This window comes from Agathobacter sp., assembly GCF_977054825.1.
Genome location: NZ_CDRTEH010000006.1, coordinates 1 through 57671, shown reverse-complemented (window position 1 = coordinate 57671; position 57671 = coordinate 1). Strand labels below are relative to the sequence as shown.

Sequence of the window (57671 nt, the reverse complement as noted above, 5' to 3'; positions counted from 1 at the left end):
GGAAGAGGAAATCATCGGACTTGACCCAACAGAGCATGGTCTTCCATCAGCATACGCAGGATTTGCTATCATGGATGTATCAGGTGATGTCATGGATGTCAATGAAAATACAGACCTTGGTTCTTCAGAGTATGCAACAGCTTCTCAGGCTAAGAAGGATGCAGCAGTGCCTGTTGTAAATGCAACAACACCGGCTTCAGCAAGCGGTATCCACAAGGTTGTTATTATTTCAAAGCTTACAAAGTACGACAAGCTTCGTAAGGCTATGAATGACTTAGGTGTAACAGGAATGACAGTGACACAGGTTATGGGCTGTGGTATCCAGAAGGGTGCCGGCGAGAAGTACCGTGGAGCTGAGCTTGATGCGACATTACTTCCAAAGGTTAAGGTTGAGGTAATCGTTGGCAAGATTCCGGTAGAAAAGGTTATTGAGACTGCTAAGAAGACTCTCTACACCGGACATATCGGAGATGGCAAGATCTTCGTTTACGACGTGGCACAGGTTGTCAAGGTTCGTACAGGCGAGGAAGGAATTGAGGCATTACAGGATGTAGAGTAATGCAAATTATTATCTAATCCCCTTAGCATATATACATCAACAAAAACCCCCGAGGATTTAATCCCCGGGGGTTTTGCTTTAGATAATTAAGTTATGAATTGTAATGGTTAACGATGAGTGTTAACGGTCACTGTTACCGGATGAAGCTCCGCCGGCACCGGAAGAACCGGTAGCGCCTGAACCACTAGCACCTGAGCCTGAGCCGGTAGTACCTGACCCGGTACCAGTACCGGAAGTACTTGAACCAACACCACCGGATCCGGTAGAACTTGGCCCGGTACCGGTTCCTGTACCACCTGTCTGCGTTCCTGCCGCAGTGCCATCGGTACTGCCCGGTGTCGTACCTGAATTGGTAGGATCCGTGGTGGTTGGTGTGCTGTTGATCAGCGATGTTGCATCATGTAATGTACATACGGTATTCATGAACGTATCATCTGCCATAAATTCATACTCAGGGCTGCCTGATACAGCGCCTGTTATAAATACCTTTGGTGTTTTGTTAGGACAATACGGACCGGCAATGGCTCCCGAATCTGCACAAATTTCAAGTGCAACATGATGATCGCAGTTGTCTGTCGGTACAGTGTCCGTATCAAAATATTCGGTTGTCAGCATTGATCCGCGAGGATCATTGTCACATGTTCCTTCTAAAGGCAGAAGCCCTGATTTGCTGCATACCGTGGTATTTGTTATACCATCCGGCTGTACAAAGTCTTTGGTTTCAAGTCCTTCATGGATTCTGCTCATGGCATTTTTCCATATATTCTTAGGGTAGGATGTGAGCTTGCCGGACTGTTTTGAGTTGTCATCATAGCCGCCCCATACAACACATGTGTAGTATGGCGTGTAGCCTGCCCACAGGCAGTCGCGGTTGCTTGTTGTGGTACCGGATTTACCCGCCTGGGCTATCTGGCTGTCAAAGCGAGCCAGCTTTCCGGTTCCCTGTGTCAGAACATCCTTCATGGCATCTGTAAGAAGCCATGCTGTGGTATCCTTGATTACAGTACGTGAGTCCTGTGTTTCAGTCTTGTCAAGTAATACTTTGCCATCGTGGTCAAGAACCTGAGTGTAGAACTTTGGCTCTAAGTATACTCCGCCGTTGGCTATTGTAGCATATGCACCTGTAAGCTCAAGGTTTGTGACACCCTTTGTCAGTCCGCCGAGTGCCAGTGACAGGTTTTTGTCGGAATCGGTGAGAGTTGAAATACCGAAATCCTCTGCATATTTGTAACCGAGCTCAACCCCGATATCCTGTAAGGTTTTGACTGTTACAATATTGATGGACTTTGTTATTGCCCATCGGATGGAGGTAAAGCCTCCGAATGATTTGTCATAGTTGTTGAAGGTTTTTGAACCTACTGTAAACGGTGCATCATCCTGCACGGATGCAAGAGTTTTGCCACCTGCATCGAGAGCAGCAGCATAGCAGCCGATTATCTTGAAAGTAGAGCCGGGCTGTCTGCATGTATCTGTGGCTCTGTTCCATGTCCTGTTGCCGGCTTTGTCACCGCGACCGCCGACCAGTGCCTTTACCTCACCGGTGCTGTGATCGATGACTGTCATGGCAACCTGCGGCTCCAGCGTGATATTGACGGATTCAGAGCCCTCCACGATGGAATCGCCCTCCTCAAGTACATCCTGCTCGTACTGTGCAATAGCTGCGTTACATTCGTCAGGGCTTGAGTAGTTGATGCTGAAATCTTCATTGTTGGTTTTCTTCTTATAAAAAGAGAGCATGGTCTGGTTCGTGTAAGTCTTGTATGAACCGTCAGCCTTTTTTACCTCGAAGGAAAGCTGGAACGAATACTTTGCATCGGACGGATAGTTGGATGGATTGTTTGCTTCCTCGTCGCATATGGTCTGCATAGTAAGGTCCTGTGTCGATTTGATGGTCAGTCCGCCCTGATAAATCAGCTTGTAGGCTTCTGTCTCAGAGTAACCGGCGGCTGTGAGATCGTCGAACACGTTGTCGATGAGTGCATCAATAAAGTATGAGTTCACGGAGCCTGAGCTGGCAGTGTTGTACTCAGCGATTCTTGAGTAGACATCATCGGCCATGGCCTCATCATATTGGGCCTTGGTGATATAGCCCTGATCCTTCATGTTATTCAGCACCTTTTCACGTCTCTTGGCATTTTTGTCAGGGTGAGTGATAGGGTTGTAGCCGGATGGATTCTGAGTGATACCTGCGATGACTGATGCTTCGGAAAGCGTGAGCTCTGAGACATCCTTGTTAAAGTACTTCTTGGATGCGGCCTGCACACCGAGGGTATTGGCCCCCAGATTGACCGAATTCATGTAGTTTTCAAGAATCCAGTCCTTGTCTTTTACCTGCTTTTCGAGCTCGAGAGCAAGGTACTGCTCCTGAATCTTTCTCTGAAGCTTTTCTACAAAGGAAGTCTCGCTTGTCCAGCTGGTCAGTACGTTGTTCTTGATGAGCTGCTGAGTTATCGTGCTGGCTCCCTCACTGAATCTGCCCTTTGACAGACCTGAGATAAAAGCTCTTCCGATACCATGCAGGTCGATGCCGTTGTGGTCGTAAAAGCGTTCGTCCTCGATTGCAACAAAAGCATGCTGCAAGTCTAGCGGAATCTCATCGATGGTGACATACTGCCTGTTTGCCCCCTGACCTACGAGTGTGGCGGTTTCTTCTCCGTTTGCCGCCAGAACGGTAGTTGAGTAGCCGGTAGGAGTGACATCGATCTTTGATATGTCAGGTGCGGAATCAATGATTCCCCTCATGACACCGATTCCTGAACTGATGCCGGCTGCGCCTGCTACAATTACTACAACCAGAAGAATCTTTAGGACAATGAGCTTGAACTTGTTCTTGACCTTTGAGCTCTTATTGTCATATTTCCGGAGCAGCTGCATCGTAGCTTTTTTGCCGTAATTCATATATAGGCCTCCTTGTCATTATAAAGATTTGTAATCTTGTTTGTATATACTGCAATTATAAAATAAACAGTATACATTATTATATCAAATATAGCATTTAAATGCAATTTACAGATTGGATTTCATATTATATAATACAGGTAATAATTACAGCGCGATAAAGGTGTCTTTAAGAGGCAGGACTGTAATCGGGCTATATCAGGATGGAAAGAATATCATATGTCAGAGAATACTATAGGCCTGTACGTGTACAAGGGCGGACAGGGCGAGATAACAGAGAAGAAATCAAGGTTTATAGCAACCGTAAGGCCGGTAGAGTCCGAGGAGGAGGCTGTAAGCTTTATCAATGAGACGAAAAAGAAATACTGGGATGCAAGGCACAATTGCAGTGCCTTTGTTATAGGAAAGAGGCAGGAGCTGACTCGCTGCTCGGATGACGGAGAGCCGGCAGGCACCGCAGGCCGACCTATGCTTGATGTGCTCCTTAAGGAAAATATCCACAATGCCGCTGTTGTTGTGACGAGATACTTCGGTGGGGTGCTGCTTGGAACAGGAGGCCTTGTGCGTGCGTATCAGCAGGCCACAAAGGCGGGGCTTTCGGCAAGTGAGATAATAGAGAAGAAGGATGGTACTGTTCTTTTTATCAGGACGGACTATACCGGAATCGGAAGACTCCAGTATCTGTTTGCACAGGAGAAGCTTACGGTGATGGACACAGCGTATGAGGCCGATGTGCTCGTAAAAGCCGTTATCCCGGAAAATGATAAAAAACGCATAGAAAAAACAATCATAGAGCAGACAAACGGCACAGCAAAGCTTGAGTGGGGTGATGAGGTGACATTTGCTGAATATGACGGCGGTGTGTTGCTGTTTACAAATTAGCTGGCCGAAAGTTAGCCGGGGCTCACATTTTAGCAGGACAAGCAGCATTTATATCAATTACATTCAATTAAAATAAAAAAATGCTTGACACTATATAATCACATGTGTATAATATCTTTTGTTGAGACAACACATTGGCCCATCGCCAAATGGTAAGGCAACGGACTCTGACTCCGTCATTTCAAGGTTCGAATCCTTGTGGGCCAGCTAAAGAGAACTTCAATAGAAGTTCTCTTTTTTTCTTGTGTAATAATGCGATTTGTTATAAAATAAAAACGTATATGACTTAAATGGTTATAGAAGGATGGTGTGATATGAACAAGAATTTTTTAAGAATTATTAATCTTATAGAAGAACTCGGCTCTGAAAAAAAGACACCAATTACTATACAGCAATACCAGGATATCATTAATAAAAGCTCAAATCTTTGGATGTCCAATGGTGTGGATGAAGCGTTTGAATTTATCAGAAGTTACTTCAATTTTATAGACTAGAGGAATTAGATATGGCTTTTTCATTTGACAGCAGAATACGTTACAGCGAGGTGGATTCCTCATGCAGACTGAGCCTTACGGGTCTTACCAATTATTTTCAGGACTGTAGTGTGTTCCACTCACAGTCACATGATGTGGGAATCAGATTTCTGGCGGACAATCATATAGCATGGGTGCTTTCATCCTGGCAGATATGCATAAACAGGCTTCCGCTGCTTAATGAACAGGTAAAGATATCCACCTGGGCATATGGTATGAAGGCGTTTTACGGCTACAGAAATTTCACACTGGAAGATAAAGACGGCAGCACACTGGCATATGCCAATTCGGTCTGGGTGCTTGTTGATACACGAACCGGCAGACCGGTGAAGGTGCCGCAGGAGTTTGCGGATACATATGGTCTTGAACCACAGCTTGAGATGGAGTGTGCAAAGCGCAAGCTTCATATTCCTGATGATATGGAAAAAAAGGGTGAGATTGTGGTTCCTCAGTTTTTTATAGACAGCAACCAGCATATGAACAATGAGAAGTATGTTATGCTGGCGCAGCAGCTTCTGCCGGATGGCTTTGAGATAGCTGAGCTTCGTGTGGAGTACAGAAAAGAAGCAAAGCTTGGTGATACAGTTATATCATATGTGAAATATACATCAAATAGTGTGACAGTGGTGCTTGCGGATAAAGATAAAAAACCGTATTCGGTGGTAGAGTTTTTGAGTAAGTCGTTACCGGGAAAGTAATTATAATTCCATTATTTAACAACGATACAGTTTTGATACAGAAAGGACGGAAAAACATGAGATTAGGAGAATATCAGGAGCTTGTATGTGTAAAGAAGGTTGATTTTGGCATATATCTGTCAACATCTTCGGATTCGGAGGAGAGAGTACTGCTTCCGGCAAAGCAGATTCCGGATGGAGTAAGGACGGGAGATAAGCTTGAGGTCTTTGTATACAAGGACTCAAATGACAGGCTTATTGCCACAACAAACAAGCCAAAGTTGACACTTGGAGGGCTATCAGTGCTTACTGTCAAGGAGGTGACCAAAATAGGTGCGTTTCTTGACTGGGGGCTTGAGAAGGATCTGTTTCTTCCTTACAAGGAGATGGTCAGAAAGGTCAGTGCCGGTGATGAGATACTTGTTACATTATATATAGATAAAAGCCAGAGACTCTGTGCTACCACAAAGGGCATTTATCATATGCTCAGCACTGATTCGCCATACAAAAAGGACGATATGGTTTCAGGCCGCGTGTATGATTTCAGCGACAATTTCGGTACATTTATCGCTGTGGATGACAAATATTCAGCCAAGATACCGGTTTTTGAGAACGCCGCTTATCTGAAGCTTGGAGATGTGATAGAGGCAAAGGTCACTGATGTCAAGGCAGACGGCAAGCTTGATCTGACAATGAGGGAAAAGGCATATATTCAGATGGATTCCGACTCTGAAAAGATTCTTGAGCTGCTTGATTCATACGCAGGTGTGCTTCCGTTTTCGGAAAAGGCAAGCCCGGAGGTAATCAAGAGAGAAACAGGACTCAGCAAAAACGCATTCAAGCGTGCGGTTGGTCATTTATATAAGGAAAGAAAGATTGATCTCACAGATGGCAAAATCCGTCTGAAGAAATAACAGTCTTTTTAATAAATTTTAACAGGAAAGAAGGACAATAACATGAAAAACGTTATCAGTACAGACAAGGCACCGGCAGCAATCGGACCATATTCACAGGCTATCGAGGTAAATGGCATGGTATATACATCGGGAGTGATTCCGGTAGTTCCTGAGACAGGTGAGATTCCTGAGGGCTCACAGGCACAGGCAAAGCAGGCATTTACAAATCTGTCACATCTGCTTGAGGCAGCCGGAACAAGCATGGACAATGTTGTAAAGACTACGGTTTTCATCAAGGAAATGAATGACTTTGGCGCAATCAATGAGGTATACGCCACATTTTTTGACGGAGCATACCCTGCAAGAAGCTGTGTTGAGGTTGCAAGACTTCCAAAGGATGTAATGCTCGAGGTTGAGGCTATTGCTATTAAATAAAATTATTACATAAGTATTTCATGCGACATAAGTCCTATTCGTTGGAAAATGTCAAGATTTTCTTAAGAATTCACTAAGAAAACATTGACATATATATGTTGCTTTGCTATAATGACAAAGTAATATTTGTAACAAATTCGTAATAACTGTTACAAATTCATACAACGGAGGGTAAAATGAAAGTAAATTATGTGAAACTCACAGCCGGAGTGCTTACAGGCTTTATGGCTCTGTCATCAGTGCCATATGCAGTATACGCGGCTGGACCTACTGCAGGAGTAGCTAGTTATACATCAGATATTGTTAGTACATCAAACACTCTTACAGCCGGTGTTACATCTATGTTGACAGATGTAATGTTAAAAGGTGATGAGACATCAGAGACTGCAACAGATGTTGCGGCAACAGATGCCGAGCCGGTTAAATCAGCATATGCTGATACAGCAGTTGCACAGGTTAGCGACAGTGTTAATATACGTGCGAGTGCGGACGAAAACAGCGAGTCTCTTGGAAAGCTCTATAACAATGGAATTGGAACAGTGCTTGAGACAACTGATAACGGATGGTACAAAATCCAGTCCGGTTCAGTAACAGGATATGTAAAGGGCGATTATGTTGTAGTCGGTGACGATACACTCGTACAGAGCGTAGGACGCCGCGTGGCAACAGTCAATACTGAGACACTCAAGGTCAGAACAACAGCATCTACAGATGCAGAAGTACTTGGTCTTGTGTCAGGAGAGGATGACCTCACAGTTGTAGATGAGTCCACAGACGGATGGGTAGGTGTATCTACCGCAGACGGTACCGGATATGTATCTACAGATTATGTGACACTCGATACAGAGTTCACTTATGCTGAGTCTAAGGAAGAGGAAGCAGCAAGACTTGCCAAGGAAGAGGCAGAGCGTAAGGCAGCCGAGGAGGCAGCTAGAAAGGCTGAGGAGGCAAAAGCAGCTAAGGCAGCAGCTAAAGCAGCAAAGAAGTCATCTAAGTCTTCAAGCAAATCATCTGACAGTTCTTCATCAGAGAAGAGCTATAGCACACCAAGCGGTTCAAACGGACAGGCAGTTGTTAATTATGCATCACAGTTCGTTGGCAATCCTTATGTTTACGGTGGTTCAAGTCTTACAAACGGAACAGATTGTTCAGGATTTGTAATGTCAGTTTATGCACAGTTTGGCATCAGCTTACCACATAGCTCATCAGCAATGAGAAGCGTTGGATATGGTGTGAGCACAAGCGATATGCAGCCTGGAGATATCATCTGCTATAGCGGACATGTTGCTATCTACTGTGGTGGAAACACTATTGTACATGCAAGCAACCCATCAGACGGTATCAAATATACATCACCGGCTAACTACAAATCAATCATTGCAGTTAGAAGAATTTTCTAATAAAATTCATGCCGGATAGGTAAATATGAATCTATAAAGACCTTCATCTCGATGAGATGGAGGTCTTTTTTCTGCATAGACTGTATATGATGAAAGTATTAAATGAGAGTATTATAAGAATAAACGTTATTTTTGTTTATGATATTTGAAATAAGAGGCTTCTACGATATACATATATACTTAAAAACGGGGCAAATCCAGGCAGAATGGAAAACAGGGTTGTCAAGAGTAATTTTTATCACATATATCAAAATAGCAACATGCACAAAAAAGTGGACATGCTAAACAGAATGAATTTGGATTGGGGATAAATGTGGATAACTATCAACAAAAACAAGTTTCAAAGTGCCCTAAAAATGAGTTATGCACGGAGTTATGCACATTATCCACATTTTTGAATGTGAACAAAAGAACAAGTGTTTTGTAAAGTTGTGATAAAGTTGCACTAAATTAGTAATATTTCGGAAATAATATTGACATTTTAATTGTAAATAATATGAATGAAAGACTTTATAATTGTCGGACAACTCGGAAAAGTGTTGATTATGTAAGTTAATTTTGTTATACTTCAAATTATGATTAAAAAGATAGATATTGCAGGGCTACAACTTGATAACTATACAGTACGCGAGATGATCATGAGAGTCGACAGGCGTATTTCAGAGAGGATACTCACTACAATTGAGGAAGTGAATATGGATACGCTGGCATTGGCTGAGTCTGACGAAGAGGTGAAGCAGGCACTGGAGGCATGCGATTATACTGTCATTGCGGATGAAGGCATACTAAGGGCGGCATCGGCCGATACCTTGCAGCGTCGGCACGAGATAGAGGACCATGACTTCTTTTATGAGCTGTTTAAGCGGCTTGAGAGAAATGATAAAAAAATCTTTGTGATTGCAGAGTCTCAGACTGCCGCTGATGAGGCGGAAGGATTTCTGCTTGGATTATTTGACAGAGCGCGTATATCCGGCAAGGGTGTTCTGGATGATTCACAGGGATGCAGCGAAAAGCTTGTCAATGAGATCAACATAGTCTCGCCTGATGTGATTGCATCATTCCTCCCATCGCCGGTACAGGAGAGGTTTCTTTTGCATAACAGGGAAAAGCTTTTGATGAATCTCTGGTACGGGATCGGAAATAATAAGTTTATGGGGGAAAAGCATGGTTTTATTGGAAAAATAAGAAAAATGCTTGATGTGAAGCGTCTTACACATCTTATCAACACCTATGAACACCGACAAAACAGTTCGATATAGTTAATTCTTATAACAATAAAAGAAAAAATAAGAGGAAATGTGTAAAAATTGTACATTTACCTCTTTATTTTTTTGTGCGAATGTATTAAAATAATAGCAAGTATTTATGCAATTAGTTATAAAGTGACTGTGAGGGCAATGAACAGTTACCAAAAAGGGGAGAAGGAGAACGATTTATGATTTCCAATCAGATACTTCAAAATACAATTGATGGCCTTAAAGGAATTACAAGAACCGATCTTTGTGTGATAGATGTAGAGGGCAAGATTCTTGCAGCTACATTTCCGAACGCTGAGGCGTTTATAGAGCCGGCACAGGCCTTTGTTGCATCACCTGCAGACAGTCAGGTGATTAATGGATGCCAGTTTTTCAAGGTCTTTGATGATCACCAGCTGGAGTATGTGCTTTTAGCTTATGGTGACAGCGAGGATGTCTATATGATAGGCAAGATTGCAAGCTTCCAGATTCAGAATCTCCTGGTTGCATACAAGGAGAGATTTGACAAGGATAACTTTATAAAGAATCTGCTTTTGGATAATCTCCTTCTGGTTGATATATACAATCGCGCGAAGAAGCTTCATATTGATATTGAAGTGAGGCGTGTAGTGTTTATTGTTGAGACAAACAGGGAGAAGGACGGCAACGAGCTTGAGAAGATCAGAAGTCTTTTCGGTGGCAAATCAAAGGATTTTGTTACAGCTGTTGACGAGAAGAATATAATAGTAGTGAAGGAACTGGCAGAAAACGAGACCTATGATGATCTCAGAAAGACAGCCGAGGTGATTTTGAATCTGTTCAGATCCGAAGCGGACGGGGTACATATTGCATATGGTACTGTTATCAACGAGTTGAAAGAGGTATCGCGCTCATACAAGGAGGCCAGGATGGCTCTCGATGTCGGAAAGATTTTCTTTGAGGAGAGGAATATTATAGCATATTCCCAGCTTGGAATAGGTCGTCTGATATATCAGCTCCCGATTCCTCTATGCAAGATGTTTATCAAAGAGATATTCGATGGCAAATCCCCTGACGATTTTGATGAAGAAATATTATCTACTATAAATAAGTTCTTTGAGAATAGCCTGAATGTATCTGAGACTTCAAGACAGCTCTACATTCACAGAAATACTCTTGTATATAGACTGGACAAGCTTCAGAAAAGTACAGGGCTCGACCTTAGAGTGTTCGAGGATGCCATCACATTTAAGATTGCCCTTATGGTAGTCAAATATATGAAATATATGGAATCAATGGACTATTAAGGAGAAAGTAATGATTAAACTTGAACATGTCAGTAAGGCATATTCTGCAGGTATACCTGCTCTCAATGATGTCAATCTGGAGATTGATGATGGAGAGTTTGTTTTCGTATGTGGAGATAGCGGATCCGGTAAATCCACTTTGATTAAGCTTCTTTTAAAGGAACTTGATCCTACAGACGGAACGATTACTGTTGACGGAAGGAATCTGGCGCGTATTCGCCACAAGCAGATTCCTAAATACAGAAGAAATGTTGGAGTCGTTTTCCAGGACTTCAGATTATTAAAGGATAGAAATGTTTATGAGAATGTGGCTTTTGCACTCAAGGTTATCGGTGCATCCACAGCCACTATTAAGAAAAAGGTGCCACAGATGCTTTCTATGGTAGGGCTTGCTGCAAAGTACAAGTCAAAGCCGAGGGAGCTTTCGGGAGGAGAGCAGCAGAGAGTAGCTATTGCAAGAGCTCTTGTCAATGAGCCGAGCATGCTGCTTGCTGACGAGCCGACAGGTAATCTGGACAATAACAATGCGTGGGAGATTATGAAGCTACTTGAGGAAATCAACGAGAAAGGCACAACTGTTATCGTTGTAACTCATAATCTTGAGATTGTTAAGGTTATGAAGAAGCGTGTTATCACTATAAAGAAAGGTCTTGTTGTAGCAGACAGCAAGGATGGTGATAGTGATGAGGCTTAATACGTTATTTTATTCAATCAAGCAGGGATTTAAGAATATTTTCAGAAACAAGATGTTTTCACTGGCATCCATAGCGACAATGGCGGCCTGCATTTTTATGTTTGGTCTGTTTTATATAGTTGTGACTAACTTCTCAAGCATGGTTAAGACTGCTGAGGAGGGCGTTGCGGTCACAGTGTTCTTTAATGAGGGCACTACAGAGGACACAATAAAGGCGGACAAGGCTCAGATAGAAAAGAGGGCTGAGGTTGGCAAGGTGGACTATCAGTCGGCGGCCGATGCATGGAGTGATTACCAGAAGGAGTATTTTGAGGGCTATGACGATGCTGCGGCTTCCTTTGGTGATGACAACCCTCTCAGCAATTCTGCAAATCTGCAGGTTTATTTGAATGATGTCTCTATGCAGCAGACTCTTGTTAACTACATCAAGGGTCTCGAGGGAGTCAGAAAGGTAAACCAGTCGCAGGATGTGGCCAATACACTGACCGATTTAAATAAGCTTATCAGCTATGTATCGGGAGGTATCATTCTGATTCTTTTATGTGTTGCGATTTTCCTTATAAGCAATACAGTTACTACAGGTATTGCGGTCAGACGAGAGGAAATAGCTATCATGAAGCTTATCGGAGCGACGGATTTTCTGGTCAGGTCTCCGTTTGTGGTAGAAGGTATTCTCATTGGACTGATAGGCTCAGCGATTCCTCTGGGATTGCTGAGTGTCATGTATGGAAAGATATGTGCATATATTGCTAATAAGTTCAGTTTTATAGGAAATATGATGACATTTATCCCGACAAAGGAGATTTTCTCTACACTTGTACCGGTAGCACTTATACTGGGCGTAGGAATTGGCTTTTTGGGAAGTCGATTCACAATTCGGAAACATTTAAGAGTATAATAATGATTATGACGGCCTGGCTCCGATCGGAGACAGGCTGTTTTAAGTTCAAATATAGTATAGAGAGGACAGGACTGAAATGGACAATTCAAACAACAGGGATGTCAATCCGTATGTGCAGAGAGTGGATGCACCTGATGGCGGAGCTGATGCTTTAAGAGAAAATTACACACAAAATTATGAAGGCGGTGGCAGCAACGGCCTAAAAAAAGGCTTCGGTGCAGGAATTGCAACCGGTATTGCAGCAACTATTGTGCTTGGATTGATAGTACTCTTTGCATACACAATGATTACAGGCAGGAGCGTGCATACTGTTGCAAAAAGCGCAGATGTGCTTGATGACAAGACAGTGCAGAAAATCGATGAGCTCGCAAACTACATAGATGAGTACTATTATGAGGATTACGATAAGGATGATTTGGAAAACGGTCTGCTGCATGGTGTGATGGAGGGACTAAATGATCCTTATTCGGTTTATTATACCGCGGATGAGTATAAGGAACTGCAAATCAGCACGACAGGCACATATTATGGCATTGGTGCTGCGTTAAAGCAGGATCCTGACACAAAGCAGGTGACTGTTTCAAAGGTATACAGTGGTACACCTTCTGAGGAAGCGGGACTTAAAAAGGATGACGAAATAGTCTCTGTTGACGGTGTTGAGGCAACATCCGAGGATCTCACAAAGCTTGTTGCCAAAATCAGAGGCGAGGAGGGCACAAAGGTTACGCTTGAAATCAGGCGTGGCGAGGATACCGACCCATTTACCGTTGAGGTGGAGCGTAAAAATGTTGAGCTGCCATCAGTGGACAGCAAGCTGCTTGATAATGGAGTGGGATATATCCAGGTCAGCGAGTTTCAGACAAACACGGCAAGCCAGTTTGAGACTGCGCTTGACGGACTTACAAATCAGGGCATGAAGGGCCTTATAGTGGATTTGCGTGCTAATCCGGGAGGACTCCTTACCGCAGTGACGCAGATGGTTGACAGACTGCTTCCGGCAGAAACAGTTGGAAAGCTCCCTGCAGGAACTGTCGTGTATACAAAGGATAAAAACGGAAATGTCCAGACCTTTGGTGATGACGATGGCAAACAGATTGACTGTCCTATCGTAGTGCTTGTCGATGAAAACAGCGCAAGTGCGTCTGAAATTTTTGCAGGAGCCATGAAGGATTATAATGAGGATGGCTATATTGATGCCACACTTGTAGGCAAAAAGACCTTTGGAAAAGGAATTGTACAGACTATCTACAATCTTTCCGATGGTGATGCTGTAAAGATTACCACATCGAAGTACTACACACCAAACGGTCACAATATCCACAAAAAGGGTATCGAGCCGGATGTAGAGGTGGACTACGAATACACAGGTGACACAAATGCGGACTATGACATGCAGTATGATGTGCAGCTTCAGAAAGCGATTGAGGTGATGAATGAAAAGCTTAAATAAGATTGCAGGCTTTCTCATGTTATGCTGGATGGTAGTCATTTTTATGTTTTCGGCGGAGCCTGACACAGAGTCGTCTGAGCTCAGCGGCAGCGTCAGCTATCGTATAGTTTCCGTGGTCAATACCATTACCGCAAGCCACTGGGATGAGAATGAGCTGCTCGATCGGGCAGAGCTTATAGACTATCCGGTGAGAAAGTGTGCTCATATGAGTGAGTATGCCATTCTCACATTGCTTGGATTTGTGACATTTTCGTTTTTGAATGGCAGAAGAAAGTTTTTAATACCGATAGGCATAACCTTCCTATATGCATGCACAGATGAATTTCACCAGCTGTTCGTGCCCGGCCGAGCCGGCAGATTCACGGACGTACTGATTGATACCACAGGCGGCATCATTATGCTGCTATTTATTGCGCTTGTTACACATGTAGCGCATGCAAAACATACAGCAGGCACGACTAAACAGAAAACATGAAGACAAGAAGACACGAAGATAAGTGGGCTGTAATCATTGCCGGTCACAACACTGTTAGGTGTGACCCACAACAGACATGATAATAAGCGTGATGGCAAGCATGATTATAAGTATCAAATTTAGTTGCAGTTTCTTAGTTTAATCTGTATAATAAAAGTATTGACGCTGGCTGAAAAAACATGGCAGATAACATATTCTTTTAAATATGTGCCACAACCAGCTTCCCGCCCCGTAAACCCAGGTTTACGGCCGGCACATAGCATGTTCCGAAGAAAAATATGAACTGCCACGGGGTTCCATTAATTATATGAATGAAACAAAGTGAAAATAAAAAATCACTATCCGAAAAAAATCCCGTGGCTGACTTCATATTTTTCAGAGGAATATACTATGTGCCAGCCGCACCCCAAAACCTGAATGCGGGAAGCGTCATCCAAAAACTAAAAGCGGCCAACAAAAAATGCAAAGAAAGAGGTGATTCTGTGGTAGAGTTGGATAACTTCAAGTCCACGCTCCAAGGCTACAAAGCCCCACTACAGGAAGTGAGGGATTCACTTTGACCTGGCTAATAAAGAAGAAAAAATCCAGGAATTAGAGCGAGAAATGGAAGCTCCTGACTTCTGGGATGACCCGGAGAAGTCACAGAGCAAGATGAAAGAGCTTAAGAGTATGAAGGATGATGTCGCTACATACGCAAAGCTCAAGGAACAGTATGAAGATATAGAGACGATGATTGAGATGGGCTATGAGGAGAACGATGAGTCGCTCATACCTGAGATACAGCAGATGCTTGATGATTTTGAGAGCACATATGACGGTATCAGAATGAAGACTCTTTTGTCGGGAGAATATGATAAATGCAATGCGATTTTGAGACTCAATGCAGGTGCCGGCGGTACCGAGTCATGTGACTGGGCAGCCATGCTGTTTCGTATGTACTCGAAGTGGGCTGATAAAAAGGGCTTTACCCTTGAGGTACTCGATTCGCTCGATGGCGATGAAGCTGGTATCAAGTCCATTACCTTCCAGGTAAACGGAGAGAATGCATATGGATATCTGAAGTCGGAAAAGGGCGTGCACAGGCTGGTGCGTATTTCGCCGTTTAATGCGGCGGGAAAAAGGCAGACTTCATTCGTATCCTGTGATGTTATGCCGGATATTGAGGAGGACCTCGATATAGAGGTGAAGGATGAGGATATCAGAATTGATACCTACCGCTCAAGCGGAGCCGGTGGACAGCATATCAATAAGACCTCATCAGCTATCCGTATCACACATTTCCCATCAGGAATTGTGGTACAGTGTCAGAATGAGCGTTCACAGCATATGAACAAGGACAAAGCCATGCAGATGCTAAAGGCAAAGCTGTATCTTTTGAAGCAGGAAGAGAATGCTGCAAAGGAGGCGGGCATCAGAGGCGAGGTCAAGGAAATTGGCTGGGGAAGTCAGATACGTTCGTATGTGCTTCAGCCGTACACTATGGTCAAGGATCACAGAACAGATGTGGAGACCGGTAACGCGGATGCGGTGCTTGATGGCAATATAGATATATTTATCAATGGTTATCTGAAGTGGCTTGCAACACGTTCGGATTAAGGAGGCAAATGTGGGTTTAGTTATAGCTGTGGTGATATTAGCGGCTCTGACGGCTGCCGGAGTGACTGTTTACATTAAAGTCAGACGGTTGTCTGAAAGTCTCCTTGGTACACCTGATGTCACAGAGGGCATCAATCGTATCAGGGAGAATGTCTCTACGACTCCCAAGTCGGTTTCAGGCATGACGCGCCTTATGGAGCCACAGATAAAAAGGGATTTCCCGGAGTTTGTCTGGGAACAGTTTAAGAGAATGTCAGAGAGAGTGCTTGTGTCAGCACTTTGTGCAATCACAACTGAGGATATTTATAAGCTCGACCGTGAGGCTTCAGATGAGGTAAGGCAGCAGGTGCTGGTGCGTATAGACAGCAATGAAGCAGCAGGGTTTACAGAGCATTTTGACGAAATCAGATTGCATCAGACCGAAATCTCAAATTATGTGAAGAGAGATGGAAGGTGCGTCATCAGTATACAGAGTGCGGTTGAGTATTTTTACTACAAGACTGCTTCAGGAAAGCTTATCAGTGGTGATAAGGAGTATAAAAAGCAGACCAGATACAATATGGAGCTTGTATACATACAGGATATAGATATGCTGGATAGTGCGGGGATAGGCAGTGCAGTCGGCACTACATGTCCGAATTGCGGTGCTCCTATAAGGAGCCTTGGAGCAAAGAAATGTGAATATTGTGGCTCATATGTTGAGCCTGTCAATATAAAAGTATGGAAGCTGCAGAGCTTTCATGAAGTTGATTACAATCATATCTAAGGAGGAAGAAAATGGGAATTATTAAGGCAGTAAAACAGGCAATTGGAGGCGGATTTGCAGATACATGGCAGGAGGTTATTGAGCCGGATAATATAGGCGACCAGACAGTCTATGCCAGGGGTGTGCTGGTAAACAGAGGTCAGAACAAAAAGGGCTCTGACGATATCGTTTCAAACGGCTCTATCATCCATGTATATGACAATCAGTTTATGATACTTGTCGATGGCGGCAAGATTGTGGATTACACAGCTGAGCCGGGATACTACAAGGTGAGCAATTCATCTATGCCATCACTTTTCAACGGACAGTTTGGGGATTCCTTAAAGGAGACCTTTGACCGTGTGAGATTTGGTGGACAGACACCACAGTCACAGAAGGTTTATTATATCAACCTTCAGGAAATCAAGGGAATCAAGTTTGGTACGAGAAATCCTATCAACTACTATGACACATTTTATAATGCGGAGCTTTTCCTCCGTGCTCATGGTACATATTCAATCAAAATTGTGAATCCGCTTCAGTTCTATGCAGAGGCTATTCCAAAGAATATGGATCATGTGGAGATTACTGATATCAATGAGCAGTATCTGTCAGAGTTTTTGGAGGCATTACAGTCTGCCATCAACCAGATGTCAGCGGACGGCACAAGAATCTCATTCGTCACAAGCAAGGCATCCGAGCTTGGAAGATATATGGCGAAGTGCCTCGATGAGAGCTGGAATCAGATGCGTGGTATGGAGGTACAAAGTGTTGGTATCGCCAGCCTTTCATATGATGAGAAGTCTCAGGAGCTCATCAACACAAGAAATGAGGGCGCAATGCTCTCAGATCCATCTATTGCACAGGGATATATGGTCAAAAATATGTCAGAGGGTGTCAAGAACGCAGGCAGCAACAGTGGTGGAGCTATGCAGGGCTTCATGGGTGTCGGCATGGGAATGAGCACCATGGGCAATATGATGAACGGATTTACACAGATGGCACAAAATAACCGGTCAGCCGGAATGAATGCAGCAGGAAATGGTGCAGCAGGTATGGCGGCAGGTGTGGCCTCAGGTGCCGCACAGCAGGAGGAGTCATCAGGCTGGACATGTGAGTGTGGACAGAAAAACACAGGTAAATTCTGCAGCAACTGCGGCAAGCCTATGCCACAGGAGAATACTGAGTGGACATGCGAGTGTGGACAGAAAAACACAGGTAAATTCTGCACAAACTGCGGTAAGCCATTACCTGTAAACACAGAGTGGACATGTGAGTGCGGACAGAAAAATACAGGTAAATTCTGCAGTAATTGTGGAAAGCCTAGAGCATAAATGTTGCAAAGCTGTAATCTTTGTGTTAAAATCTTTGAGTCAAGGACAAATGTCGGTGTGTGACAAACACACACCGGCCATTTTGGAGGTAACTAAATGGCGGAGAAATCAAACTACTTCGTTTTACGGGCAAAGGCTGTACCGGAGGTGCTGCTTAAAGTAGTTGAGGCAAAGAGACTGTTGGATTCGGGCAAGCTTGAATCTGTGCAGGAGGCAACAGATGCTGTTGGCATAAGCAGAAGCTCCTTTTACAAGTATAAGGATGATATTTTTCCTTTTTATGAGGGGCGTAAAGGAAAGACGGTGAACCTTGTTATTCAGATGGACGACGAGCAGGGCATACTTTCCGTTGTGCTTAAGTCGGTAGCCGATGCGAAAGCAAATATTCTTACCATACACCAAAGTGTACCGGTAAATGGCATTGCGTCACTCACGTTATCTGTGGATGTATTTCCGGAGTCGGATGATGTGGATGATATGGCAAAGCAGATTGAGTCCTTAAAGGGCATACATTACGTAAAAATTTTAGCCAGGGAGTAACAAAAAGATGAAGATTGCAGTTATGGGTTACGGCACAATTGGATCAGGTGTCGTAGAAGTATTAGAAATCAACAAGGAAAAAATCGCAAAGAGAGCAGGAGAGCCAATTGAGGTCAAGTATGTGCTTGATTTAAGAGAGTTCCCGGGTACACCAATCGAGGACAAGATAGTACATGATTATAAGGTTATCGCAGAGGACCCTGAGGTCGGTATCGTTGTAGAGACAATGGGAGGTGTTGAGCCTGCATTTACATTCGTAAAGGCAATGCTTGAGGCAGGAAAACAGGTAGCAACATCAAACAAGAACCTCGTTGCTGCAAAGGGCGCTGAGCTCATCAAGGTTGCCAGGGATCATGGAGTAAACTTCCAGTTTGAGGCCAGTGTCGGTGGTGGAATCCCTATTATCAGACCGCTCAACAAATGTCTCACAGCAGATGAGATTGAGGAAATCACAGGTATCTTAAACGGAACAACCAACTACATGCTTACAAAGATGACAGAGGAAGGAGCAGACTTTGATGAGGTATTAAAGGATGCTCAGGATAAGGGCTATGCAGAGAAGGATCCTACAGCCGATATAGAGGGACATGATCCATGCAGAAAGATAGCCATTCTCACATCACTTGTTGCAGGACAGCAGGTAGATTTCGAGGATATCCACTGTGAGGGTATCACAAAGATTACACCTGAGGATATCAGGTACGCAAAGGCAATGCACCGTGCAATCAAGCTTCTTGCTTCAAGCCGCAAGGTTGGAGACAGCTATACCTGTCTCGTTGCACCATATATGATAGATGACACACATCCGCTCTCAGGAGTAAATGGAGTGTTCAATGGCGTATTTTTACGTGGAAATGTGCTTGGAGATGCTATGTTCTACGGCAGCGGAGCAGGAAAGCTTCCTACCGCAAGTGCTGTAGTGGCAGATGTTGTAGATATGACAAAGCATCAGAACACAAATATTTATATCGACTGGAAACCAGAGAAGCTCACACTTGTAAGCTATGATGACAGTGTAAACAGCTTCTTTGTGAGAACTGACTCACCAAAGAGCGAGGTTGAGGCTGTATTCGGACATGTAGACTACATTGAGGATGTGGTTGACGGCGAGTATGCATTCACAACAGGCGATATGACAGAGAAGGATTTTGCCGACAAGGCATCAAAGATAAACGTTATCAACAGAATCAGACTGTAAAGGACAAAAATATGGTAAAAGGCTTATACACCGCTCACACCGGTATGGTTAATGAGATGAAGCGCATGGATGTTCTTGCGAACAACCTGGCCAATTCTGATACCTATGGATTTAAAAAAGAGGGAACCACCTCGCATTCATTTAAAAATGAGCTTGCTATAAAGATAAAGGATACGTCAAATTTCGGACTGCACAAAAATCTGGGCAGCATGACATACGGCGTGCATCTCGGTGAGACATATACCGACTGGGATGAGGGAAGCTTTAAGGTGACTGACAATCCTACAGATTTAGCTATCGGTGGAAAAGGCTTTTTTGCCGTTGCATTTACTGACAAATCAGGTCAGACAAGTGTGAAATATACCAGAGACGGTGCTTTCAAGGTCAATGCTGACGGTTATCTCGTCACAGCAGACGGAGACCATGTGCTCAATGCGACTGGTGCATTAAGCGGAGACGGCGGTGAAGCAAACTGGGTGAGGGTAGATCCGAATCAGAAGTTTTCGGTAAACTCACTGGGATATATCACACAGAACAATCAGTTAGTTGGCACTATCGGTGTTGTCGATGTGGATAACTATGACTATATTGAAAAATATGGTGAAAATCTCTACAATCTGACGGCAGGGGGTAATATTATCGCCTCCGATGCCGAAATAGAACAGGGAGCCTTAGAGACCTCAAATGTAAATGTGGTAAACGAGATGGTCAATATGATTACGATACAGCGTGCATATGAAGCCGGACAGAAGGTTATCACATCTATTGATGAGACGTTAGATAAGGCTGTCAATAATGTAGGAAGAGTATAATTATATTCTGACGCAGGCATGACAGGATGATTGGCGTCAGACAGTGACAGGAGATATGCCATATGATGAGGGCACTTTATACAGCCGCAACAGGTATGCGTGCTGAGCAGACAAATGTAGATACAATTGCAAACAATCTTTCCAATGTCAATACAACAGGCTTCAAGGGACAGAGAACCGAGTTTAAATCTCTTTTATATCAGACGATACAGACACGTTCTACATCCGGAAACGGTGATGCAAAGCCGGTGGGAGCACAGGTGGGGCTTGGTACCCGTGTGGCTGCAACTACATCCACGTATACTCAGGGTCCGCTCAATTCTACTGAGAGGCCGACTGATTTTGCTTTAGAGGGTGATGGCTTTTTTGCTGTGAGAGGTACTGATAATCAGACTTATTACACGAGAAACGGAGCCTTTACCTGGAGCCAGTATGGAAACGGACAGACTATACTGACTGATTCGCAGGGCAATCCTGTTATGGATACAAACGGCAATACCATAGCTGTGCCGGCAGGAGTGTCTGCTGAGAAGATGAGCTTTGGAGAGGATGGCGCGGTAGGCTATATGACGGCACAGGGCAATTATATAGATTTAAATCAGAGAATTGCTGTGTATCAGTTTAATAACCCGTCAGGTCTTGAAAAGCAGTCAGGAAGCCTGCTTGCAGCAACAGCCAATTCGGGTAATCCGATGCTTGAAGCTGCAAATCCGACTCTTAAAAACAGCAAGGTAGTAACAGGATATCTAGAGGGCTCAAATGTACAGGTGGCTGACGAGATGGTTAACCTCATTGTGGCACAGCGTGCCTATGAGCTTAATTCAAAGGCCATCACAACAGCGGATTCGATGCTTGAGACAGCAAATAATCTGAGGAGATAGTAGCGTATGGATATAAGTGCAGTATCAACACTTGCAAACTCAAATAATACATCTGCGGCGGCAGACAAGCTTAAGAATAATGTGAAAAATCTGTCATCAGACTCTACAGAGGACGAGCTCAAGAGCACACTTAAGGATTTTGAGTCTTATTTTGTGGAGCAGGTCATAAAGGAAATGAAGGATTCCATGACACTAAAGAGTGATGATGAGGATTCCTCTATGTCGCAGTACAAGGATATGTTCATGGACACTGTTATAGAGCAGATGAGTGATACGATAGTGGAGAAGTCAGGTGAGAATATCACACAGCAGCTTTATGAGCAGATGAAGCGCAACTATAATATATCATAATAATTGATAACGAATTAAAGCCGGCCCGGCATGCTTGCATGTGGTTACCGGCTTTTTTAGTCACAATAAAAACACACAGATACGGAGAAATTCAATTGGAAACCGAAACAGTCACAGGATACGTTGATCATATAATATACAGAAATGCAGAAAACGGATATACAGTACTTGTTCTTGTAGTGGACGAGGAGGAACTCACATGTGTGGGCACTTTTTCGGATATCGCTGAGGGCGAAAATATAGAGGCACACGGCGAGTATACAGAGCATGCGACCTATGGCAGACAGTTTAAGATAGCAAGCTTTGAGGAGAAGGAGCCTGAGGATGAGATGGCCATTGAGAGGTATCTGGGCTCAGGAGCCATACACGGTATAGGTCTTGCACTTGCAGCACGTATTGTCAGGCGCTTCAAGAAGGATACCTTCCGCATCATAGAGGAGGAGCCGGAGAGGCTTGCTGAGGTAAAGGGCATCAGTCAGAGAAAGGCCATGGAGATTGCGGACCAGGTCAATGCAAAGAGAGACTTAAGGGAAGCCATGATTTTTTTGCAGCAGTACGGCATCAATATGAATCTGGCTGTGAAGATTTACAATAAGTATGGCGGAGAGATATACAGCGTGCTCAAGGAAAATCCGTACCGCATGGCAGATGATATCGACGGAGTGGGCTTTAAAACCGCAGATGAGATAGCGGCGAGGGTTGGCATAAAGACAGACTCTGATTTCAGAATAAAAAGCGGTATACAGTATGTTTTGCAGCAGGCTGCCATGGACGGACACACATATCTGCCGATGGAGGAGCTTACGAGGCGTGCTGTGTATCTGCTCGGTGTGGAAAGCACGCAGGTTGAGGCACATTACATGAATCTGGCAATGGACAGAAGGATTGTCATGCAGCTAAAGGATGACATAACACAGATTTATGCAAACAGCTTTTATTATATGGAGGCAAACACGGCAAATATGCTAAAGCAGCTTGATGTGACTTATGATGTGCCGGATATCGAGATAGAGGCTGCAATCAGAAATATAGAGAAAAAGACAAAGATGGAGCTCGATGAGCACCAGGTAGAGGCGGTGAAGGAAGCTGTCAGAAATGGCCTTTTAGTCATCACAGGAGGACCGGGAACAGGAAAAACCACCACCATCAATACTATTATCAAGTATTTTGAGCTGGAGGGCATGGATATTTTTCTGGCTGCACCGACAGGCCGTGCCGCAAAGAGAATGAGTGAGACGACAGGCTACGAGGCGCGCACAATCCACCGCATGCTTGAGCTAAACGGCGGCATGGATACAGGGAGCACTGCGGGCTTTGAGAAAAATGAAAGGAACCCGCTTGAGACTGATGTAATAATAATAGATGAGATGTCGATGGTTGATATATCACTCATGTACTCGCTGCTAAAGGCGGTTGTGGCTGGCACAAGACTCATACTCGTAGGAGACGTGAACCAGCTTCCGAGCGTGGGACCGGGCAGCGTGCTAAAGGATATCATTGATTCGGGGGCCTTCCATACAGTAAAGCTCACAAAGATTTTCCGTCAGGCGAGCACGAGCGATATTATAGTAAACGCCCACAAGATAAATAACGGAGAAGAGGTATCGCTTGATAATAAGAGCATGGATTTCTTTTTCTTAAAGAGATATGATGCTGACAAGATAATAAATGTTACATTACAGCTCATAAAGCAGAAGCTTCCAAAATTTGTAAATGCAACAGAGTATGATATACAGGTACTCACGCCAATGAGAAAGGGGCTTCTTGGAGTGGAACGCCTAAACGGCATATTGCAGGCGTATATGAATCCGGCTGACAAGAGCAAGCGCGAAAAAGAATACAGAGGTACGATTTTCCGCGAGGGCGACAAGGTGATGCAGATAAAGAACAATTATCAGATAGAGTGGGAAATCAGAACAAAATTCGGACTCTGTGTGGATAAGGGCATGGGAATTTTTAATGGAGATACCGGTATCATTGAGGAAATCAACGATTTTGCCGAGACCATGACCATATCCTTTGACGAGGGCAGAAAGGTGGAATATCCGTTTAAGCTTTTGGAGGAGCTTGAGCTTGCATACGCGGTTACTATCCATAAGTCGCAGGGAAGTGAGTACCCGGCGGTCGTTATACCGCTTTTAAGCGGACCGAGAATGCTTATGAACAGGAATTTACTTTATACGGCAGTTACAAGAGCAAAGAAATGTGTTACGATAGTGGGGGACGATCAGACATTTTACGAGATGATACAAAACAACTCACAGCAGAGACGCTACAGTGGGCTTAAGGACAGAATAGTAGAGGAGACTATCTGATGAAAATAAGAAAACTTACAAATGAAGAGATAAAAGGGGCGTGTGCCTTTGCGGTAGGTATATACAATATCGCAATCAGAGGCTGCTTCCGGACACCGGACTGTCATCGTTATTTTGATGAATATATGGATGCGGACAGGCTGACAGAGGAGGAAAGGACCGGCGCACTCGTAGTATTTGGTGCGTTTGATAGCAATGTGCTGTGCGGAGTGTGCGGCATGACAAACGAGGGACATATCACCATGCTGTACGTGCATCCGCAGTACCTAAGGCGCGGCGCAGGCAAAAAGCTTCTGGAGAGAGCAAGAATATATGCGCGCATGCAGCTTAAGCTCATGCAGGTATCGGTAAATGCAATGCCGGCATACACAGCAGACTACTTCAGGCGTGTCGGCTTTAAGAGCACATATCAGGGAGGCTTTTGCAATGGACAAAGCGATATGTATGTTCCTATGACAGCAAAAAGCATATATCAGGTGGAGTATACACCGCGCCGTATATCAGACAGGACTTTTATTGCAATTTCCGTTGGCTTCACATGCCTTGTATTTTTCTCAGGCGTGATATATGCGGTATGTGCGGGGCTTACTCCGTAAATATGTTAAGGAGCCTTGAAGGCGCTGTAATCGTTGCCGGTCACACATAGGTGTGAACAGTAACTAATTTTGTATAAATATTTATGCATATTTATGTAATAAAAAACAGTTGAAAAATCGGCTGTATTATGATACACTTTTTACAATTTAAGCAGATATACTATGCAATTACACTTTATAAGAAAAAAGAGACGCCCTCTTTTTTTTTGCGCAGACGTAAGGTTAGTTGCAGCTAAGAAGCTTATGGTTACAAAGTATAACACGAAAGGGCAGGGTAAAGATGAAAGCATTTTTAATTCTTGAAGATGGTAATGTATTTACCGGAACCAGCATTGGTTCAACAAGGGAAGTCATTAGTGAGATAGTATTTAACACATCAATGACAGGATATCTGGAGGTACTTACAGATCCTTCCTATGCAGGACAGGCTGTTGTAATGACTTATCCACTTATCGGAAATTATGGAATCACACCGGATATGGAATCACAAAGACCATGGCCGGACGGATATATAGTAAGAGAACTGTCGCGTATGCCAAGCAATTTCCGCTGTGAGGGTACCATACAGGATTTCCTCGAGAAAAATGATATTCCGGGAGTGGCAGGCATTGATACACGTGCGCTCACCAAGATTCTCAGGGAAAAGGGTACTATGAACGGAATGATTACCACAAATGAGAATTACAATCTCGATGAGATTATTCCAAAGCTCAAGGCTTACACTACAGGCAATGTGGTTGACAAGGTCACATGCACTGAGAAAAAGGTATTAAAGGGCTCTGGAAAGAGGGTTGCCCTCATGGATTTCGGTGCCAAGAACAACATCGCCAAATCACTCAACGAAAGAGGCTGTGAAGTTACAATTTACCCTGCACACACAACCGCTGAAGAGATACTTGGTGACAATCCTGACGGAATCATGCTCTCAAACGGACCTGGAGATCCAAAGGAGTGTGTAGAGATTATAAAGGAAATAAAGAAGCTTTATGACAGCAATGTGCCGATTTTTGCAATCTGCCTCGGACATCAGCTTATGGCACTTGCAACAGGCGCAGATACCCACAAGATGAAGTACGGACACAGAGGTGGAAACCATCCTGTTAAGGATCTTGCAACAGGCCGTGTTTATATTTCTTCCCAGAACCATGGATATGTGGTTGACACAGATAAGCTTGATCCGAAGGTGGCTGAGCCTGCATTTGTAAATGTCAACGATGGCACAAATGAGGGACTTAAGTATGTGAACAAGAATATCTTCACAGTTCAGTTCCATCCGGAGGCATGCCCTGGACCACAGGATTCAGCATATCTTTTTGACCGCTTTATTAACATGATGGGAGGTAACCAGTAATGCCAAGAAATAATGATATCAAAAAAGTATTAGTTATCGGTTCCGGTCCAATCGTAATCGGACAGGCCGCAGAGTTTGACTACGCAGGAACACAGGCCTGCCGTTCCTTAAAAGAGGAGGGCGTTGAGGTATGTCTGGTAAACTCAAACCCTGCAACTATCATGACTGATAAGCAGATTGCGGATCAGGTATATATCGAGCCACTTACTCTTGAGTCATTAAAAGAGATTATCATAAAAGAAAAGCCGGACAGCATCCTTCCTACACTCGGTGGACAGGCAGGACTCAACCTCGGCATGGAGCTCGCTGAGTGCGGCTTCCTTGACGAGCAGGGAGTTAAGCTTATCGGAACAACAGCAGAGACAATCTTCAAGGCTGAGGACCGTCAGGCCTTCAAGGATACCATGGAGAAAATCGGTGAGCCGATCGCAGCTTCACAGGTTGTAAAGAATATCGAGGACGGTATTGCATTTACCAACAAGATTGGTTACCCTGTAGTTCTTCGTCCTGCATTCACACTCGGCGGCTCCGGCGGTGGAATCGCTCACGATGAGCAGGAGCTTATCGACATACTTTCAAACGGACTTCGTCTGTCACGTGTCGGAGAGGTTCTCGTAGAGAGATGTATCGCAGGCTGGAAGGAGATCGAGTACGAGGTAATGCGTGATGCCAACGGCAACTGCATCACAGTATGTAATATGGAAAATATCGACCCTGTCGGTGTGCATACAGGAGATTCAATCGTAGTTGCACCTTCACAGACACTCGGAGATAAGGAGTACCAGATGCTTCGTACATCAGCGCTCAATATCATCAATGAGCTTCAGATTACAGGAGGCTGTAACGTACAGTACGCCCTCAATCCTGACTCATTCGAGTACTGTGTTATCGAGGTAAACCCACGAGTTTCACGTTCGTCAGCACTCGCATCAAAGGCCACAGGATATCCTATCGCCAAGGTTACAGCCAAGATTGCGCTCGGCTATCACCTCGATGAGATTAAGAATGCTATCACACAGAAGACCTACGCAAGCTTTGAGCCAATGCTTGATTACTGTGTAGTCAAGATTCCAAGACTTCCGTTTGACAAGTTCCTCACAGCAAAGCGTACACTTACCACTCAGATGAAGGCTACCGGAGAGGTAATGAGTATCTGCAACAACTTCGAGGGTGCCCTTATGAAGGCTATCAGATCTCTCGAGCAGCATGTTGACTCACTTATGTCATATGACTTTACAGGTCTTACAGATGATGAGCTTGAGAAACAGCTTGCAGTTGTTGATGACAGACGTATCTGGGTTATCGCAGAGGCACTCCGCCGTGGAGTTAAATACGAGCATATCCACGAGATTACAAAGATAGATCTCTGGTTTATCGATAAAATCGCAATCCTTGTTGAGATGGAGAATCGTTTAAAGACAGAGGAGCTTACAGTTGAACTGTTAAAAGAGGCAAAGCGTATCGAGTTCCCTGACAACGTTATCTCACAGCTCACAGATATTGATGAGGCTGATATCAAGAAGATGCGTTACGACAACGGCATCGTGGCAGCCTACAAGATGGTTGATACCTGTGCGGCTGAGTTTGCGGCAGAGACACCTTACTACTACTCAGTATTCGGCAGCGAGAATGAGGCGGCAGAGACACATCCACAGAAAAAGGTGCTTGTACTTGGTTCAGGTCCTATCCGTATCGGACAGGGTGTTGAGTTCGATTACTGCTCAGTTCACTGTACATGGGCATTTGCCAAGGAAGGCTGGGAGACAATCATCGTAAACAACAACCCTGAGACAGTTTCAACTGACTTTGATATTGCTGACAAGCTCTATTTTGAGCCACTCACAGCAGAGGATGTTGAGAGCATCGTAAATATTGAAAAGCCTGACGGAGCTGTGGTACAGTTCGGTGGACAGACAGCCATCAAGCTCACAGAGGCACTTATGAAGATGGGTGTCAAGATACTTGGAACAAAGGCTGAGGATGTAGACGCAGCCGAGGATAGAGAGCTCTTCGACGAGATCCTTCAGAAGACAGGTATCCCGAGAGCCGCAGGTGGTACAGTATTTACAGCCGAGGAGGCAAAGAAGGTAGCAAACGAGATTGGCTACCCTGTACTTGTCCGTCCTTCATACGTGCTTGGTGGACAGGGTATGAAGATTGCATGGAATGATGATGAAATCGAAGAGTTTATCGGCATCATCAATACAATCACACAGGATCATCCAATTCTTGTAGATAAGTACCTTATGGGTAAGGAAATTGAGGTCGATGCAATCTGTGACGGAACAGACATCCTGATTCCTGGTATCATGGAGCACATCGAGCGTACAGGAGTACACTCAGGAGACTCTATCTCAGTTTATCCTGCACATACCATCTCAGAGAAAGCAAAAGAGACTCTGGTTGACTATACAAAGAGACTTGCACAGGCACTGCATGTTGTAGGTATGATTAATATCCAGTTTATCGATATGGATGACAATATCTACGTAATCGAGGTAAACCCACGTTCTTCAAGAACAGTGCCATACATCAGCAAGGTTACAGGTATTCCGATTGTAGACCTCGCAGCAAGAATCATCATGGGCGAGACTATAAAGGGCATGGGCTACACACCTGGACTTGCTCCTACAGCCGATTACATTGCAATCAAGATGCCGGTATTCTCATTCGAGAAGCTGCGTGGCGCTGAGATTTCACTCGGACCTGAGATGAAGTCAACAGGAGAGTGTCTTGGAATAGACAAGACCTTCAACGGTGCGCTTTACAAGGCATTTGAGGGTGCGGGAGTCGAGCTTCCTAAGTATAAGCAGATGATTATGACTGTAAAGGATGCCGACAAGCCTGAGGCAGTAGGCATTGCAAAGCGTTTTGAGAAGCTTGGCTACAAGATTTACGCCACAAGAAGCACTGCAAAGTACTTACAGGAGCACGGAGTAAATGCTCTTCGCGTAAACAAGATATCACAGGAGTCTCCAAACGTCATGGATCTTATCCTTGGACACAAGATAGACCTTGTTATCGATACACCTACACAGGGTAACGGAGATAAGACAAGAGACGGCTTCCTTATCAGAAGAAATGCTATCGAGACAGGTGTTTATTGTATCACAGCGATGGATACAGCCAATGCACTTGCACATGCATTAGAGACAGCTTCTGACAAGAAGACACCGGTTGACATTGCAACCGTTAAGAATCTTTAAAAGTATATAGATATATATTTTATTCCCCGGACAGCATATCGGATGTGCTGCCCGGGGATTTTTTATAGAAATTGCAGATATGAAAAAATATTGATGAAAAGATTAGGTTTCGTGCGGCATGTGAGCAATAAGTTATAATAGCATCGTCTTTTGTTAATCTGACGGAATAGTATAAGTAACACGCGTGAAAAATATGCAAAGTTTAATAGAATTTTGACAAATTATTAACAAAAGCAATTGATTTTTACATAAATTTGTAGTATAATGACTTTGTTAAAAAATTAACAGCACGGATGTGCAATACAATTTAAAGGAGATAATATAATGGCAAAGAAAGTTGTAATCGCAAGTGCTTGCCGTACAGCAATCGGCAAAATGGGCGGAGCATTAAGCAATACTCCAGCCGCAGATTTAGGTGCAATCGTAATCAAGGAGGCTTTAAACCGTGCAGGTGTTGCTCCTGAGATGGTTGACGAGGTTAAGATGGGTTGTGTTATCCAGGCAGCTCAGGGACAGAACGTAGCTCGTCAGGCTTCTATCAAGGCAGGACTTCCAATCGAGGTTCCGGCTATCACAATCAACGTTGTTTGTGGATCAGGTCTTAAGTGTGTAAATGACGCTGCTACAATGATCAAGGCCGGTGAGGCTGATATCGTTGTTGCCGGTGGTATGGAGAACATGTCAATGGCTCCTTACGCTATGACAAAGGCACGTTTCGGATACAGAATGAACAATGCAACAATCATCGATACAATGGTTAACGATGCTCTTACAGATGCATTCAACCATTATCATATGATGATCACAGCTGAGAATGTATGTGACAAATACGGCATCACTCGTGAAGAGCTTGATGAGTTCTCAGCAAACTCACAGCAGAAGTGTGAGGCTGCTATCGCAGCAGGCAAGTTCGATGATGAAATCGTTCCTGTACCTGTTAAGGTTAAGAAAGAAATCGTTGAGTTCACAAAGGACGAGGGACCTCGTGCCGGAACAACAGCAGAGTCTCTTTCTAAGCTTCGTTGCTGCTCTGGTAAAGAGGGCGGACTTGTTACAGCAGGTAACGCATCAGGAATCAATGATGGTGCTGCTGCAGTAGTTGTAATGAGCGAAGAGAAGGCTAAGGAGCTCGGCGTTAAGCCATTAGCTACATGGGTAGCAGGAGCACTTGGCGGAGTTGAGCCTGAGATCATGGGTGTTGGACCTGTAGCTTCTACAAAGAAGGTTCTTGCAAAGACCGGTCTTACAATTGATGATTTCGATCTTATCGAGGCAAACGAGGCATTTGCTGCACAGTCAATCGCTGTAGCAAGAGATCTTGGTTTCGATATGAGCAAGGTAAATGTTAACGGTGGTGCTATCGCACTCGGACATCCGGTTGGAGCTTCAGGCTGCCGTATCCTTGTTACATTATTACATGAGATGCAGAAGAGAGGATCTAACAGAGGTCTTGCAACACTTTGTATCGGTGGTGGAATGGGATGTTCTACTATCGTTGAGAAGTACTAATTTTCTTTGCCAATAGATATATGAGGGGATGCAGGCGCATCCCCTTGTAGTGTGAATTAGTTTATTCACATCAGTTTATATATATGATTAAGTTATGCTGCAGAGGCTTAGCACTTAAAGCCTTTGTGCCATAATATATTTTTAGGAGGAATTAAAATGAAGGTTGGAGTTATCGGTGCTGGTACAATGGGCCAGGGAATCGCAAAAGCATTCGCACAGGTAGACGGATACGAGGTAGCACTCTGCGATATCAAGCAGGAGTGGGCTGAAGGCGGAAAAGACAAGATTGCAAAAGGATATGCAAGACTTGTAGCAAAAGAGAAAATGACACAGGAGAAGGTTGACAGCATTCTTGCAAGCATCACTCCTGGTTTAAAAGAAGATCTCTGCAAGGATTGTGACCTCATCGTTGAGGCTGCTTTCGAGGATATGCAGGTTAAGAAAACTACATTCGCTGAGTTAGACAAGATTGCTAAGCCAGAGTGTATTTTCGCTTCAAATACATCATCACTTTCAATCACAGAGATTGGAAACGGACTTACACGTCCATTAATCGGTATGCACTTCTTCAACCCTGCTGACCGTATGAAGTTAGTAGAGGTTATCGCAGGCGTAAACACACCTGTTGAGACAGTTGATGCTATCAAGAAGATTTCAGAGGAGATCGGAAAGACTCCTGTACAGGTTAACGAGGCTGCTGGTTTCGTAGTAAACCGTATTCTTATCCCAATGATCAACGAGGCTGCTTTCATCAAGATGGAGGGCGTTTCAGATATCGCCGGAATCGATGCAGCTATGAAGCTTGGTGCTAACCATCCAATGGGACCATTAGAGCTTGGAGATTTCATCGGACTTGATATCTGCCTTGCAATCATGGACGTTCTTTACAATGAGACAGGCGACAGCAAGTATCGTGCATGCCCACTCCTTCGCAAGATGGTAAGAGGCGGAAACCTTGGATGCAAGAGCGGCAAGGGATTCTACGTTTACAACGCAGACCGCACAAAGACACCTGTAGACGCAATGTAAATGAGATTAAAACAAAATATAAAATTCAAGGAGAATAAATCATGGATTTCACTTTAGATCAGAAACATGAGATGGCTCGCGACCTTTTCAAACAGTTCGCAGAGACAGAAGTTAAGCCTCTTGCACAGGAGACTGACGAGACAGAGGTATTCCCAGCAGAGACAGTTGCAAAGATGGGAAAATATGGATTCATGGGCATTCCTGTACCAAAGGAGTACGGCGGACAGGGCTGTGATCCACTTACATATGTTATGTGTGTAGAAGAATTATCAAAGGTTTGTGGTACAACAGGCGTTATCGTATCTGCTCATACATCACTTTGTATCGATCCAATCATGACATTCGGTACAGAGGAGCAGAAGAAAAAATACGTTCCTGACCTTGCTTCAGGCAAGAAGATCGGTGCTTTCGGTCTTACTGAGCCGGGCGCAGGTACAGATGCACAGGGATGTCAGACAAAGGCCGTTTTAGACGGAGACGAGTGGGTTCTTAACGGATCTAAGTGCTTCATCACAAACGGTAAGGTTGCTGATGTTTACATCATCATCGCTATCACAAGCATTACAGAGGACAAGCGTGGACGCAAGAAGAAGAACTTCTCTGCATTCATCGTAGACAAGGGAACACCTGGATTCTCATTCGGAACAAAAGAGAAGAAGATGGGTATCCGTGGATCATCTACATATGAGCTTATCTTCGAGGATGCTCGTATTCCAAAGGATGCATTACTTGGCAAAGAGGGAAGAGGTTTCCCAATCGCTATGCATACACTTGATGGTGGACGTATCGGAATCGCTGCTCAGGCACTTGGTATTGCAGAGGGCGCATTAGAGAGAACTATCGAGTATACAAAGGAAAGAAAGCAGTTCGGCCGTTCAATCGCACAGCAGCAGAATACACAGTTCAAGCTTGCTGATATGGCTACACGTATCGATGCAGCTAAGTATCTTGTGTACGCAGCAGCTATGAAGAAGGCAGAGTTTGCTAAGAATCCTAAGGTTTCTTACTCAGTAGATGCAGCAAAGGCTAAATTATTCGCAGCAGAGACAGCTATGGCTGTTACAACAGAGTGCGTTCAGTTATTCGGTGGATACGGATATATCCGTGAGTACGATGTAGAGCGTATGATGCGTGATGCTAAGATTACAGAGATCTACGAGGGAACTTCAGAGGTTCAGCGTATGGTTATTTCAGGCTCATTACTCAGATAGTTAAGAGAGCTATCATAACTGTAGAGCTACTTAGAATAAATAAAGGAGAACAAATACATGAATATCGTAGTATGTATTAAACAGGTTCCTGATACAAAGGGTGGAGTAAAATTCAATCCTGACGGAACACTTGATAGAGCTTCAATGCTTGCAATCATGAATCCAGATGACAAGGCTGGTCTTGAGGCAGCACTTAGAATCAAAGACGAGACAGGCGCAAAGGTTACAGTTCTTACAATGGGACTTCCAAAGGCTGATGCAATCCTTCGTGAGGCAATGGCTATGGGCGCTGATGATGCAGTTTTAGTAACAGACAGAGTACTTGGTGGAGCTGATACATGGGCTACATCTACTACAATTGCAGGTGCATTAAGAAATCTCGATTATGATTTAATCATCACAGGCCGTCAGGCTATCGATGGAGATACAGCACAGGTTGGACCACAGATCGCAGTTCATCTTGGACTTCCTGTAATCTCATACGCAGAGGATATCAAGGTTGAGGGAGATTCTGTAGTCGTTAAGCGTCAGTATGAGGACAGATATCACGTAGTTAAGGCTAAGATGCCTTGTCTTATCACAGCTCTTTCAGAGTTAAACGAGCCTAGATATATGACACCGGGCGGAATCTTCGATGCATTTGACAAAGAAGTAACTGTTTGGGGCAGAGCTGACCTTAAGGATGTTGACGATTCAGATCTTGGACTTAAGGGATCACCTACAAAGATTGCTAAGGCATCTGACAAGGTACCTAAGGGAGCTGGAGAAAAGGTTAACCTTGATCCAACAGAGTCAGTAAACTATCTCATGGAGAAATTCAAAGAGAAACATATCATCTAGTATGGAGGAACCAAAAATGGGTTTAGAAGAATATAAGGGCGTATATATCTACGCACAGCAGGTAGACAATAAGCTTAGCGACATCGCCTTTGAGTTAGTCGGTAAAGCTAAAGAGTTAGCAGCAGATTTAAATACAGAGGTTACTGCAGTACTTCTTGGATCTAACGTAAAGGCTCTTGCAACAGAGCTCGGTGAGTACGGCGCAGACAAGGTAATCGTTGTAGACAATCCTGCACTTGAGACATACAGAACAGAGCCATACGCACAGGCTCTTGTATCAGTAATCAACGAGTACAAGCCGGAGATCATGTTAGTTGGTGCAACAGCTATCGGACGTGACCTCGGACCAACAGTTTCAGCAAGAGTTAAGACAGGTCTTACAGCTGACTGTACAAAGCTTGAGATTGGTGATTTCCCAATCAACGCTATGCCTGGACAGGAGCAGAAGCACAACCAGCTTCTTATGACACGTCCTGCATTCGGTGGAAACACAATCGCAACAATCGCTTGTCCTGACAACCGTCCACAGATGGCAACAGTTCGTCCTGGTGTTATGCAGAAGCTTCCTAAAGAGGCTGGCAGAGCAGCAGAGGTTATCGAGTTCAATCCTGCACTCGAGGAGAACAACCGTTATGTTGAAATCATGGATATCGTTAAGGCAGTTGGCAACGTAGAGAACATCATGGACGCTAAGGTACTTGTATCAGGCGGACGTGGAGTTGGAAGCGCTGAGAACTTCGAAATGCTTCGTGACCTTGCTTCATGCTTCAAGGGTGGTATGGTATCATGCTCTCGTGCAGCAGTAGAGAACGGCTGGTTAGCACAGGATTATCAGGTAGGACAGACAGGAAAGACTGTACGTCCACAGATTTACTTCGCAATCGGTATCTCAGGAGCCATCCAGCACGTAGCAGGTATGGAGGAGTCTGATCTCATCATTGCTATCAACAAGGACGAGGATGCTCCAATCTTCGACGTAGCTGATTACGGCTTAGTAGGAGATTTAAAGAAGATCGTTCCTCAGCTTACAGCAGCTCTTAAAGAGGCAAATGCTGACGCATAATCGCATAATAATGCATTAAAATTACATTACTAATACATTTAAACACAGTACTGTTTATCGCAGTGCTGTGTTTTTTTGCACCTTTTTGTGATAAAGATATGTGATATTTGTCACATTCCCCGAACTTTGTCATTTTGAAACACGACAAAGTTAAAAATCAATTAATTGAAAAAATGCTTGACCCCTAATATAATAAAGTTAACAAGAAAAACAAATGCATTTGATTTTACGTTACTATTAATAAACCAACAAAATACTTTCAGAACGGGGGAATATCATGAAAGCAAAAATTCAAACCTTCGGACGTTTCCTAAGCGGCATGGTAATGCCAAACATCGGAGCGTTCATAGCATGGGGCCTTTTAACAGCCCTGTTTATAGAAAAAGGCTGGTTCCCGAATGAGCAGCTTAGTAGTATAGTAAGTCCAATGCTTACATATGTACTTCCAATCCTGATTGCATATCAGGGTGGAAAAATTGTTGGAGGCGACAGAGGAGCCTTGATGGGAGCAATCGCCACAATCGGTGTTATCTGCGGAACAGAGTACACAATGTTTATGGGAGCCATGATTATGGGACCTCTCGCAGGACTTGTTATCAAGAAATTTGACAAAGCAGTAGACGGACACATTCCGGCAGGCTTTGAGATGATTGTAAACAATTTCTCAGTCGGAATACTCGGACTGATAATGGCAGTCATAGGATACTATCTGATTGGACCATTCATGGGAGTTATCCTTGGAGCCTTAAGCGCAGGAGTAAACGTACTCGTAACACACGGCATACTGCCGCTCGTAACAGTATTTGTAGAGCCTGCAAAGATTCTTTTCTTAAACAATGCAATCAACCACGGAATCTTCTCTCCACTTGGAGCAGAGCAGATTGCTGAGTCAGGAAAATCAGTATTTTACATGATTGAGTCAAACCCTGGAGCAGGTGCAGGAATCTTACTTGCATACATGTTCTTCTCTAAAGACAAGAAGACAAAGGATTCAGCACCGGGAGCACTTATCATTCACCTCTTTGGTGGAATACATGAGATTTATTTCCCATATGTGCTCATGAATCCGCTTTTACTGCTTGCAGCAATCGGTGGATCACTTGCAGCAATGACATACTACACTATATTTGATCTTGGTCTTTCAGGCCCTGCATCACCGGGAAGCATCATCGCATTCTTACTTATGGCACCAAAGGGCTCAACACTTGCGGTACTCCTTGGAGTAGTAATAGCGGCAGCAGTTTCATTTGTAATAGCAATACCAATCATCAGGCTGGCAGGAAACAAGCATGAAGGAAGTCTTGAGGACGCATCAGCGAAGATGAAGGATATGAAGGCAGCCTCTAAGGGCGAGGCAGTCAGTGCAACAGTAGAAGAAGTAGGGCTGCAGACAGCAGCTATCCCTGCTGAGGAAATCAAGCGTATCGTGTTTGCATGTGATGCGGGAATGGGCTCAAGCGCAATGGGCGCAAGCGTCCTAAAGAAAAAGATACAAAAGGCCGGACTTGATATAGAAGTAACTCATGCATCTGTATCAAGCATCCCACCTGAGGCACAGATAGTTGTCACACATCAGGATTTAAAGGAAAGAGCCATGAAGAGTGCGCCACAGGCCAGACTTGTGACAATCACAAACTTCATGACAGCACCTGAATATGATGAGCTGGTGGAGAGCCTTAAAACAAATAAAGAGTAATACAAGGTAAAAAGTATGCTGCTAGGATGCAATTAACAGGGATTTACAGTAAATCCCTCAGCATACAAAGGGGGAAGGGTTCATGGAATTAACACCTAGAATCAAACAGATATTACAATTTGTTCTTGAGAAAAATGAACCTGTTTTGGAGCAGGACATAGCACAGCATATAGGGGTCAGCAAGAGGACTGTCCAAAGAGAGTTTGATTACATAGCGGCAGGACTGGCAGATTACGACCTGAGTCTGTGCAAGAAGAAAAATATCGGTGTTTGGATTGATGGTGATGCCGTGAACCTGGAGCACCTGAGAAAAGAAGTAACAGAGACTCAAAATAATGATTTTTCCGATAAAAAAACAAGAAGAAAATATCTTATATATGAGCTTTTACGTGAAAAGGTTCCTAAGAAGCTATTCTATTTCAGCAACCTTTTCGGAGTAAGCGAGGCGACAATAAGCCATGACCTGGATGTTGTGGAAAAAAAGCTTTTGGAATACAGGCTGTCGCTCATCAGAAAACCGGGCTATGGAGTCATAGTTGACGGCAAAGAAAAAGACATAAGAACAGCATTACATCATTTTGTAAATGAAAACATAGATGATGAATCTATAAGGAATATGTTCTTTGAAAACCGCGAAGCACTGCTTAAGGCAATGAAAAATTACAACAGTGTGAAGGTGTATGGAATATTAAACAGCTCGGTAGTTGACAGGGTAATAAATGTGTTTGAGGACATAAGCGAAAGCTGCTTCAACCATATGGCTGAGGATTCCTACATTGGTCTTTTGCTTCACACAGCAATTGCTGTTGACAGAATCATGAAGGGAAATGTCATAGAAGATACAGATTTGCCGGGAAATGTGCAGCTTGATGATGATTACCCTGCGGCAGCGCATCTCATAGAAGCACTTGAAAGTGAATTTGATATAAAGCTTCCAAAGAGTGAGTTTTCAAATATTCTGCTTTATATAAAGGGCTCCAAACAGAACCGATACAATCTGGAGGATGAGGAGGAGCTTGGAGCAGAAAAGCTGCTCGATATCATTGACAAGCTGATAGGTGTGTTTGATGCGACAGATGCATGTGAAATGCGGCAGGATGATGAGCTGATATATGGTCTGATGATGGATTTACAGCCTGCAATAGTCAGAATCGAAAATGAGCTGTATGTATACAATCCTCTCGAGGATCAGATAAAGAGTGAGTATCCTGAGGTGTTTGCACAGTGCAGACAGGCGGCATATGTAATAGAAAAGGCAACAGGCCATAAGGTGCCGGACAGTGAGGTTGGATATCTCGCCATACATTTTGGCGCAGCCATGGAGAGAATACACGAGAGAAAACGCAGGAGGCGTCCGGTAGAAATCGGAATTGTCTGTGCAGGAGGCTTTGGAGTCGCAAGACTCATGAGCACCAAAATCAGAGGCTTCTTAAGAGAGGATGTCATTATAAAGACCTACGGGCGAGATGAACTCACACCGTATGTGGCATCGAAAACAGATTTCTTTGTATCAGGACTGGTGCTTGACAATCCTGACATAGATGTAGTAAAGGTCTCACCGTTAATAAACGCTAATGACATCATGGCGATACGCTTAAAGGTTGACGAATATTCCAGAATGCCAAGTAAGCAGGAGGATATCGACTTTAACGAACAGTTGTCACAAATAAATGAAATAGTTTCAAAGATTAAGCGGCTTATTAAAAATTACAGCAATTACAGAGCCGACAGTACAAGTACCATGGAGCAGCTTGTTGAGAGCATGTCGTATATAATAACCGACAGCAGGGCGGCTGCAGATACATTGAAAAATGACATAATGAAGAGAGAGCGTGTAATGACGCAGGTATTTCCGGAGCTTGACTTTGCACTGTTTCATTGCAAGACAAAGGCGGTAAGCAGCATTGTTTTTAAAACAATGACACCTGAAGATGGTGCATGCTTTACAGATGAAAGCATGAAAAATATAAAGGCAGCAGTTTTTCTTGCTGCACCCATGGATAAGGGAGAAACAGATACAGATATTCTGGGCAGGATAAGCAGTGCTTTTGTGGAAGAGGAAAGACTTTTACCTTCCATATTTGAAGAAAATGTCGAAGAAACGAGAAGGATAATTAAAAAAGCATTGAAGACATATTTTAACGAGTACATATCAAAAATGCAGTAGATAGCAAAAAGGAGGATTTTACAATGAGTGATGTATTAAGAACAGAAAACATTATCACAGATGTGAGAGGCTTAAACAAGGAGCAGGTAATTGGAAAGCTCGGTCAGATGCTCTACGACACAGGATGCATCGAGAAGGAATATATCCAGGGAATGCTCGACAAGGAGAATGTATTCAATACATTTATGGGCAATGGGGTTGCAATCCCACACGGAATCGAGGCTACAAAGAAATTTGTAAAGAAAGCCGGAATCGCGATAGTAACACTGCCTGACGGAGTTGACTGGGGCAATGGAAACATGGTCCGTATAGCAATCGGAATAGCCGGAAAAGAAAATGAGCATATCGAGATTTTAAGCAGTATAGCAATACTTTTATCGGAAGCAGAGAATGTTGACAAGGCAGTGAACGGAACCGCAGACGAGATTTATCAGTTGTTTATGGAAGCTGATATGTAATGTAAAAGAAAATATTCAAAAAGCGCATTATTAAGCTAAGAACAGGGTAACAAATAACATAGTTATATCAATATATCATAGTATACATATCTAAATAGGAGGAAATCAATATGAAATCAAAAGCAGTCAGAATGTACGGAGAAATGGACTTAAGACTTGAGGAGTTTGAGCTCCCGGAGATCAAGGATGATGAAATACTTGTAAAGGTAATGAGCGACAGCATCTGCATGTCAACATACAAGCTTGCAAAGCAGGGCAAGAAGCATAAGAGAGCACCACAGGATATGGATATCCATCCGGTAATCGTAGGACACGAGTGCTCAGGAGATATAGTACAGGTAGGAAAGAAATGGCAGGATCAGTTCAAGCCGGGCGAGAAATTTGCATTACAGCCTGCACTCAACTACCAGGGCAAGCTTGACTCACCTGGATACTCATACAGATACTGTGGTGGAGCAGCAACCTACTGCATCATGCCTCACGAGGTAATGGAGCTTGGATGCCTCCTCAAATATGATGGAGACAGCTATTTCAAGGCCTCTCTCGGAGAGCCAATGAGCTGTATCATCGGTGGATACCATGCAAATTATCACACAAACAAGCACAATTATGACCATGCAATGGGCACAAAGGTTGGCGGCAGCATCCTTATCATGGGTGGCTGTGGACCAATGGGACTTGGAGCAGTAAGCTATGGACTTGCATTTGAGAACAAGCCAAAGAGAATCGTAGTAACAGACGTGGATGATGCAAAAATCGAGAGAGCAAAGCAGTGCATCACAGTTGAAGAGGCAGCAGAGAAGGGCATAGAGCTCATCTACTTCAACACAGCAAAGGCAAAGGATGCAGAGGCAGAGCTTATGGCAATAACAGACGGAAAGGGCTATGATGATATATTCGTATATGTACCGATCAAGCCTGTTGCAGAGATGGGAGACAGACTCCTCGCATTTGACGGCTGCATGAACTTCTTCGCAGGACCTACAGATAACCAGTTCAAGGCAGAGATTAATCTGTACAACTGCCACTACACAAGCACACACATCATGGGAACAACAGGTGGAAACACAGATGACCTCGTAGAGGCAATTGACCTTGCATCAAAGGGCACGATCAATCCGGCCGTAATGATTACACATGTAGGTGGAATCAACGCAGTAGCAGATGCAACCTGCCACCTTCCTGAAATTCCTGGTGGCAAGAAGCTTACATACATGCAGTTTGATATGCCACTCACAGCAATCGATGACTTCGAGGAGCTTGGAAAAACAGATCCGCTTTTCGCAAAGCTCGATGCATCAGTAAAGGCACATCGTGGCCTGTGGAATGAAGAGGCAGAGAAAATCCTCTTCGAGCACTTCGGTGTAAAATAAAACGGTAACATTCAATTAAAATTGTTATTTTGGTGCGCAAATCAACCCCATTTTGACATAGCGCGTTAAAATATATACATCATTCCGGCGCATGCACTCAACCTTGCATGCGCCATTTATAAAGCTGTGGAAGAAGTATTTTGGTTATACTACGACATATAGTCGCATATTATAAATTTATCCCCACATTTATGAAAAATTCAGCTAATTTTACAATTGAGTCATTTATCCCAATGTGGTAGAATAACAAAGTCCAAGAAAAAGGAGCAATTGGATTTCGAAAAGTTAAAAACTTTAGCGCCATGCACCGGCAGGTACGGAAAAATGATGCCGGTTAACGAGGTTTCAGGTTATCGAAAATTCGGCGGATGCCTGGACGCATATATGGATGCGTATCTCAAGCCAAATATGATGGAGACATCAAAACAAAGCGAGAGAACCATATAAATCAAGTAGCTATTCAGTACAGAACAGTTACGATTTGTACATTTAAAATTATATATCGAAAAGGAGATCTAACACTATGTGTGGAATTATAGGATTTACAGGCCGTTTAGAGGCACAGAAGATTTTGACGGAAGGACTCGCAGCGTTAGAGTATCGTGGATACGACAGTGCAGGTATCGCTTATTTCAAGGATACAGGCAAGATTTCTATCCGCAAAACCGTCGGAAAGGTTAAGGATCTTCTCGCTATCTGCGATGATGAGAACAATTCAACCTGCGGAATCGGACATACAAGATGGGCAACACACGGTGGAGTTACCAATGCCAATGCTCATCCTCACAAGGTTGGAAATGTCGCACTCATCCACAATGGTATTATTGAGAACTACCACGAGATCGTAAACAAATTTGATCTTGCAGAGTCTCTTATATCTGAGACAGATACAGAGGTGGCAGCAGCTCTTATCAACAAGCTCTATGACGGAGATCCAAAGGCTACTATTAAGAAGGCAGTAGCAGAGCTTCAGGGCTCATTTGCGTTCTGTATCATGTTCAAGGATCAGCCGGGAAAGATTTTTGCTGTCAGAAATGTAAGCCCGATGGTTGCAACATATTGCGATGACGGAGCATTTATCGCATCTGACCTTACAGCATTTATCAAATACTCTAAGCGTTATTTCATCGTACCTGAGTATGCTATCATGACTATGACAGCAGATGGAATCACAATCGAGGATCTTGACGGAAAGACTGTTGAGCCGGAGTATCTTGAGGTAAACTGGGATGTAACAGCAGCTCAGAAGGACGGCTATCCACATTTCATGATCAAGGAGATTCATGAGCAGCCTGCAGCTATTACAAAGACTATCACTCCAAGAATCAAGGATTCACTGCCTGATTTTACAGAGGATGGCATCCCGGATTCATTCTTTGAGGATGTAAGTGACATCACAATAGTAGCATGTGGTACAGCCATGTATGCGGGAATGGTTGGAAAGACCATGATCCAGAACCGTCTTCACATCCCTGTAACTGTTGCAATCGCATCAGAGTTCAGATATGAGGAGCCGGTTATCTCAGATAAATCAATGGTTGTATTTGTATCACAGTCAGGTGAGACAATTGATACCTTAGAGGCACTTCGTCTTGCCAATAAATACACAAAGAAGACACTCTCTATCGTAAACGTAAAGGGCTCATCAATCGCCAGAGAGAGCAACTATGTGCTTTACACACATGCAGGCCCTGAGATCGCTGTTGCAAGTACAAAGGCTTACACAGTACAGGCTGCAAGCTTCTATCTCTTAGGCTGCAAGCTTGGTCTTGTATCAGGCAAGATGACAGAGGCAGACGCAAAAGAGTTTATTGAGAACCTTCAGGAGGTTCCGAATCTCATCGAGTCGGTTATCACACAGGCACCTGAGATTGAGCAGCTCACAAAGAGAATGGTTAATGCAACAAATGCGTTCTACATCGGACGTGGACTTGACTATACACTCTGCATGGAGGGCGCACTCAAGCTCAAAGAGATTTCATATATTCATGCTGAGGCTTATGCAGCAGGCGAGTTAAAGCACGGTACAATCGCGCTCATCAGCGAGGGTGTTCCTGTTATCGCTGTTGCGACACAGAGCCATGTATACAGCAAGGTCATCTCAAATATACGCGAGGTAAAGGCGAGAGGCGCATACGTTATCCTTCTTAGCAAGGATAAGGATATTACAGATAAGTCAATCTGTGATGTGCATATCTCACTCCCACAGGCACCGGATGAGTTTGCGATTTTCGAGTCAGTTATAATCTGTCAGCTTATCGCTTACTACACATCAACAGGAAAGGGCTTAAACCCTGACCAGCCACGTAACCTTGCAAAATCAGTTACAGTAGAATAAATAATTTCCCCGGACATTTATATGATGTCCGGGGATTTTTTTGATTTCAGGTTTGTGAGATACAAGGCAGCATATGTAAGACATCGATGTATAGGTCAATACACCACACCGATACGTTTTGTTAAAAATATAACAAATTTGTATTTACACACCACGCATCAGGTGGTATGATACATAAATGCGGGTTACTCATACGAGAATCCAGCAACCATACAATTTTCATGTGCGCTCTTATGCCGTGTGACAGAAGCACAGCATAACAGAATTAGGACGAGACCCATATGGGCTTTTACCAAAAGGAGGAAAAGTAATGCGCAATTCAAAAACAAACGAACTTGTACTGACAGGTTTATTCACAGCCATTATCATCATCATGGCATTCACACCACTCGGATATATTCCGCTCGTAGTTATCAATGCTACGATTATTCACATTCCGGTAATCCTCGGCTCACTTTTTTGCGGACCTAAAAAGGGAGCATTCCTTGGATTTGTATTCGGATTTACCAGTTGTTTAAAGGCAACAATAGTTGGAGGAACTCTTTCATCCTTTGTATTTTCGCCGGTGCTTGCAGCATCCCTGGTCGGAACCTCAGGTATATTTAAGAGCTTATTCATAGCATTTGTTCCAAGAATTTTAGTAGGTGTTATACCTTATTTTGTATACATAGGCATCAAAAAGGTGCTTGCATCAGAGAAGAAAAATCTCTGGGGCACAGTTTTAAATGTGCTCATGTCAGCATTCCTTGCATTCGGAGTATATGCATTCCTCGGCAAGATGGCTGAGTCACTTTCACAGGCAGCCGCTTTAGGCATCGGCATTGCAGTCGGAGCTGTAGTATTTGTCGTAGTTGAGGCTGTATTTATCAGAAAGAGCACACAGGTTATTCCGTTTGTATATGCAGGCGTAGCAGGTGCCATGACCAACACACTGCTTGTAATGGGCTCAATCTTTGTGCTTTACAAGGATGCTTATGCAGAGGCAATCGGTGTGGCTGGAAATGCAGTGCTTGGTGTTATCACCGGAGTCATCAGCTTTAACGGAGTCATTGAGGCAATTGTTGCCGCAATCATCGTATACCTTGTTGGATTGGTTTTGAACACAATCAAACCAATCGCAGCGAAATAATTTTAGACAGATTAAAAATAATTGTGAAATTGTATGTACGGCGGACTGTTAAGGTCCGCCTGTTTTATAGGAAGCTGAACCGGGAACGGTAAAATAAATATATGAATTAAAAGAAAGGCTTGATACAAGGTGAAAAATATGCATGAAATAGACATAATGGATATCGGTGGCTTCAAAATAGGCCATGCCGAGGACACTAAGGGCTTAACCGGCTGTACGGTATTCCTTTTTGATAAACAGTCACCGGCGGGAGTTGACATAAGGGGTGGCGGACCGGCTTCACGTGAGACACCACTTTTAAATCCTGTGGCAGACGCAAAGGGCATCCATGCTCTTGTGCTGTCAGGCGGCTCAGCCTTTGGACTGGATGCAGCGGGAGGCGTGATGAAGTATCTCGAGGAGCGCGATATAGGCTTTGATGTGGGAGTTACAAAGGTGCCTCTTGTGGTGCAGTCGTGTATTTTTGATCTGGTAATAGGTGATAAAAATGCAAGGCCTGATGGCGAAATGGCATACAAAGCCTGTGAGAACGCTTCGTATGATACATTTTTACAGGGCAATTACGGCGCAGGAATGGGCGCAACAGTCGGCAAATATATGGGGCGTGAGCGCAGCATGAAGAGCGGTATAGGAGCCTATGCGGTCCAGCTCGGCGAGCTTAAGGTAGGAGCAGTGGTGACACTGAACGCACTCGGTGATATCTATGATATAGATACAGATAAGAAAATTGCCGGAGCACTGGATGAGAATGGGCAGCTTTTTGATGACGAGACAGCGTATTTTGAGGCAGCGGCAAAAATCCAGAATATGTTTACAGGAAACACTACAATTGGTACAATAATAACAAATGCAAAGCTTGACAAGACCGCACTCAACAAAGTGGCATCCATGGCTCACAATGGCTATGGCAGAGCAATCAGACCCGTGCACACGATGGCAGACGGAGATTCAATCTATGCTGTATCAGTGGGCAGCGTGCCTGCCGATATCAATCTGGTGGGACCAATGAGTGCTTATGTCATGGCAAAGGCCATCGCCAATGCAGCAAGAAATGCTAAGTCTGTGGATGGCTACAAGGCGGTTTGTGATTTATACAAAAAATAGTTACTAAAATAGTTATAATACAGAGGTGAAAATCATGTTAAAAGGAAAAACAGTAGTTTTGGGAGTGACAGGAAGCATCGCGGCATATAAGATAGCAAACCTTGCGAGTATGCTTGTAAAACAACACGCCGATGTCAACGTCATAATGACACACAATGCAACCAATTTTATAAATCCAATCACATTTGAGACGCTCACAGGCAACAAATGCCTCGTTGACACATTTGACAGAAACTTTGAATTCAACGTGGAGCATGTGGCGCTCGCAAAGAGAGCAGACATCTTCATGGTGGCACCCGCATCAGCCAATGTGATAGGCAAGATGGCAAACGGCATCGCAGACGATATGCTCACCACCACGATACTTGCAGCCAAATGTCCTAAGCTAGTTTCTCCTGCCATGAACACCAATATGTACGAGAACAGGATTGTGCAGGACAACATCAAAAAGCTAGAACACTACGGCTTTGAGATGATAAAGCCTGCTGAAGGATATCTTGCATGCGGAGACACCGGTGCAGGAAAAATGCCGGAGCCACAGACGCTTTTCAACTACATAATGAGGACAATTGCCTGTGAAAAGGACCTCGCGGGCAAAAATGTACTCATCACAGCCGGAGCGACACAGGAAAAGATAGACCCGGTACGTTTTATCACCAATCACTCAACAGGCAAAATGGGACGCGCTATTGCGGAAAACTGTATGCTCCGCGGCGCGCATGTTACACTGGTCAATGCCTCAGTATCGGTTGAGCCGCCTATGTTTGTGGATGTGGTAAATGTGACATCAGCCGTAGATATGGCAGAAGTGGTGAAATCAAAGGCAGCTGAACAGGACATTATTATCATGACCGCTGCAGTAGCGGATTTTCGTCCATCACATCCGGCAGATGAGAAAATAAAGAAAAAGGACAGCTCATATGAGTCTGTAATCGAGCTTGAGCGCACAGAGGATATTCTATCATACCTTGGAGCACACAAGGCTAAGGGACAGCTCATATGCGGTTTTTCTATGGAAACCCAGAATATGCTTGAAAACTCGAAAGCAAAGCTTGCAAAGAAAAATGCAGATATGATAGTGGCAAACAACCTAAAGGTAGCAGGCGCAGGCTTTGGAACAGATACCAACGTGGTCACACTCATCACGGCTGACGACTGCACAGAGCTTGAAATCATGGACAAGAGCTGCGTTGCGGCAAGGATTATGGACCGGCTGCTTAAGATGTAGAATTACTACACCCTGCAGTCCACAGCCGGCAGTTCCCCGGTCACATCGAGGAATAGATTTGCAAAGGTCTGCTCGTAGTAAGGCTCCACCCAGAGCAGGCCGATGCCGAGCGACAGCACGCAAAGCACAAGCATACCGATGAAGCTTACGTTAATGTAGATGACCCTGAGTATGTTGCCGCGAATCAGCTTTAAGGCATGAGTCAGGCATGCAAACACGGATAAATCATCACGCGAGAGCACCAGATACAGGTAAAACGGAAACAGAATCAGTACGATAAAGCTAAGCACAGCGCTGGCAGCATATAAAGCGATAGCAATTCCCATGGTGTCACCGCTTAGCTTGAAAAAGTTTTTAGCTACAAGGAAAGGAGCCTTTGCGACCATAGAGATGGCATAATATATGATGTATGCTCCGAAATATCTGTTGGAGTGATTCATAAAACAGTAGAACACATCGCTTATACGGCACTCTTTCTTTCTGGCCATATTGAGGTGGAAGCGTATGAGTCCCATCTGTAGCACACCTATTACGATAGATAAAAGCACCTCGGCAATGTAGTATATGACGGTCTGAACCTTTGTGGCATATACGTTTCCGAGCAGGTAGGTAAACGGCAGGTCACTGAACAGATTTATGAGTGTGACAGTGAGGAAAACGCTCATGCTGAGTCTGTATCTTCCGTTTAGGTTCTCTCTTGATATTCTTTTTAATTCTTTGGATTTCTTTTTCTGGTTCATTATATTTCTCCTGAAATAATAGTTTTGAATTAATGCTTAAGTTAATGCTAAATTAAAGCTTTGACAATTGGCAGATATATAACATATACTTATATTCATATGGTTACACAAAATCACAGGAAGGACCACTCATCATGCAGACAGATGAAACAATCGACAGATATTTTTATATAACAGGCTGGATATGCATAGCTATATTTGCGGCTCTTGCAGCAGTGATTGGAGTATGTGGTACGCAGGTACTCACAAAGGTGCCTCCATGTCCGCTACACGCATATACAGGCTATTATTGTCCGGGCTGCGGTGGCACGAGAGCCACATTTGCGCTATTGCACGGACATCTGATAAGGTCGTTTGTACTTCATCCGTTTGTGCCGTATACAGCCGTTTTGGGCGGCTGGTTTATGCTGTCACAGACACTGCAGCGGATAAGCCGCGGCAGGCTGCATATCGGAATGCACTTCAGGCCATTATATATGTGGCTTGCACTTGCCATTATTGTGGTAAACTGTATTGTCAAAAATATGCTTATACTATTTTGCGGTATTCATCTGCTGAAGTAGCTCATTGTAGTCAATACCGGTCAGATTCTGGTATTCCTTTAAAATACCCTCTATGCTTCCGTATTCGTGAAGCATGGCGGCAAACGAACCGATATATATAATGAGAGTGATAACAACAGCAGCAAACGCAATCCAGAATGAGGTCATAGCCATGCTGCTCATTGAGGTGGCGCCACCCTTTGACAGCAACGCAAAGATCATGGCAAGTGAGCCGCATATGATAGATACATAAATGCAGCTGCACGACGCGATGGCAATTATTGAAAGCACAAGTGCTGCAACCTCCATATTGCGTGAGCGTTTATTGTAGAAATTGTTGTTGCCGAAATTATAGTTATAATCCTGATTATAATCAAATTTTTGTGGATCCATGATAAAATTCCTTTCTATAAAGTTGATTTTATTGTATCACTTCATTTATAATACGAAAAGAATAAGTTTTTTAAAGAGGTAAAAAAATGGATATTATTGCTGCAATTGCAGAAGAACTGCAGATTAAAAAAGGACAGGCCGAGGCCGCTGTCAAGCTGATAGATGAGGGAAATACCATTCCTTTTATCGCCAGATACCGAAAGGAGGCCACCGGCTCATTAAATGACGAGGTGCTCAGAAATCTTTTCGACAGACTGACATATTTACGCAATCTTGAGGACAAGAAGCAGACAGTGCTTGCAAGCATTGAAGAGCAGGGCAAGCTTACGGATGAGCTTAAGAAGGCAATTCTTGAGGCACAGACACAGGTGGCGGTTGACGATTTGTACAGACCTTACCGTCCGAAGAGAAGAACCCGTGCCACAATCGCAAAGGAAAAGGGCTTAGAGCCACTGGCACAGACCATTTTAGCGCAGGAAGCGTCTGTTGATATCATGGCAGAAGCCGCTAAATACGTGGATGCAGAAAAAGACGTGGCAGATGAAGCAGCTGCGCTTGCAGGAGCAAAGGACATCATTGCAGAGAGCGTATCCGACAATGCCGGCTACAGAACAAAAATCAGGGAGCTTACCATGCAAAATGGCCGTCTCATATCGACAGCAAAGGATCCTGAGGCAGAGTCTGTCTATGAGATGTACTATGAATTTGATGAAGCTCTTTCCAAGGTGGCAGGTCACAGAACACTTGCAATCAACCGTGGTGAAAAGGAAAAAATCCTCACAGTAAAGATAGAGGCACCGACAGAGGATATCATCAAATATCTTAAAAAGCAGGTTATCACAAATGATGGAGCTCCGACAGCAGCTGTACTCACAGAGGTGGTGGAGGATGCCTACGACAGGCTTATAGCCCCAGCAATAGAGCGTGAAATCAGAAACAATCTGACAGAGGAAGCAGAGGACGGAGCCATAAAGGTATTCGGAAAGAACTTGGAGCAGCTTCTCATGCAGCCTCCAATTGCAGGACAGGTTGTGCTTGGATGGGATCCGGCCTTCCGTACAGGCTGCAAGATTTCTGTCGTAGACCCTACAGGAAAGGTGCTTGATACCACAGTAATCTACCCGACAGCGCCACAGAACAAGGTAGAGGAGGCAAAGGCCGTAATCAAAAAGCTCATAGACAAACATCATGTCACACTTATCTCACTTGGAAACGGAACAGCATCGCGTGAGTCTGAGCAGGTGATTGTCGAGCTGTTAAAGGAAATTCCTGTGAAGGTGCAGTACATCATAGTAAATGAAGCAGGTGCGTCAGTATATTCAGCCAGCAAGCTTGCCACAGAGGAGTTCCCGAATTTTGATGTGGGACAAAGAAGTGCAACTTCGATGGCTCGTAGACTGCAGGATCCGCTCGCGGAGCTTGTAAAGATTGATCCAAAGTCAATCGGAGTCGGACAGTATCAGCATGATATGAACCAGAAAAAGCTCTCAGAGGCGCTCGGAGGAGTTGTAGAGGACTGCGTAAACAAGGTTGGTGTAGACTTAAATACAGCATCGGTTTCACTGCTTGAGTACATATCAGGCATCTCAAAGACCATTGCCAAAAACATCGTGGATTACAGAGAGGAAAACGGTAAATTCACATCTCGCTCACAGCTTCTTAAGGTAGCAAAGCTTGGACCTAAGGCATTTGAGCAGTGTGCAGGCTTCATGCGTATCACAGACGGAAAGAACCCGCTTGATGCCACAGGTGTGCATCCGGAGTCATACGATGCCACAAAGGCAGTGCTTGAAAAGCTGGGCTACACTATGGAGGATGTAAAGAACAGAAATGTAGTTGGAATCTCAAAGAAGGTGTCTGATTACAAGGCACTCGCAGACGAGGCAGGAGTCGGCGAAATCACATTGCGTGATATCGTAAAGGAGCTTGAAAAGCCTGCAAGAGACCCGCGTGAGGATATGCCAAAGCCAATCCTAAGAAGCGATGTTCTTGAGATGAAGGACCTCACACCGGGTATGGTATTAAAGGGCACAGTCAGAAATGTAATAGATTTCGGATGCTTTGTGGATATAGGAGTACATCAGGACGGACTTGTGCATATCTCAGAGATATGCGACCGCTATATCAAGCACCCGCTTGAGGCTGTCAGTGTAGGAGACATAGTAGATGTGCAGGTTATGAGCGTTGACCTCAAAAAGCAGCGCATCCAGCTTACCATGAAAATCGGACAGGGCACCGGCAAAAAAGATGGCAGTGCCGATAAGTCAGGTGAAACTAATCATAATAACAAGACTGACAGAAGCAATAGAAATAACGGCGGCAAGAATAGCAGAAACAAAAAGCCTTACTATATAAAGGGCAAGAAAAATAATTTCTTTGACAATATTATTCTTGATAATTAAAAATACCTTGACAAAACACCACAAAGTGCATATCATGTGTTTGTAAGTAACTATTCAGTACAGAAATATGCGGTACCGCATATTTCGTAAGAAAACGTATATTATGTAGGAGCAAGCGCCCATCAGCGCAGCTGATTCTAATGCGCTTGCGACTCGCAACTGTGAAGGTACTGAACAGTTACGTTTGTAAAATAAATAGGAATTCTTCAGGGAGGGGTGCGATTCCCTACCGGTGGTACAGCCCACGAGCCGCAAGGCATGATTCGGTGTGATTCCGAAGCCGACAGTATAGTCTGGATGAGAGAAGATTATTAGGTGTCATTACACTGTGATATTAAGTCCCGGAAGATTTTCTTCCGGGATTTTTTAAATGAGCTATTCAAATTTTTGATAGCGGCACTCACAATATCCTCAGGATTCCTTAAGCATCAAAGGAGTGTAAAAATGGACGTAACAACAAACAACACAAAATCAAAAGTAAACATCAGACTTTTAGTCGGCACAGGAATGTTAAGCGGACTCGCATTTGTACTTCAGTACCTTGAGTTCCCAATCCCGATCATGCCGGGCTTTATCAAGTTTGATTTCTCAGATCTGCCTGCACTTATCGGCGCATTTGCATATGGACCGTTAGCAGGAGTGATTGTAGAGTTTATCAAGAACCTGCTTCACTGTACAGTAACACAGAGCTTTACGGTAGGAGAGCTTTCAAACTTTATTCTCGGAGCAGTATTTACAGCAACAACAGGACTTATCTACAAGAAGAATAAGTCAAAAAAGGGTGCGATAATCGGCGCTTTAGTCGGTTCAGTGGTAATGGGAATCATCAGCTTCCCATCAAACCTTTTTATCGTGTATCCGGCATACACAAAGTTCATGCCAATGGAAGCAATCATTGGTGCATACAGTGAGCTTCTCCCATCAGTAGGCAAGCTGTGGCAGGCACTTCTGATATTCAATGTTCCGTTTACCATCGTAAAGGGACTTATATCAACACTTATCACAGTGCTTGTATACAAGAGACTGTCACCGGTTTTAAAGGGCAGAGGATAGAGAAAATACCTGACACAAGATATATAGTCACAAACAAAAAGGGCGCAGTCAATTGCGCTCTTTTCTTTTTTTAAAAGGAATGTTATAATAAACCCAAATATTTAGTTGGGAGCAGGACATGAAGCTTGAATTTGATGTAAAAGTAACAGAAAAGGATTTATATTCATTTAATATAGAGCAGGCGTACAAGGGCAGTCAGGGCGTTATATCGCTGCTGTTTGCTGTGCTCTTGGCTGCGGCAGCAGTATTAAGCGCACAAAAGGGCAACACAGGGTATGTTGTGCTTTATATTATAGTTGGCATTCTGGTGCTGTTATATGTGCCGTTTTCGCTCAAGAGCAGGGTAAGGATGATTATGAAGACAAATGAAGTTTTCTCAAAGCCACTGCATTTTGAGATAGACGAAAAGAACATAAATGTAAGCCAGGGCGAGGAGATGGCGCAGCTTCCGTGGGAGCAGGTGTACAGATTCGTGGCCAATGATAAGAGGATACTTATATTCAGCAACAGGAAGAATGCCTACATTCTCTCAAAGGAGCAGCTTGGCGACAGCTATGAGCCGTTAAAGGAGCTGGCAGGCAGCACACTGGAGAGATACAGACTGAAAATCAAATAAATTTAAATATTAAATACATAAAATATAATAAAAATAAATAGATAAAGGTATAAGCTGGTAATATGAGTAGTGAAGAAAATATAACAGTAATAGAGAGCTTTTCGGCAGACGATACGCATGCACTTGGGGTTTCGCTTGGACAGCAGGCAAAGCCGGGGGATGTGTGCACACTTGTGGGTGACTTGGGAGTGGGCAAAACAGTGCTCACGCAGGGCATAGCAGAGGGGCTTGGCATCTCTGAGCCGATAAACAGCCCTACATTTACTATAGTGCAGGTGTACGAGGATGGCAGGATGCCATTTTATCATTTCGATGTATACAGGATTGGTGACATCGAGGAGATGGATGAAATCGGCTATGAGGATTATTTCTACGGAGATGGGCTTACAATGATAGAGTGGGCAAATCTCATCGAGGAGATACTCCCAAAGAAGAGAAAAGAGATTACGATTGAAAAAGACCTTGAAAAAGGCTTTGACTATAGAAAAATAACAATAAAAGAGGTTTTATAATGAAGATACTTGCGCTTGACAGCTCAGGGCTTGTGGCCAGTGTGGCTGTCGTATCGGACGATAATCTGATAGGAGAATACACGATAAATTATAAAAAGACACATTCGCAGACACTTCTTCCGATGCTTGATGAGGTGGCTAAGATGACAGAGCTTGACCTTAAGACTATAGATTTTATTGCAGTCTCAGCGGGACCGGGATCGTTTACGGGGCTTCGTATAGGCTCGGCAACGGCGAAGGGACTTGCACTTGCACTGGATAAGCAGATAGTTTCTGTGCCTACTGTAGATGCGCTTGCATACAATCTGTGGGGCAGTGCAGATGTTATCTGTCCGCTTATGGATGCAAGAAGACAGCAGACCTATACAGGGCTGTATGATTTTACCGATGGCAGGATGAACACCATTTTGCCACAGTGCGTAGTGATGATAGAAGAGATAGTTGACAAAATCAATGAGCTTGGCCGTAAGGTGATTTTCCTTGGAGACGGAGTGGATGTGTTCAGGGATTATATCAATGAGCACGTAAAGGTGGACTATGATTTTGCACCTGCCATGTGCAATAAGCAAAGAGCATCGGCTGTAGCATGTCTTGGACAGGTGCTCTATGAGCAGGGCAGGGCAGAAAATGCAGCAGACCATAAGCCTGAGTATCTCAGATTATCACAGGCGGAGCGAGAGAGACAGGAAAAGGAGAGAGATTTTAGAATATGATAATAAGACCCATGGAGCCGGAGGATGCAGACTCGGTGGCGCAGATAGAAAAAGACAGCTTTACACAGCCCTGGAGCAGACAGGGGTTTTTGGATGCCATGAGGCTTCCTGAGAATATCATGCTTGTGGCACAGGAGGATGGCGAGATACTGGGGTATCAGTGCACCTACGTGTCATTTGATGAGGGAGAGCTGACCAATATAGCAGTCAAAAAATCAGCACGAGGAAAGGGTGTGGGTGCACATCTTATCAGAAGCCTGCAGGAAAAGGCAAAGGAGTCAGGGGTTGAGCGCATTGTGCTTGAAGCCAGGGTGACTAATGAGGCTGCGATATCACTGTATCAGAAGATGGGGTTTGTGAACCTTGGAATCAGAAAAAATCTATATGAGCATCCGGTAGAGGACGGAGTCATCATGTCCTATACTGCGGAGGAAAATTTATGTTAGACGTGTGTTTACTTGGAACAGCAGGCATGATGCCTTTGCCAAACAGATGGCTTACGGCACTTTCACTAAAATATAACGGCAGCAATATACTTATTGACTGCGGTGAGGGAACGCAGATTGCAATGAAGGAGGCCGGAATCAATTTCAAGCCGATAGATATTCTCTGCATCACCCATTTTCATGCGGACCATATCAGCGGATTGCCGGGGCTTCTTCTTACAATGGGAAATGCCGAGCGCACCGAGCCGCTTACCATTATTGGACCTAAAGGGCTTACAAGGGTTGTCACTGCACTTCGGACGATTGCGCCGGAGCTGCCCTTTGAGATAAAATGCATAGAGCTCAATGAGCAGGATGAGTATTTTGACATGAACGGATATCATATCCATGCATTCCGCGTAAAGCATGCGGTGCTATGCTATGGCTATTCGGTTGAGATAAAGCGCGGTGGCAGATTCTCCGTGGAAAGAGCAAAGGAAAAGGAAATCCCTATGCGCCTGTGGAATCCGCTTCAAAAGGGCAATACCGTTGAATTTGAGGGCAGAGTGTATACTCCGGATATGGTGCTTGGACCGGCAAGAAAGGGCATAAAGGTCACATATTGTACGGACACAAGGCCACTTGAGCATATAGTGGAGGCGGCAGAAGGGTCTGACCTGTTTATATGCGAGGGCATGTATGCTGAAAAGGAAAAGATAGTAAAGGCAAAGCAGTATAAGCATATGACATTTTACGAGGCAGCAGACATGGCAAGGAGAGCCGGTGTAAAGGAGCTTTGGCTTACACATTTTTCACCGTCACTTGTCCGGGCAGATGACTATATGTCACAGGTGAGGGATATTTTTGAAAACGCATATCTTGGAAAAGACGGAAAGAGCGTGGAGCTCATGTTTGACGAGGACTAAGGAGGAGCGATATGAAGAAAACAGGTATAGTTATTTTAACAATAGCACTGATTGCCGCTATATGTGGTTCGTTTTATATCGTAAACGATAAGTCTAAAAGGGCTAATCAAAAGGAAAAGGTGCTGACAGAGGTGCAAAGAATAACAACTAAAGACCTCGACAAGAATTATCCGCAGACACCTCGTGAGGTGGTGAAGCTTTATAACAGGATTGTGAAGTGCTACTATGGCATGCAGTATAGCGATGAAGAGCTTGATGCACTCACAGATCAGGCGCTTAAGCTTTTTGATGATGAGCTGGCAGCAAACAATCCGAAGGATACCTACAAGCAGTCTGTCACGGCAGATGCGCAAAGCTACAAGGAGCAGGGCATTACGCTTTCCCAGACCGGGGTGTGTGATAGCAACGATGTAAAATATGTCACTGATAATGGCAGTAAAATTGCATATGTCAAGGCCTCTTACTTTATGAAGGAGGGCAGCTCTTATTCTAAGACATATCAGGAATATGTGCTCAGGCAGGATGATGAAGGCTGCTGGAGGATTCTTGCATTTTATAAGCTGGCAGCAGATTCTGATACGGAAACAGAATAGAGTAATATAATTAAGATTGGTGTAATAAAATGACAGAAAATACAGAAACAAAAAAAGAAATTAAAATACTTGCAATCGAAAGCTCATGCGATGAGACAGCGGCAGCAGTCGTAGTAAATGGACGTGATCTGCGAAGTAACGTTATTTCATCACAGATAGCTCTTCATACTTTATATGGAGGGGTGGTTCCGGAGATAGCCTCCAGAAAGCATATTGAGAAAATTAATCAGGTCATAGAGCAGGCGCTTTCAGATGCACAGATGACACTCGATGATATAGATGCAATAGGCGTCACATATGGTCCGGGGCTGGTAGGAGCACTGCTTGTAGGTGTGGCGGAAGCCAAGGCTATAGCATATGCAAGAAACCTTCCACTTGTCGGAGTGCACCATATAGAGGGACATATCAGTGCCAATTATATAGAAAATAAAGACTTAGAGCCGCCTTTTCTGGCACTTGTCGTTTCAGGAGGACACACACACCTGGTGAGAGTGGTGGATTACGGCAAATATGAGATTCTCGGACGCACGAGGGATGATGCGGCAGGAGAGGCCTTTGACAAGGTTGCGAGAGCAATAGGACTTGGCTATCCGGGCGGTCCTAAGATAGAAAAGGTATCGCATGAGGGAGATCCGCACAGTATAGAGTTTCCGAGAGCAAAGATTGTAGGCGGAGTCTATGATTTCAGCTTCAGCGGGCTTAAATCAGCAGTACTTAATTATTTAAACGGCTGCAGAATGAAGGGACTGGAAATAAATCAGGCAGATGTGGCAGCATCGTTCCAGCAGGCAGTTACGGATGTGCTTGTCGGACACGCTGAGAATGCCATAGATGAGTTTAAAATGGACAAATTTGCCATTGCGGGAGGCGTTGCATCTAATGGTGTCATTCGTCATGCCATGGAGGAAATGTGCGCGCGCAAGGGCGTTAAATTCTATCGTCCGTCACCGATACTGTGTACAGACAATGCAGCAATGATAGGTGCGGCAGCATATTATGATTTTATAGCCGGCAAGAGGTCCGGGCTTGATCTGAACGCGGTTCCGAATCTAAAGCTTGGTGAGTGATTCTGTAATCGTTTCCGGTTACACCGGGGTGCAAACATAATGTGCAGACTTTGTCATGGATAGGAAAAGGAAGGAATATGGACAAGAAAAAGTTCACGGCAATCATACTGTCAGCCGGTACAGGAAGCCGGATGAAAAGCAATATGCCAAAGCAGTACATGGAGCTTTTAGGGCAGCCTGTGATTTATTATAGTATAAAAGCATTTGAGGATAGCCCTGTTGATGAAATAGTTATAGTCTGCAGCGCGGATTATATTGAGTATTTCAGACATTCGATAATCGAAAAATATGGCTTTAAAAAGGTGAAAGCGATAGTACAGGGAGGCAAAGAACGCTACAACTCTGTATACGAGGGACTCAAAGCAGCAAAGGGCGCAGACTATGTGCTGATCCATGACGGCGCACGCCCTCTGGTAGATAATGAAATAATAGTCCGTTCTATGCATACGGTTGAAAAAGAGAAAGCCTGCGTGGCAGGAATGCCTGTAAAGGACACAATAAAGGTGTCGGATGAATTCGGATATTCAGCAAACACTCCCGACAGGAAAAGCCTGTGGCAGATTCAGACACCGCAATGCTTTGAGTATAATCTGCTGGCCAGGTCCTATGATAAGCTGTTTAATGATATGTCATACGGTAAAAGTGTGCCGGTAATTACGGATGATGCAATGATAGTAGAGTATGGGAGTGACACAAAAGTAAAGCTCATAGAGGGCTCATATGAAAATATAAAGGTCACAACTCCTGAAGATATGGGGATTGCAGAGCTTTTTTTGAAGAAACGCTGAAAAATGTAAAAAAAATTAGAAATTAGTGTTGACATATTGTAACATTGATGATAATATAAATCCTGCGCTGAACAAGTGCAGACAACTAAACAATTACGTGTTAATTGTGACACGCAGGGGTATCGAAGTGGTCATAACGAGGCGGTCTTGAAAACCGTTTGTCCGCAAGGGCGCGTGGGTTCGAATCCCACCCCCTGCGCTTTCTTTTGCCTTAAAACAGAGGTACAAAAGAAAACGAAAAAAGTTCTTGACAAATGAAAAACATTTTGATAGAATAATCAAGCTGTCGCAAGACAGGGAACTTAAAACAGAGTTCAAAAAATAAAAAAGTGCTTGACAAACGAACAGCGATTTGATAAAATAATCAAGCTGTCGTAAGAGAACAAAACAAAGAACATTGATAACTGAACAGTGAGAAACCTTGAAAGATTTTGAGAATCAATCAGAACGCTTCAATGAAAATTGAAGACCTTTAAAACAGTAAATTCAGATTTATCTGAATGAACGAAT

53 protein-coding genes, 2 tRNA genes and 1 riboswitch (1 of these 56 running past the window's edge) are annotated in these 57671 nt (G+C 43.9%); of the genes, 52 read left to right on the top strand and 3 right to left on the bottom strand.

Annotation, left to right across the window (positions count from 1 at the left end; all coding sequences use genetic code 11):
* Positions 1-559, top strand: the final stretch of a protein-coding gene (locus ACW6PM_RS07535; protein ID WP_456056746.1) for an ammonium transporter. 1199 nt of this gene lie to the left of the window's left edge; 559 of the gene's 1758 nt are visible here — the last part of the coding sequence; its start codon lies beyond the left edge, outside the window; it ends in the stop codon at positions 557-559.
* Positions 560-679: 120 nt separating this feature from the next.
* On the opposite strand, the gene ACW6PM_RS07530 is transcribed toward ACW6PM_RS07535, so the two are convergent.
* Positions 680-3457: a transglycosylase domain-containing protein gene (locus tag ACW6PM_RS07530; protein ID WP_456056745.1), complete on the bottom strand. Its 2778-nt coding sequence runs from the start codon at positions 3455-3457 to the stop codon at positions 680-682.
* Between the two features lie 219 nt (positions 3458-3676).
* Between ACW6PM_RS07530 and ACW6PM_RS07525 the strand changes: the two genes are divergently transcribed.
* The 39 genes from ACW6PM_RS07525 (at position 3677) to coaBC (ending at position 46391) form a co-directional block, all read left to right on the top strand.
* Complete coding sequence (locus ACW6PM_RS07525; protein WP_456056744.1) at positions 3677-4339, top strand: YigZ family protein; 663 nt, start codon at positions 3677-3679, stop codon at positions 4337-4339.
* Positions 4340-4474: 135 nt separating this feature from the next.
* A tRNA-Gln gene (locus ACW6PM_RS07520) sits at positions 4475-4546 on the top strand.
* A 107-nt stretch (positions 4547-4653) separates the two neighbouring features.
* Positions 4654-4833 carry a hypothetical protein gene (locus ACW6PM_RS07515; protein WP_308650510.1) on the top strand — a complete coding sequence of 60 codons (180 nt, stop codon included), beginning with the start codon at positions 4654-4656 and terminating at the stop codon, positions 4831-4833.
* An 11-nt stretch (positions 4834-4844) separates the two neighbouring features.
* Positions 4845-5570, top strand: a complete 726-nt coding sequence (locus ACW6PM_RS07510) for an acyl-[acyl-carrier-protein] thioesterase (protein WP_456056743.1) — start codon at positions 4845-4847, stop codon at positions 5568-5570.
* Positions 5571-5626: 56 nt separating this feature from the next.
* On the top strand, positions 5627-6463 hold the full coding sequence (locus tag ACW6PM_RS07505) for a CvfB family protein (RefSeq protein WP_456056742.1): 837 nt from the start codon (positions 5627-5629) through the stop codon (positions 6461-6463).
* A gap of 42 nt (positions 6464-6505) precedes the next feature.
* Complete coding sequence (locus tag ACW6PM_RS07500) at positions 6506-6880, top strand: RidA family protein (protein WP_456056741.1); 375 nt, start codon at positions 6506-6508, stop codon at positions 6878-6880.
* Between the two features lie 176 nt (positions 6881-7056).
* Entirely contained in the window at positions 7057-8280 is a 1224-nt protein-coding gene (locus tag ACW6PM_RS07495; protein ID WP_456056740.1) for a C40 family peptidase, read from the top strand.
* A 638-nt stretch (positions 8281-8918) separates the two neighbouring features.
* Complete coding sequence (locus tag ACW6PM_RS07490) at positions 8919-9539, top strand: WecB/TagA/CpsF family glycosyltransferase (RefSeq protein WP_456056739.1); 621 nt, start codon at positions 8919-8921, stop codon at positions 9537-9539.
* A 176-nt stretch (positions 9540-9715) separates the two neighbouring features.
* On the top strand, positions 9716-10801 hold the full coding sequence (locus tag ACW6PM_RS07485) for a PucR family transcriptional regulator (protein WP_012741615.1): 1086 nt from the start codon (positions 9716-9718) through the stop codon (positions 10799-10801).
* Between the two features lie 10 nt (positions 10802-10811).
* Positions 10812-11495, top strand: coding sequence for a cell division ATP-binding protein FtsE (gene ftsE, locus ACW6PM_RS07480; protein ID WP_456056738.1), 684 nt, complete (start codon positions 10812-10814; stop codon positions 11493-11495).
* A complete protein-coding gene (gene ftsX / locus ACW6PM_RS07475; protein WP_308650503.1) occupies positions 11485-12393 on the top strand; it encodes a permease-like cell division protein FtsX in 909 nt (302 codons plus the stop codon). Before ftsE ends, ftsX begins: the two co-directional genes overlap by 11 nt.
* A 79-nt stretch (positions 12394-12472) precedes the next feature.
* Positions 12473-13846, top strand: a complete 1374-nt coding sequence (locus ACW6PM_RS07470; RefSeq protein WP_456056737.1) for a S41 family peptidase — start codon at positions 12473-12475, stop codon at positions 13844-13846.
* Positions 13830-14321, top strand: coding sequence for a VanZ family protein (locus tag ACW6PM_RS07465; protein WP_456056736.1), 492 nt, complete (start codon positions 13830-13832; stop codon positions 14319-14321). Before ACW6PM_RS07470 ends, ACW6PM_RS07465 begins: the two co-directional genes overlap by 17 nt.
* Before the next feature lie 482 nt (positions 14322-14803).
* Positions 14804-15917, top strand: a protein-coding gene (prfB, locus tag ACW6PM_RS07460; RefSeq protein ID WP_117993790.1) for a peptide chain release factor 2 whose coding sequence is annotated in 2 segments (ribosomal slippage) — positions 14804-14878 and positions 14880-15917 — 1113 coding nt in all. Because the reading frame shifts where the segments join, the coding sequence is not laid out codon by codon here.
* 10 nt (positions 15918-15927) lie between these two features.
* On the top strand, positions 15928-16683 hold the full coding sequence (locus ACW6PM_RS07455; protein WP_456056735.1) for a TIM44-like domain-containing protein: 756 nt from the start codon (positions 15928-15930) through the stop codon (positions 16681-16683).
* A gap of 11 nt (positions 16684-16694) precedes the next feature.
* Positions 16695-17996, top strand: a complete 1302-nt coding sequence (locus ACW6PM_RS07450) for an SPFH domain-containing protein (protein WP_456056734.1) — start codon at positions 16695-16697, stop codon at positions 17994-17996.
* Positions 17997-18092: 96 nt separating this feature from the next.
* Positions 18093-18536 (top strand): ACT domain-containing protein, encoded by a 444-nt coding sequence (locus tag ACW6PM_RS07445; protein WP_012741625.1) that lies wholly within the window; start codon positions 18093-18095, stop codon positions 18534-18536.
* A gap of 7 nt (positions 18537-18543) precedes the next feature.
* Entirely contained in the window at positions 18544-19734 is a 1191-nt protein-coding gene (locus ACW6PM_RS07440; protein ID WP_456056733.1) for a homoserine dehydrogenase, read from the top strand.
* Between the two features lie 11 nt (positions 19735-19745).
* Positions 19746-20546 (top strand): flagellar hook-basal body protein, encoded by an 801-nt coding sequence (locus tag ACW6PM_RS07435; protein WP_456056732.1) that lies wholly within the window; start codon positions 19746-19748, stop codon positions 20544-20546.
* Positions 20547-20608: 62 nt separating this feature from the next.
* A complete protein-coding gene (locus tag ACW6PM_RS07430; RefSeq protein WP_448754656.1) occupies positions 20609-21427 on the top strand; it encodes a flagellar hook-basal body protein in 819 nt (272 codons plus the stop codon).
* Positions 21428-21433: 6 nt separating this feature from the next.
* Positions 21434-21778, top strand: coding sequence for a hypothetical protein (locus tag ACW6PM_RS07425; RefSeq protein ID WP_308500350.1), 345 nt, complete (start codon positions 21434-21436; stop codon positions 21776-21778).
* Positions 21779-21873: 95 nt separating this feature from the next.
* The gene (gene recD2 / locus ACW6PM_RS07420; RefSeq protein WP_456056731.1) at positions 21874-24093 is read left to right on the top strand and encodes an SF1B family DNA helicase RecD2; all 2220 of its coding nucleotides are present in this window, start codon (positions 21874-21876) and stop codon (positions 24091-24093) included.
* Complete coding sequence (locus ACW6PM_RS07415) at positions 24093-24689, top strand: GNAT family N-acetyltransferase (RefSeq protein WP_456056730.1); 597 nt, start codon at positions 24093-24095, stop codon at positions 24687-24689. The genes recD2 and ACW6PM_RS07415 overlap by 1 nt, the downstream gene beginning before the upstream one ends.
* A 280-nt stretch (positions 24690-24969) precedes the next feature.
* Positions 24970-26040, top strand: coding sequence for a carbamoyl phosphate synthase small subunit (locus tag ACW6PM_RS07410; RefSeq protein ID WP_308650493.1), 1071 nt, complete (start codon positions 24970-24972; stop codon positions 26038-26040).
* Positions 26040-29246 carry a carbamoyl-phosphate synthase large subunit gene (gene carB, locus ACW6PM_RS07405; RefSeq protein ID WP_456056729.1) on the top strand — a complete coding sequence of 1069 codons (3207 nt, stop codon included), beginning with the start codon at positions 26040-26042 and terminating at the stop codon, positions 29244-29246. The genes ACW6PM_RS07410 and carB overlap by 1 nt, the downstream gene beginning before the upstream one ends.
* Positions 29247-29570: 324 nt before the next feature.
* The gene (locus ACW6PM_RS07400) at positions 29571-30755 is read left to right on the top strand and encodes an acetyl-CoA C-acetyltransferase (RefSeq protein ID WP_308650491.1); all 1185 of its coding nucleotides are present in this window, start codon (positions 29571-29573) and stop codon (positions 30753-30755) included.
* Between the two features lie 156 nt (positions 30756-30911).
* Positions 30912-31784 (top strand): 3-hydroxyacyl-CoA dehydrogenase family protein, encoded by an 873-nt coding sequence (locus tag ACW6PM_RS07395; RefSeq protein ID WP_456056728.1) that lies wholly within the window; start codon positions 30912-30914, stop codon positions 31782-31784.
* Positions 31785-31825: 41 nt separating this feature from the next.
* A complete protein-coding gene (locus ACW6PM_RS07390; RefSeq protein WP_015515725.1) occupies positions 31826-32995 on the top strand; it encodes an acyl-CoA dehydrogenase in 1170 nt (389 codons plus the stop codon).
* A gap of 57 nt (positions 32996-33052) precedes the next feature.
* Positions 33053-33835: an electron transfer flavoprotein subunit beta/FixA family protein gene (locus ACW6PM_RS07385; RefSeq protein ID WP_015515726.1), complete on the top strand. Its 783-nt coding sequence runs from the start codon at positions 33053-33055 to the stop codon at positions 33833-33835.
* Positions 33836-33851: 16 nt separating this feature from the next.
* Positions 33852-34898 carry an electron transfer flavoprotein subunit alpha/FixB family protein gene (locus ACW6PM_RS07380; protein ID WP_015569027.1) on the top strand — a complete coding sequence of 349 codons (1047 nt, stop codon included), beginning with the start codon at positions 33852-33854 and terminating at the stop codon, positions 34896-34898.
* Between the two features lie 277 nt (positions 34899-35175).
* Positions 35176-36594, top strand: a complete 1419-nt coding sequence (locus ACW6PM_RS07375; protein ID WP_456056727.1) for a PTS mannitol transporter subunit IICB — start codon at positions 35176-35178, stop codon at positions 36592-36594.
* Between the two features lie 82 nt (positions 36595-36676).
* Positions 36677-38761, top strand: a complete 2085-nt coding sequence (locus tag ACW6PM_RS07370; RefSeq protein WP_456056726.1) for a BglG family transcription antiterminator — start codon at positions 36677-36679, stop codon at positions 38759-38761.
* A gap of 23 nt (positions 38762-38784) precedes the next feature.
* Complete coding sequence (locus ACW6PM_RS07365) at positions 38785-39219, top strand: PTS sugar transporter subunit IIA (protein ID WP_456056725.1); 435 nt, start codon at positions 38785-38787, stop codon at positions 39217-39219.
* A 110-nt stretch (positions 39220-39329) separates the two neighbouring features.
* Positions 39330-40592, top strand: a complete 1263-nt coding sequence (locus ACW6PM_RS07360; protein ID WP_456056724.1) for a zinc-binding dehydrogenase — start codon at positions 39330-39332, stop codon at positions 40590-40592.
* 324 nt (positions 40593-40916) lie between these two features.
* Entirely contained in the window at positions 40917-41039 is a 123-nt protein-coding gene (locus ACW6PM_RS07355; protein WP_456056723.1) for a hypothetical protein, read from the top strand.
* A 76-nt stretch (positions 41040-41115) separates the two neighbouring features.
* Positions 41116-42930 carry a glutamine--fructose-6-phosphate transaminase (isomerizing) gene (gene glmS, locus ACW6PM_RS07350; RefSeq protein ID WP_308496855.1) on the top strand — a complete coding sequence of 605 codons (1815 nt, stop codon included), beginning with the start codon at positions 41116-41118 and terminating at the stop codon, positions 42928-42930.
* Positions 42931-43240: 310 nt separating this feature from the next.
* Positions 43241-44059 carry an ECF transporter S component gene (locus ACW6PM_RS07345; protein ID WP_456056722.1) on the top strand — a complete coding sequence of 273 codons (819 nt, stop codon included), beginning with the start codon at positions 43241-43243 and terminating at the stop codon, positions 44057-44059.
* Between the two features lie 138 nt (positions 44060-44197).
* Positions 44198-45163: a P1 family peptidase gene (locus tag ACW6PM_RS07340; RefSeq protein ID WP_456056721.1), complete on the top strand. Its 966-nt coding sequence runs from the start codon at positions 44198-44200 to the stop codon at positions 45161-45163.
* A 34-nt stretch (positions 45164-45197) separates the two neighbouring features.
* Complete coding sequence (gene coaBC, locus ACW6PM_RS07335; RefSeq protein ID WP_456056720.1) at positions 45198-46391, top strand: bifunctional phosphopantothenoylcysteine decarboxylase/phosphopantothenate--cysteine ligase CoaBC; 1194 nt, start codon at positions 45198-45200, stop codon at positions 46389-46391.
* 5 nt (positions 46392-46396) lie between these two features.
* Here coaBC and ACW6PM_RS07330 read toward each other — a convergent pair whose 3' ends face one another.
* Positions 46397-47131: a DUF975 family protein gene (locus ACW6PM_RS07330; RefSeq protein ID WP_456056719.1), complete on the bottom strand. Its 735-nt coding sequence runs from the start codon at positions 47129-47131 to the stop codon at positions 46397-46399.
* A gap of 134 nt (positions 47132-47265) precedes the next feature.
* On the opposite strand from ACW6PM_RS07330, the gene ACW6PM_RS07325 reads away from it, so the two are divergent.
* The gene (locus ACW6PM_RS07325; protein ID WP_456056718.1) at positions 47266-47694 is read left to right on the top strand and encodes a DUF2752 domain-containing protein; all 429 of its coding nucleotides are present in this window, start codon (positions 47266-47268) and stop codon (positions 47692-47694) included.
* Here the strand turns inward: ACW6PM_RS07325 and ACW6PM_RS07320 are convergent.
* Complete coding sequence (locus ACW6PM_RS07320) at positions 47665-48066, bottom strand: hypothetical protein (RefSeq protein WP_456056717.1); 402 nt, start codon at positions 48064-48066, stop codon at positions 47665-47667. The two genes, ACW6PM_RS07325 and ACW6PM_RS07320, sit on opposite strands and share 30 nt — an antisense overlap.
* 86 nt (positions 48067-48152) lie before the next feature.
* Between ACW6PM_RS07320 and ACW6PM_RS07315 the strand changes: the two genes are divergently transcribed.
* From ACW6PM_RS07315 to ACW6PM_RS07265, 11 genes are all read left to right on the top strand, one after another.
* On the top strand, positions 48153-50468 hold the full coding sequence (locus ACW6PM_RS07315) for a Tex family protein (protein ID WP_456056716.1): 2316 nt from the start codon (positions 48153-48155) through the stop codon (positions 50466-50468).
* A gap of 198 nt (positions 50469-50666) precedes the next feature.
* Positions 50667-50781, top strand: a riboswitch (FMN riboswitch).
* A 131-nt stretch (positions 50782-50912) separates the two neighbouring features.
* Positions 50913-51521, top strand: coding sequence for an ECF transporter S component (locus tag ACW6PM_RS07310; protein WP_456056715.1), 609 nt, complete (start codon positions 50913-50915; stop codon positions 51519-51521).
* A 118-nt stretch (positions 51522-51639) separates the two neighbouring features.
* Positions 51640-52137: a YcxB family protein gene (locus ACW6PM_RS07305; RefSeq protein WP_456056714.1), complete on the top strand. Its 498-nt coding sequence runs from the start codon at positions 51640-51642 to the stop codon at positions 52135-52137.
* A gap of 62 nt (positions 52138-52199) precedes the next feature.
* The gene (gene tsaE / locus ACW6PM_RS07300) at positions 52200-52649 is read left to right on the top strand and encodes a tRNA (adenosine(37)-N6)-threonylcarbamoyltransferase complex ATPase subunit type 1 TsaE (protein ID WP_456056713.1); all 450 of its coding nucleotides are present in this window, start codon (positions 52200-52202) and stop codon (positions 52647-52649) included.
* Positions 52649-53362, top strand: coding sequence for a tRNA (adenosine(37)-N6)-threonylcarbamoyltransferase complex dimerization subunit type 1 TsaB (gene tsaB / locus ACW6PM_RS07295; RefSeq protein ID WP_308650456.1), 714 nt, complete (start codon positions 52649-52651; stop codon positions 53360-53362). The genes tsaE and tsaB overlap by 1 nt, the downstream gene beginning before the upstream one ends.
* Positions 53359-53808: a ribosomal protein S18-alanine N-acetyltransferase gene (gene rimI / locus ACW6PM_RS07290; protein WP_117685987.1), complete on the top strand. Its 450-nt coding sequence runs from the start codon at positions 53359-53361 to the stop codon at positions 53806-53808. The genes tsaB and rimI overlap by 4 nt, the downstream gene beginning before the upstream one ends.
* Positions 53802-54713: a ribonuclease Z gene (locus tag ACW6PM_RS07285; protein ID WP_456056712.1), complete on the top strand. Its 912-nt coding sequence runs from the start codon at positions 53802-53804 to the stop codon at positions 54711-54713. Before rimI ends, ACW6PM_RS07285 begins: the two co-directional genes overlap by 7 nt.
* Positions 54714-54724: 11 nt before the next feature.
* On the top strand, positions 54725-55306 hold the full coding sequence (locus ACW6PM_RS07280) for a DUF6715 family protein (protein ID WP_308650454.1): 582 nt from the start codon (positions 54725-54727) through the stop codon (positions 55304-55306).
* A gap of 29 nt (positions 55307-55335) precedes the next feature.
* Entirely contained in the window at positions 55336-56373 is a 1038-nt protein-coding gene (tsaD, locus tag ACW6PM_RS07275) for a tRNA (adenosine(37)-N6)-threonylcarbamoyltransferase complex transferase subunit TsaD (protein WP_117685984.1), read from the top strand.
* Between the two features lie 77 nt (positions 56374-56450).
* Positions 56451-57161 (top strand): 2-C-methyl-D-erythritol 4-phosphate cytidylyltransferase, encoded by a 711-nt coding sequence (gene ispD / locus ACW6PM_RS07270; protein ID WP_456056711.1) that lies wholly within the window; start codon positions 56451-56453, stop codon positions 57159-57161.
* Positions 57162-57274: 113 nt separating this feature from the next.
* A tRNA-Ser gene (locus ACW6PM_RS07265) sits at positions 57275-57360 on the top strand.
* Positions 57361-57671 lie beyond the last annotated feature (311 nt).

Excerpts from the sequence above, each read along its gene's own strand:
- ACW6PM_RS07530 (WP_456056745.1), bottom strand. The coding sequence starts at position 3,457 with ATGAATTACGGCAAAAAAGCTACGATGCAGCTGCTCCGGAAATATGAC.
- ACW6PM_RS07525 (WP_456056744.1), top strand. The coding sequence starts at position 3,677 with ATGTCAGAGAATACTATAGGCCTGTACGTGTACAAGGGCGGACAGGGC.
- ACW6PM_RS07515 (WP_308650510.1), top strand. The coding sequence starts at position 4,654 with ATGAACAAGAATTTTTTAAGAATTATTAATCTTATAGAAGAACTCGGC.
- ACW6PM_RS07510 (WP_456056743.1), top strand. The coding sequence starts at position 4,845 with ATGGCTTTTTCATTTGACAGCAGAATACGTTACAGCGAGGTGGATTCC.
- ACW6PM_RS07505 (WP_456056742.1), top strand. The coding sequence starts at position 5,627 with ATGAGATTAGGAGAATATCAGGAGCTTGTATGTGTAAAGAAGGTTGAT.
- ACW6PM_RS07500 (WP_456056741.1), top strand. The coding sequence starts at position 6,506 with ATGAAAAACGTTATCAGTACAGACAAGGCACCGGCAGCAATCGGACCA.
- ACW6PM_RS07495 (WP_456056740.1), top strand. The coding sequence starts at position 7,057 with ATGAAAGTAAATTATGTGAAACTCACAGCCGGAGTGCTTACAGGCTTT.
- ACW6PM_RS07490 (WP_456056739.1), top strand. The coding sequence starts at position 8,919 with ATGAGAGTCGACAGGCGTATTTCAGAGAGGATACTCACTACAATTGAG.
- ACW6PM_RS07485 (WP_012741615.1), top strand. The coding sequence starts at position 9,716 with ATGATTTCCAATCAGATACTTCAAAATACAATTGATGGCCTTAAAGGA.
- ftsE (WP_456056738.1), top strand. The coding sequence starts at position 10,812 with ATGATTAAACTTGAACATGTCAGTAAGGCATATTCTGCAGGTATACCT.
- ftsX (WP_308650503.1), top strand. The coding sequence starts at position 11,485 with ATGAGGCTTAATACGTTATTTTATTCAATCAAGCAGGGATTTAAGAAT.
- ACW6PM_RS07470 (WP_456056737.1), top strand. The coding sequence starts at position 12,473 with ATGGACAATTCAAACAACAGGGATGTCAATCCGTATGTGCAGAGAGTG.
- ACW6PM_RS07465 (WP_456056736.1), top strand. The coding sequence starts at position 13,830 with ATGAAAAGCTTAAATAAGATTGCAGGCTTTCTCATGTTATGCTGGATG.
- ACW6PM_RS07450 (WP_456056734.1), top strand. The coding sequence starts at position 16,695 with ATGGGAATTATTAAGGCAGTAAAACAGGCAATTGGAGGCGGATTTGCA.
- ACW6PM_RS07445 (WP_012741625.1), top strand. The coding sequence starts at position 18,093 with ATGGCGGAGAAATCAAACTACTTCGTTTTACGGGCAAAGGCTGTACCG.
- ACW6PM_RS07440 (WP_456056733.1), top strand. The coding sequence starts at position 18,544 with ATGAAGATTGCAGTTATGGGTTACGGCACAATTGGATCAGGTGTCGTA.
- ACW6PM_RS07435 (WP_456056732.1), top strand. The coding sequence starts at position 19,746 with ATGGTAAAAGGCTTATACACCGCTCACACCGGTATGGTTAATGAGATG.
- ACW6PM_RS07430 (WP_448754656.1), top strand. The coding sequence starts at position 20,609 with ATGATGAGGGCACTTTATACAGCCGCAACAGGTATGCGTGCTGAGCAG.
- ACW6PM_RS07425 (WP_308500350.1), top strand. The coding sequence starts at position 21,434 with ATGGATATAAGTGCAGTATCAACACTTGCAAACTCAAATAATACATCT.
- ACW6PM_RS07415 (WP_456056730.1), top strand. The coding sequence starts at position 24,093 with ATGAAAATAAGAAAACTTACAAATGAAGAGATAAAAGGGGCGTGTGCC.
- ACW6PM_RS07410 (WP_308650493.1), top strand. The coding sequence starts at position 24,970 with ATGAAAGCATTTTTAATTCTTGAAGATGGTAATGTATTTACCGGAACC.
- carB (WP_456056729.1), top strand. The coding sequence starts at position 26,040 with ATGCCAAGAAATAATGATATCAAAAAAGTATTAGTTATCGGTTCCGGT.
- ACW6PM_RS07400 (WP_308650491.1), top strand. The coding sequence starts at position 29,571 with ATGGCAAAGAAAGTTGTAATCGCAAGTGCTTGCCGTACAGCAATCGGC.
- ACW6PM_RS07395 (WP_456056728.1), top strand. The coding sequence starts at position 30,912 with ATGAAGGTTGGAGTTATCGGTGCTGGTACAATGGGCCAGGGAATCGCA.
- ACW6PM_RS07390 (WP_015515725.1), top strand. The coding sequence starts at position 31,826 with ATGGATTTCACTTTAGATCAGAAACATGAGATGGCTCGCGACCTTTTC.
- ACW6PM_RS07385 (WP_015515726.1), top strand. The coding sequence starts at position 33,053 with ATGAATATCGTAGTATGTATTAAACAGGTTCCTGATACAAAGGGTGGA.
- ACW6PM_RS07380 (WP_015569027.1), top strand. The coding sequence starts at position 33,852 with ATGGGTTTAGAAGAATATAAGGGCGTATATATCTACGCACAGCAGGTA.
- ACW6PM_RS07375 (WP_456056727.1), top strand. The coding sequence starts at position 35,176 with ATGAAAGCAAAAATTCAAACCTTCGGACGTTTCCTAAGCGGCATGGTA.
- ACW6PM_RS07370 (WP_456056726.1), top strand. The coding sequence starts at position 36,677 with ATGGAATTAACACCTAGAATCAAACAGATATTACAATTTGTTCTTGAG.
- ACW6PM_RS07365 (WP_456056725.1), top strand. The coding sequence starts at position 38,785 with ATGAGTGATGTATTAAGAACAGAAAACATTATCACAGATGTGAGAGGC.
- ACW6PM_RS07360 (WP_456056724.1), top strand. The coding sequence starts at position 39,330 with ATGAAATCAAAAGCAGTCAGAATGTACGGAGAAATGGACTTAAGACTT.
- ACW6PM_RS07355 (WP_456056723.1), top strand. The coding sequence starts at position 40,917 with ATGATGCCGGTTAACGAGGTTTCAGGTTATCGAAAATTCGGCGGATGC.
- glmS (WP_308496855.1), top strand. The coding sequence starts at position 41,116 with ATGTGTGGAATTATAGGATTTACAGGCCGTTTAGAGGCACAGAAGATT.
- ACW6PM_RS07345 (WP_456056722.1), top strand. The coding sequence starts at position 43,241 with ATGCGCAATTCAAAAACAAACGAACTTGTACTGACAGGTTTATTCACA.
- ACW6PM_RS07340 (WP_456056721.1), top strand. The coding sequence starts at position 44,198 with ATGCATGAAATAGACATAATGGATATCGGTGGCTTCAAAATAGGCCAT.
- coaBC (WP_456056720.1), top strand. The coding sequence starts at position 45,198 with ATGTTAAAAGGAAAAACAGTAGTTTTGGGAGTGACAGGAAGCATCGCG.
- ACW6PM_RS07330 (WP_456056719.1), bottom strand. The coding sequence starts at position 47,131 with ATGAACCAGAAAAAGAAATCCAAAGAATTAAAAAGAATATCAAGAGAG.
- ACW6PM_RS07325 (WP_456056718.1), top strand. The coding sequence starts at position 47,266 with ATGCAGACAGATGAAACAATCGACAGATATTTTTATATAACAGGCTGG.
- ACW6PM_RS07320 (WP_456056717.1), bottom strand. The coding sequence starts at position 48,066 with ATGGATCCACAAAAATTTGATTATAATCAGGATTATAACTATAATTTC.
- ACW6PM_RS07315 (WP_456056716.1), top strand. The coding sequence starts at position 48,153 with ATGGATATTATTGCTGCAATTGCAGAAGAACTGCAGATTAAAAAAGGA.
- ACW6PM_RS07310 (WP_456056715.1), top strand. The coding sequence starts at position 50,913 with ATGGACGTAACAACAAACAACACAAAATCAAAAGTAAACATCAGACTT.
- ACW6PM_RS07305 (WP_456056714.1), top strand. The coding sequence starts at position 51,640 with ATGAAGCTTGAATTTGATGTAAAAGTAACAGAAAAGGATTTATATTCA.
- tsaE (WP_456056713.1), top strand. The coding sequence starts at position 52,200 with ATGAGTAGTGAAGAAAATATAACAGTAATAGAGAGCTTTTCGGCAGAC.
- tsaB (WP_308650456.1), top strand. The coding sequence starts at position 52,649 with ATGAAGATACTTGCGCTTGACAGCTCAGGGCTTGTGGCCAGTGTGGCT.
- rimI (WP_117685987.1), top strand. The coding sequence starts at position 53,359 with ATGATAATAAGACCCATGGAGCCGGAGGATGCAGACTCGGTGGCGCAG.
- ACW6PM_RS07285 (WP_456056712.1), top strand. The coding sequence starts at position 53,802 with ATGTTAGACGTGTGTTTACTTGGAACAGCAGGCATGATGCCTTTGCCA.
- ACW6PM_RS07280 (WP_308650454.1), top strand. The coding sequence starts at position 54,725 with ATGAAGAAAACAGGTATAGTTATTTTAACAATAGCACTGATTGCCGCT.
- tsaD (WP_117685984.1), top strand. The coding sequence starts at position 55,336 with ATGACAGAAAATACAGAAACAAAAAAAGAAATTAAAATACTTGCAATC.
- ispD (WP_456056711.1), top strand. The coding sequence starts at position 56,451 with ATGGACAAGAAAAAGTTCACGGCAATCATACTGTCAGCCGGTACAGGA.